This is a genomic window from Sphingomonas sp. NFX23, assembly GCF_049887795.1.
GTDB lineage: Bacteria > Pseudomonadota > Alphaproteobacteria > Sphingomonadales > Sphingomonadaceae > Sphingomonas.
The window spans coordinates 570,638-628,308 of record NZ_JAGEKH010000004.1 but is presented as its reverse complement, the minus strand read 5'-3'; the positions used below and the strand labels follow the sequence as shown (position 1 = coordinate 628,308).

Sequence of the window (57,671 nt, the reverse complement as noted above, 5' to 3'; positions counted from 1 at the left end):
CAAGGCTCCGAGTATCCGTCTATAGATCGACTCGTCGCCGATCCCGATCGACGACACGCATCTCGTTGCGCCTGACCGAGTGCTGCTGCAGGGCCGGCGGAGCCGAGCAACGTCGCCGACCGCCCCGTGCAGCGAAACGAGCCGCATCACGCCCCCGCCGCGCACGCTAACCGTATGTAAACGAACACGCGCTACAATCTCGCTGATCCTCAGGGACGAATGTCCCTGGAAGAGAAAACGAGGGAGGCGATGGCCACCAGAGCAACTGTCCACGCCGCGGCAATCGCGCTCGCGCTCACCGCGACACCCGCCGCCGCTCAGGTCCGCGTCGAGATCGGGGGACAGATCCAGGATGTCCCCGCAAACACCGTGCGCACCGTTACCACGGTCAACGGACGTACGCGCGTTGTCGATGCGGCATGGCAGGGGGGCGTGGGGACGCCTGGCATGGCGACGATCACCACCACCGAGACCACGGACGAGGACGGCGACGGTCACGTGCTGTCGCGTACCGTCGTCACCTGCATCGAGCCACAGCGCACGACGGTCGCCGTCGTGGCGTATGCACCGCCACCCGTACCGCACATCGAGATCGATCCGGCCGACCTCGACGATCCGGTCACCCTTGGGACGCCACGCGTCCTGCGGATCAATCGCGATCCCTGGGGCGGGCACTTCGTCGCGTCTATGATTATTAACGGCGTGCCCATCCGTGCCATCATCGACACCGGTGCCGCCTACAGCGTCCTTTCGGCCGAAGACGCGCGCGAGACCGGTGCCGACCGTGCGGTGCAGCGCGAGGAGGTGGCGGTCGGCATTGGCGGTTACACCCGGGTCGGCGTCGCGCGCGTCGCGTCGGTCGAGATCGGCGGGCAGAGCCTCGGCCGTATGACGATGCGTATCGGCCAACCCGGCATCCCCTATACGCTGCTTGGACAGCCCGAGATCGCGCGGTTGGGACGCGTCACGATCGAGGACGGCGTGATGACGATCACCCCTCGCGGGATGCCGACGCAGGTCGCCATGCGCTAGTCCGGGCGAGGAGAAGGCAAGTTTGCAATGCACTGACCACCTATCGCCTGTTTCGAGACGTGTCGGTCAAGACCGGGATGATAGACCAGGTCTCGCTGATCAGCGCGGTAGAAGCAATGGCGATAAAGTCGCCTGTTCAGCGCTCACCATTAGGGTGCTAAACCGGTAGCCGTACGAGAGCCGCTGCCAGCGCATCCATGTCTGCCATCGTGTTGAACAGGGCAGGTGTGACTCGCACGCAGGATCCTGTTGCAGGACCATCACGGTGAACGGTGAAGATACCGAACCGATCTAGCAAGGTCTTCGCGATCGCCACGTTATCCGCCGAACTCGTCTTTCCAACGACGCGGAAGGCGGTGATGCCGCCATGGAGCATGGGGTCTTCGGGGGTCAGTACCTCGATTCCAGGGATCACGCGGGCCTGCGCGACCCATCGATTGCGAAGCGCAGCGAGGCGGTCGGCGCGGCGCTTGCTGCCGATCTTCTCCTGAAACGCAAGCGCGACGGGCACCGTCAGCGGCGCGGCGAAATCTACCGTGCCGGTATGGATACGCGCGTTTATGGTGTCACGGTCGGTCGCAGGATTGGCGGGATCGCGGTCGATCGCCGACAGCGCAGACCGTCGGATATGGATCGCGCCGACACCAAGGGGCGCTCCCAGCCATTTGTGGCAATTGATCCCGACATAGTCGCAGTCGAGATCGCCTAGTGTCATGTCGAGCTGGCACCAGCTATGGGCCGCGTCGACGATCGTGGCGATTCCGCGCGCACGGGCCATCGCCGCGATCTCGCGCGCCGGCAGGACCAGCCCGGTACGGTGGCTCAGATGGGTCAGCAGGATCAGCTTCAGCCGCGGATTGGCCTCCATCGCGGCGGCATAGGCGTCGATCAGCGACTGGCGCGTAGCCGGTTGGGGAAGCGCGATCTTCACGATCGACACGCCACGTCGTGACTTCAGGCTGTCCATGCACGCCTGCATGCTGTCGTAATCGAGATCCGCGTAGAGCACGGCGTCGCCAGGCGTCAGCGCGGTGTATCCCAGGATCAGCGCCTTCAGCGCCTCGGTCGCGTTGCGCGTGAAAGCGACCTCGTCCGCCGGGACTCGTAGCGTGGCGGCCAGCGCATCGCGTGCCGCCATCCAGTCCTTCACCATGCCGCGCCGGGTGTAATAGCTCGTGTCGCGGTTGACCCGTTCGAGATTGCTTTCATAGGCTTGAAGGACGGGGCGCGCCATCATGCCCCAATTGCCGTTTTCGAGATGGATCACCGCGCGCGTCGGGTCGTATTGCGCCGCCACCTCTTTCCAGAATGCCGTGTCGTCGGTCGCCGACGGGGATATAGCCGCCCCCGCCGGAGCCGCCGTCATGGCGGCGGCTCCGGTCAAGAACAGCCGGCGATCGATCGGCGTCGTCATCAGAAGCTCATTCCCACCCGTACGTAATATTGGCCGCCATCGGTATCGTATGGCGCATTGCGCGAATAGATCAGGCCGCGGACAGCTTGGTTGGTGGCTTCGGCGGGATAGGTGTTGGCGACGTTCTCAGCACCGACCCGCAGCGTGAAATGATCGTCGAACTTGTAGGCGGCCGATACGTCGAACAACGCGATCGAGCCGAAGCGCTGGAACAGTTCGCCCGTCGCGTTACCGGTGACGTCGGTCCAGGCGCCGTAATACCGTGCCCGTGCGAGCAGCGCGACCGGGCCGATATCGTAGCCTAGCGTTGCGGTTCCATTATGCTTGGGCAGCCGCTCCTCGAAGATCCGTCGCTGGGTTTCGTTGGGGATTGCGGCACTCGTGCCGCTGCGCACTTTCGTCTGGTTGTAATTGTAGGCCAGGCTCAAATTTGCACGGCCCGGACCGACGCGGTGGCCATAGCCGATTACCGCATCGATGCCGCGCGTACGGGTATCGAAGTCGTTCGTGAAGTAGCTGACCGCGGTAAAACGCTGCGGATTGGCGAAGCTGGCTGGGACCGCGAAAGTACGGGACTGGCTGAACCGGTTGTTGACGTCGATCTGGTAGATATCGACGCTCGCGGTCAGGCCGAAGCGGCTCTGGAAGGTCAGCCCGGCGGTCGCGGTCTTCGATGTTTCCGGCGTCAGGGGGGCCGCCCCCAGTGCCACGGCAAGCGGATCGGTTGGTGAAAGCCGGCCTTGGTTGAACACTTGTAGCGTGGTGGTGTCGAGCCCCTGGGTGGTCTGCGACGTGTTCAGCTGGGCAGGCGTGGGCGCGCGGAACCCAGTCGAATACGTGCCGCGTGCGGCAATGCCCTTGATCGGCTCGAAACGAGCTGAAAGCTTGTAGTTAAAGGTGTCGCCGAATTCCGAAAAGTCTTCGTACCGGCCTGCCGCACCGAGCGTCACCATATCGATCGGCTGCCATTCGAGATCGAGATAGCCGGCGTAGCTGGTCTGGTCGAACGTGCCGGCGAGGCTAGGACTGAAACCGGGAAAGCCGTTGGAATTGGGCGCGAGGCCGGTCGCAGCGCCGGCCCCGATGGCGTAGGATGCCGGATCGCCCGCCGACACCTGATAAGTTTCGCGACGGCGTTCGGCGCCGAACGCGACGTTGACCGGCGCCGCGGTGCCGACTGGCAGGCGATAGACGAAATCGGCGTTCAGGTTGAATTCGCGCTGTTCGAGGCGGCCGAGATAGAAGCTGGTCGGGCTAGCAGGTCCGAGCGATGCGTTGAGACTTTCGTTGAGCGTATAATCGATCCGGCTGCGCCCGAAGGCGGCACTCAGATCATAGCTGAACCGGTCGCTCAGATCGCCGCGCAGACCGGTATCGCCCTGATAGTCGCTATAGGTCGTGCCGAAACGCGGCGAGAAACCGACCGGATATATGCTCTTGAACGAGAAGCCGGGAAAAGCCGAACTCGCGCCATAGACGCTGCTGGTGCCCGCGGGGTTGCGCCAGTTGAAGTCGGTCACGCCTTCGCCACTTTGCGCGGTGCCGAAGACGTAGAATTTGGCGGCATCGCTAAAGGCATAGTTCGCGTCGAGCGCGCCGCGAATACGCTCCTCGTCGGGCTGGCCCCAGCGTTGCACTGGATTGGGCACGACCAAGGTTGGATTCGCCGCCTGGAACGCAATCGCGTCGGGTCGCTGGCGTGTGCGTGAGGTCGCTTCGCTGTGGTCGTATTCGCCGGTGACGACGATCGTGCCGCGGTCGCCGAGAGCGATGCCGCCCCGAGCGCCGGTCTGATACTCCTTGCCGTCGCCCTTATAATATTGGGAGAACTGGCCGAACGCATCCATCCCGGCGGTGTCGTCGAGGATGATGTTGACCACCCCGGCGATCGCGTCTGAGCCATATTGCGCGGACGCGCCGTCGCGCAGCACCTCGATCCGCTTGATCGCGAGCGATGGGATGCCCGCCAGATCGGGCGCTTGCGCGCCCCGCGTGCCGAGCAGGGCTGAACGGTGATATCGCTTGCCGTTGATCAGCACGAGCGTCTGATCCGCGGACAGACCGCGTAGGGTGGCGGGGCGTACGAAGGCTTGGCCGTCTGCTGCGGGCAGACGCTGGACATTGAACGAGGGCAGGAGCTGCGCCAGCGTATCGGAGAGATCGCCCGAAACGCTCGAGCGTACCGCCTCGCTGGACAGGACGTCGACGGGGGCGAGCGTATCGAACTGCGTGCGCGATCGGTCGCGCGTGCCGGTGACGACGATCTGGTTTTCGTCGTTCGGCTGGGCCGCGTTCGCGGGAAGGTCCTGTGCGGTCTGAGCGAGTGCAGGCGTGCCGGCAAGCAGCGCGACGAGCGCACTGCTGGTGATGAATTTCATGATGCCCCTAGAGGTTGCCGGTTTGGTTCCACCGGTTCGAGGGGCAGCTAGCCCGTGCGTTTTTCGTGGTGATGACGGAACAGCGGCACTTCGATGACACTGCGCCGGAGCGAGGCACGGATGATTTGAGATAAATGGAGGGCTGAAGGTGGGGGGCGGGGAGGGTGCACGAACGTCCGGTTCCGGGTCTGCTGACTTCGCGCTGCCGGGCGACGCCCCTCAATGACAGGGCCCCCGCCCCGGGGCAGCGAGCGTCGCAAATTGGTCGCATTTCGTGTGCTAGCGGGTCGTGCATGAACTATCTCATGCTCGCAATCGCGATCGTCTCCGAGGTTTGTGCTACGACTGCAATGAAGCAGTCGCATGGTTTCACCCGCATGCCTTGGACCGTCGTTACAGTCGTCGGCTACGGTATCGCCTTCTACTTCCTCTCACTGACCCTCCGTACGATCCCGACGGGCGTTGCATACGCTATTTGGTCGGGCGTCGGCATTGTTCTTATCTCGACGGCTGCATGGGCATTCCAGGGTCAAAAGCTCGATACCGCTGCTATCATTGGCATGGGCCTGATCGTCGCCGGTGTCGTTGTCATGAACGTGTTTTCGAACGCGTCGGGCCACTGAAACGGGCTGCAGCTTTCCGCTCGTTTTCAGCCCTGCCGCCAGTTGACCCGGCCGCCGCAAGCTGCGGTCCGACCGAGGCCGTCTACAGCGACAGATGCGTTTCCGGAACGGCTGCGAATAGCTTTGCCAGCCAATAGCGTCGAGTGCGCAAAGACCGAGCGTGCAACTACTGGGGAACCAGCGAACCTATCACAGGTTGCCCTGGGTACGAGACGTCGCGATTTTGCGGGAAGGTATCGGGTGGCACAGGAAGTTGAACTGAAGTTGGTATTGGACGCCGCGGCGGCCGATGCCTTTGCAGGGGGCGACCTGTTCGATGTCCCGGCGAGTACGCGGCAAATGCGCGCGATCTATTTCGACACGCCCGACCTAGCGCTTTCGCAAGGTGGCGTCTCGTTGCGCATCCGCCAGTCCGGCGACACGCTGACACAGACGATCAAGGTCGCGGACGCCAAGGCGGCGGGTCTCTTCGCGCGATCCGAATGGGAAATCGAGGTGGCCGATATGAATCCGGTCGTTGACGACCGGACGCCCATTCCCACGCTGCTCGGCGACGAGGCAGGCACCGTCACTCCGATCTTCACGGTCGCGGTCGAGCGCCTGACGTGGATGGTCGATTGTGGCGAGGCGTCGATCGAACTGGTGTTGGATCGTGGGTACGTCGCCGCGGGTGACCGCCAGTCGCCGGTCTGCGAGATCGAGCTGGAGTTTAAGCGGGGAGAGCCCGCCGCCTTGTTTGCGCTGGCCAAGACGATAGCGGCGGAGTTTCCGGTCCGCCTGGGCGTCGTGACCAAGTCCGAGCGCGGCTACGACCTGCTTCGTCCAGCATCCAAGGCGTTCAAGGCGGAGAAGGTGGCGTTGAGCCGGACTGCATCCGCAGCGGACGCTTTCGAGGCAGTCGTAGGCTCGTGCATACGTCAGTACCGCCTGAACGAAACTGTTCTGCTCGACCAAGCCGACGCCGAGGCACTGCATCAGGCGCGCGTGTCGTTGCGTCGGCTGCGGTCTGCATTGTCGATCTTCAAGTCGTTGCTCGACGGCGACGAAGTGCCGCATTTCCAGAGCGAATTGCGCTGGCTGAGCTCGTTGCTGGGTGAAGCGCGCGACTTAGACGTGTTGCTGGCGAAGGCGCAGCCCGGGGTCTCGCTGTTTCAGGAACTCGACCGGGCTCGCAATGCTGCCTATGCTGCGGTTCGCACCGCGTTGGGCTCGGACCGGGTTCGGGCGTTGATGCTCGATCTGACGGAGTGGCTGGTATGCGGGGCATGGCGCACCGCGCCGTCAATGCGCGATGCTCGGGACGCGCCAGCAAGGCAGTTCGCAGCGGAGACCCTTCACGCGCTGAGGCGGCGCGTCCGCAAACGTGGTAAGTCCCTTGCCTCCCAAACGGACGAGGAGCGGCATGAAGTCCGCAAGGCCGGCAAACGGCTACGCTACGGCGCGGAGTTTCTCGGGTCCCTATTCCCGAGCCAGAAGCGTGCACGTCGCTACGGGAAGTTCTTTAAATCACTGGAGAAGCTGCAGGATCAGCTCGGCGGGCTGAACGATATGGCGACTGCGCCATCGGTTCTGGGCCGGCTGGGCTTGCGGGACGATCCCGATGCCAAAAGACTATTGGCGCATCGAAAAAAATCGAAGATCATCGATGCCGCGGCTGGAGCGTACGCCGATCTCCTCGATCGCAAGACTTTCTGGGGTTAGGGCGGGAGGATACGCGCCCGGTCGACCGATCGAGCGTGGGCCGGATCGGTTGATCGCCCCTGGTAAGTCCAATGATAGGCAGCACCGGTCAGGCCGTTCGACATAGCTGCCAGCGTAGGGGCTAGATTGTCGTGCATCCGCGAAGATGACGTTGCCTTCCACTACCCACTGCTTCGGGGGTGTCCTAGAGTCCCTTGGACGAGGGGGGCGGAAATGCTGCGACGATTTGGCAAAGAAATATGGACGGCGGACGGGCCAAGTGTTTCCGTCGCTGGCTTCGCCTTTCCGACGCGGACGATCGTTATACGGCTGTTCGATGGCTCTTTATTCGTTTGGTCGCCCATAGCACTATCCAGTGACCTCAAGATCGCGATTGATTCCCTTGGGCCGGTGCGTCACATCGTCGCTCCGAACACGTTGCATCATATGTTCGTTGGCGAGTGGCAAAGCGCATACCCGGCAGCAAAGTCATATGCCGTGCCGGCGTTGCGCGCCAAACGGCCGGCCTTGAAGTGGGATCATGACCTTAAGGACGCACCTGCCAAGGAATGGTCGGGTGAGGTCGATCAGATCATGGTGGACGGAAACAGTATCACGACGGAAGTCGTCTTCTTCCACCGCCAAAGCCGCACGGCGATCTTCACTGACCTGATCCAGCACTTTGAGCCCGGTTGGTTCAGAGGATGGCGATCCGTCGTTGCAAAGCTCGATTTGCTTACCGCGACCAGGCCAACCGTTCCCCGGAAATTCCGAATGTCGTTTCGCAATCGGGAGATAGCGCGAACTTCGGTGCAACGCATTATAGCATGGCCGACTTTGGGAGTACTGACGGCCCATGGTGCACCGATTACGCACGACGGTCGCGACGCGATTACCCATGCTTTTGAATGGTTGCTCCGAAAATAACGCGCGTTCACGGTCCCGGTCCCTGCAAACACGCTTGGCCCTGACACCTGTCATAGCAAATACGGCGAAGTAATCGTCCTGATTGCAGGACTTGGCACCCAGATGATCCGCTGGACCACCCCGTTCTGCGCCGAACGTAGCTCTCGGCTACCGGGTGGTGCGCTTCCACAATCGGGACGCCGGTTATTCAACGCATCTCGACTCCCACCCGGCCGTGGATTTCGGCGCGCTGGCGGCCGGTCTCGGGATCAGCGCGCTACCCCAATCGACGCTCGCCATGCTGGGGCAGGTTACGCTTGTCTCCCGTCCGCTGACGGCTCCTATGATTAGCCGGACGATCGGCATGGCGTGGCTCGCCGATCGCACTTTGCCACCAGCCGCGTCGGCATTCCTCCAGCATGTTCTGGCCCGTTGGCCGCGTCTCGCGGTGAATTTGGCTAGCTCTAACGATCCGAAGGGCTGATCCGGTAAATAGTGGATGCCAGTAGAATACTCTGTGAGTCCGTAGTGTATTCAGCCTCGTCGCGTGTCTTCGGCTGATTGTAGTTTGGAGGCCGCCTTACTTGACAACAGTTTCGCTGGCGATCCGCCGAACGAGCGTCTGAAGTTAAGCGGCCAGGCAGGCGCGGGAAATATTGGCTTCTGGGTCCAAACCCCCGAGGCGAAGAACCCGACCGATCGGCGGTCTCGTCGTCGGACATCATCGCAGCATTGGCCTCGGACGCAAAGTATCCAGGCTTTTTCGTCAACCGTTATCCCGCTCAGTCCCAGTTTGGCAGCAAGCGAGCGGGTCAGCGCTTCGAGCCAGCCCTTGGAGGCGGCACAGGAACCGTCGCCGCTCGCACGAGATCGAATAGCGCGACATGGTTCACTTCAAGCGGCGGTCGGGAGGCGGGCGGTCGAGTTCCGCGAGCGGTCGGCGATCGCGCCAGATTTGGCAGACGACCTAAACGCGCACGCCAGAAATGGCGCGACGCCGACCTTCGGGGATACTGTCACCGCACCCGATTACTTCGGCTTCATGAACTTCAGTGTCATTCGGTCGCTCTCGCCAATGGCAGCGTAACGCGCGCGATCGTGATCACCGTCCGCGAAGCCCGGCGGCAGTGTCCACACCCCCTTGGGGTAGTCGTGCGTATCCTTGGGATTGGAATTGATCGCGCTCTCGCGGGCGAGCCTGAAGCCGGCTTTGGTCGCATAGGCGAGGATGGACGAACGCTTCATGTAACCGCTGCGCGCCTCCTCGATCGTACCGGACGCCTCGGGCAAGTGATGCTCGACGACGCCCAGCGTGCCGCCCGGTTTCAGCATGGCGAACATCTGATCGAAGGCCGCTTGCGTCCGGTCGGTCGCACCGAAGCGCCAATTATGGACGTTGCGGAAGGTCAGGACGACGTCCGCGCTGCCGGCTGGCACCGAGGTCGCGCCCGGTCCGGCCGGGAATGTCGCGAATCTCACGGAGCCGTACGCAGACGGCGCCGCGGACTGTTTGGCCTTGACCGCAGCAAGCCCTTTGTCGTCCGGCCCGGCCGCGTATAGCGTCCCATGCGCTGCCAGATACGGACCGAGGATTTCCGTGTACCATCCTCCGCTCGGCCAAATTTCGACCACGGTGTCCGTGGGTTTCACCCCGAAGAAGCGCAGCGTCTCGACGGGGTGGCGATAGCGATCGCGCGCGACGTTGGCAGGTGAGCGCGTTGACGCCTTTACCGCTGCCATCAGGGCAGGCGACGGTGCTGGTCGAGCGGCAGCAACGGAGCCGGCGGTAAGCACCAAGGCGAGGAGGGCAGGGCCAGAACGCATAACGTACCTTTCGCGAGGGAGGTGCAGTGTTACCCGATCGCGGCGCGCAACAGAAGTCCGCTATCTGGTACCCTCAAGATGATACGCAGAGATTTCTCGCGTAGAGCGCGAGGGCGACAAGTGTGTTTAATCACAGCAATAGGCCATTACCAGGCTTCAAATAGTATTGCTTGAGCGGCCAAACGGGGCGGCCCGAAATGCACTTTGAATGACAGGTTATGGGTCTTTGCTGTTGACAGGCCTGACACAATACGTTATTTGTGCTAAGTGGTGTTCGTGCCGATACAATGAATAGTTATATGTGTCTCGCGGTAAATAAAACTGCTTATTATGCTAGGTAGCGCAAGCCACGTACATTTTTGCGGAATGAATGGGTAAGCTGATCATGAACCCAAGATTCTCGCCGTCCATTGTCACCAATTCCCCCGAACTGGCCTCCAACAGTGATCGAGCAATCGCGAGTCCAAGACCGGTCCCACCCTTGTCCCGCTTCGTCGTAAAGAACGGCTCGAACAATCGTGCCCGGTCTGCAAGAGACGCGCCGCGACCGTCATCGACGACTAGGAGTTTCAGGGAGGTATCCTCGACAAGCATACGGATCGTCACCAATTGGGCGTTTGCCTGTCGGCTGTTTTCCAACAATGTTACGAGAACGGCCTCCAACGTCGCCGCTGGCACACGCACCATGGGTAGGGCGGAGTCACAGACAAATTCGATCGCGAAATTCGCCGTTCGCCAGGAACCGGCGACCCTCGCGACAACTTCCCCGGCGTTGATGCTAGCGTCTTCCGGTTCCGCCATGTCGGCACGAGCCAAGTCCAGCAGTCGCGTTACCAAAAGGGTCAGCCGGCGCGCGTCGGCTTCAGCATTCGCCAGGAAGCGGTAGCGATCTACCGCCGCCATGTCCGGGTGATCCTGAAGCAATTCCACCGCGCCGCGGATGCCGGCGAGCGGGGTCTTGAACTCGTGGCTGACCGCGTGGGCGAAATCGCGCAGATAGCGCGAACGCCGGTCGATCGCCGCTGCCATCACCGCGAAATCGGCGTAGAGGCCCTGGATCTCGATCGCCGCGGTCGGTGGCGGATCGGGGACGCGACCGCCGCCGCTTGCAACTGCGCGCGTTGCCGCGCCGAGCTGTTCGATCGGGCGCGTGACGCCGCGGGAAATGACGCCGCTCAGCACCACGAGCAGCCCAAAGATCGCGGCAATGCCAAGCGCGATCTTGCCGCGGTCTTCATACAGTCCCCGGAACAGCGCACGGGCGGAACGCGACAGCAGGAGCACGCCAACCACGCGGTCGCCAACGATGATCGGGCGTGCGTAATGGACGCGGATCGCTGCGGCTCGGGACAGCCATTCGAAGCGGTAGGTCGCGCGGTATGCGCCGTTGCGGCGGAGGGTGGTTGAGGCGCTTCCGGCAAGTGCAGCGGCAACTTCGGGGAGTGCGGCGTAGCTACCGACGGCCGAACTCCCGGCGACGATGCTGCCGTTGCGATCGAGAAGGATGATTGAGGCCAGCGTGGTGGACCGCGTCGCGTCCATGATCGGCGAAAGGAGCGTGGCGGCGACCACCGCATCGGGCGATGGTCTAGGACCAGCCGCGACCGGTGGCCGCTCCGCGCGGATGGGCGTCGTGCTGAGGTCGATGCCGGATGCGGGCGCCTGCACATAGGGGTTGTCGTCGCCTGCAACCTCGTGGTGCGCAATCCGACCGGGCGGGGCGGCAGGCCAGAGCGCCGCCGCCGTCGCGGACAGCGCCGCACCCTGCGCGACCAGCTCCGCCTCGGTCTGGCGAACGAGCGTGTTCTCATAGACGCGCAGGAACACCGCGCCGAATCCGGGTAACGCGGCGACCAGGAACAGCGTCGCGAACAGGATCGTCCGCAACCGCAACCGGGGCCAGTGGCGTTTCGCCCAGTCCTTGATCCCGCCGATCACGCGCCCGTGCACGATCCGAGACGATAGCCGATCCCCGCCCGCGTCTCGATCAGGTCGTCGGCGCCGGCCTTCGCGAACTTGCCGCGCAGGTTGCGGATATGGCTGTCGATCGTCCGGTCGGTGACCGCGAAACCGGGGCCGTGCAGCCGATCGATGATCGCGTCGCGGCTGAATACCCGACCCGGCATCGACGCGAGCAGCCGGAGGATCTGGAACTCGGTAACGGTCAGGGCGATCTCGACCTCGTTCCACAGCGCGCGCCATCCCTCCAGGTCGAGCCGCAACCGGCCATGCGAGAGATCGCGCCCGTCCTCGACGTTCGGCGCCCGCGCGGAGGTGCGTCGCAGGATCGCCATCACGCGCGCCACCACCTCACGCGGCGAAAACGGCTTCACCACATAATCGTCGGCGCCGAGTTCGATGCCGAGCACCCGGTCGATCTCGTCGTCGCGGCTCGACAGGAAGAGGATCGGTATGTCCGCCCTGCCCTCTCCGCCACGAAGGCGTCGACACACCTCCAGCCCGTCCATCCGCGGCATGTTGATGTCGAGTACGACCAGGTCGGGCGCATGAGTCTCGACGAGCGCCAGCGCGGCCTCGCCGTCCGCCGCCTCGATCGCGCCGAGCCCGGCCTTGTCGAACGCGAACACGAGCAGCTGGCGGATATGAGGATCGTCGTCGACGACCAGGATGGTGCGAGGCATCGGGCACAGGATCATTGTTGCGCACCCGGCGTCAACGGCTTTGGTGCCGGAATGCCAGGCGCAGGCATCTGCGGCGCTGGAGCGGACGGCGGCGCTGACGGACCCTCCACCAAGAGCGGCGGCAGGATCACCCCGTCGCAACGCCGTCCGTCCGGCGCCGACCGCAGACGCGGCGCCTTGGTACCGAACATCGCCCGGACCGTCGCGAGGCGTCTCGCGTTGCGCGGCGTCCAGCGGCGCCAATCGGCTTGCGCGTCCGCAGTTTCGGTCTGGTTTTCCCACCGCAGATAGGCCAGCCGGTCGCGCAGACCGGCCCGTTTCGCATGCCGCTCCAGCATCGCCAGCGAGACCAGCGATGGTGACCCGAGCCGCGCCATATAGCAGAGGTCGAGCGGCGGTCCCGCCTTGCCTCTGGCGAGCGTCGTGCGGACATTCCACGCCGCGGCGGTCGCGCCAAGATCGACGACGCTCGCCGCCACCAAAACCGTGACAGCCGCCAGCGCATTGGCGTTGATCAGCCACGAAGCCGACTTGCGTGCCAGCAGTCGCCAGCCGATCAGCGCCAGTCCCGTGGCCACGAGGCCCATCCACGCAAGCGCGGACAGCCGCAGAACCGTCATTCCGTAGGCGTCGACATAATCGAGCGTTCGCAACGCACTCGACGCGACCAGCAGCAGGTTCTGGAGGAGCCAGACCGTTACTAGACGTCGCACCAGCGGGCTCGCCGCGGCTGCACTGCCCGGACGTAAAGCCAGCAGCACGAACACCGCAGCGAGCAGCGCAGTCACGATCAACGAATACGCGCCGCGGTGCGCATAGTCCGCCATCGTCACGCCCGCAGGCAGTCCCGCACCGCTCCACAGGAACACGATGTCGAGCGTGTTTTCGACCGCGAAAATCACGTTGAACGTCACGAGCGAAAGAACCAGCGTCGCCACCCCCGGCTCGAACGCCATGCCGATCGAGCGTTCGTCCATACGCGATGCCCGCGTCGTGCGCCGGCTTGGCCGCAAGCTTGCCCAGATCGTAACCAGCACACAGAGCCCGAACACCGTCCGCCATGTCACCGCCCACGGATCCGGCAGCACGATCCGCGAGAATGCCTGACCGATCAGCAGATTGGCGTTCGCGAACAGCCCAACGAAAACCACGCCGCCCAACAGGGGCAACGCGACGACAGCCCCGATTGCGCGGATGCCGCCGGAGGGCGGCCCTCGACGCTGGTGGACCATCGACAGCCGCGCAGCATCCTTCAACGGCGCAATGACGGCGGACATCGCGTGCCAGCCAAGCCTGCGAGCCCAAGCCAGCGCATCGTCGAACCTGTGTCGCGGCAGGAGCGCAGCAAGCGAGATCGCCGTCCAGAACAGAACCCAGCCAAGGACGCTCGGATCTTCGACGAGCACCACCGCCAACCCGGCGCCGGCAATCAATGCCAGTAGCGCCGCCCCGTCGTTCCAGATCGCCCTACGCGTCAGGACTAGGGCGATGATCCAGGCGAATGCAAACCCACCCACGACCGCGCCATTGCCATCGGCGATCAGTATCTCCGCCAGGACGATCAGCGCCAGGGCAGAGCCGATCTTGGCCACCAGACTTCCATGACGATCCATCTTCGCACTCCCCGATTGTCGAGGATCGGCTTTGCCGTGGCTCTGTGATCGACCGATCGCGAGATCCGTGTGCAGTCCGCTCGCTTGTCGTGCAGATCCTGTGCAGAGGATGGATCGAAACCCGGCCGATCTCCCGCAACCCGCGTTGCGAACGCATCGGCGTAGAGCTAGCCTCGCTCTGGGGAGTATCGACGCATGGAGTGGAAAGACCGGATCGGCCGGCGTTTCGTAACGAAGCGTTGTCGTCTGTCCGCTACCCGTTCGCCCATGCAGAACCAGGGTCCTCACCAGCGCTACGGCCGATGTTCACGATCTTCCTGACGCCCGCCTACGTGCCCTTCGCGATCGCGTTCGTCATCATGATCGGGATTGGGCTGATCGAGGCGATCGGTCTGGGGCTCGGCCATCTCGATCTCCACGCGGACGTCCATGCCGAGGCCGATGGCGGCGTGCTCGACTGGCTTGGGCTGGGCCATGAACTGCCGATCCTAATCTGGCTGACTTCGCTGCTTGGTTGCTTCACGCTGGCCGGGATCGCCATCCAGCAGGGCGCGACCGCGCTGGCCGGCGGCCCGCTTCACTGGGGCCTCGCCTCGGGTGGCGCGCTGATCGCGGGCAGCCTGCTCAACACGCTTGCCGCCAACGGCCTCGCCCGGATCATGCCCGGCTTCGAGACCAGCGTGATCTCGACCGACGACTTCCTCCGCCGCCGCGGCACCATCCTCGAGGGCACCGCCCGCCGCGGATCGCCCGCCCGCGCAAAGATCGTCGACCAGCACGGCCAGGCGCATTTCATCATGGTCGAGCCGCATGACGAGGCCGACGCGATCGCCGCCGGCGAGACCGCGCTGATCGTCCGCCGCGACGGCAAACTCTTCTACGCACTGCCGGAAGCCAACGCGCTTCTGCGGCCGATCTAACCAACGCATAACCGGGGAGGGTTTCATGCCCGCACAGCTTCTGAACGTCCTGATCTACGCCGGTATCGTCCTGTTCGCACTCGTGGTGATCGGCATCATCCTGACCCGGCTCTACCGCCGCGCGACCAAGGACGTGGCGCTGATCCGCACTGGCTTCGGCGGCGAGAAGGTCGTGCTCAACGGCGGCATCATGGTCATCCCCGTGCTCCACGAACTGATGCAGGTCCGCCTGACGACCGTGAAGCTGGAGGTCTCGCGCCTGAACAAGGATGCGCTGATCACGCTCGACAAGCTGCGGGTCGACGTCGTCGGGCTGTTCCATATCAAGGTAAAGCCCGACGCGGAATCGATCGCCGCCGCCGCACAGACGCTTGGCGATTCGGTCAACAGCCCCGACGCGGTAAAGTCGCTGCTCGACGGCAAGCTCGTGTCCGCGCTGCGCTCGGTCGCCGCGACGATGACGATGGAGCACCTCCACGCCAACCGCGCCGACTTCATCCAGAAGGTGCAGGAGGCGCTGATGACCGATCTGGACATGAACGGCTTCCAGCTCGAGTCCGTCAGCATCACGCATTTCGACCAGACCGCGTTCGAGCATTTCAACGAGAACAACGCGTTCGATGCCGAGGGGCTGACCGTGCTCACGCGGACGATCGAGGAGCGCAAGAAGATCCGCAACGACATCGTCGCCACCAACCGCGTCGAGATCGAGCAGCGCAACCTCGATGCGAACAATCAGTCGCTCGAGATCGCTCAGGCCGCCGAGCAGGCACGGCTGACGCAGGAGCAGACGCTGTCCGCCCGCCGCGCCGAACAGGCGACCGCGATCGCCACCGCCGAAGCCGAGCAGACCCGTCTCGCCGAGATCGCCCGCATCACCGCCAGCCAAGCGCAGACGGTCGCGCAGACCGAAGCCGACAAGGTGATCCAGACCGCAACCATCGCGCGTGACGGTGCGATCCAGACCGCGACGATCGAACGCGACCGCACGATCGAGATCGCGCGCATAACGACCGCCGTACAGACCGCGCAGAAGTCCGAGGAGGAATCGACCGCTACCGCCGCAGCGAACGAGGCCCGCGCGCTCGCCGTCCGCGCCGAGGAAAGCGTCGCCACCGCCAAGGCAACCGAGATCGCCAACCGCAACAAGAACGTGGCTGTGATTGCAGCCACCCAGCGCGCGCAGGAAGAGGCGGTCGGCATCACCGTCGCCGCGACCGCCGAGAAGGAAGCCGCTGAGGCCCGCGCGGGTGCGGTGCGCACCGAAGCAACTGCCGAGGCCGACGCCGAAAAGGCCCGCGCGGAAGGTCGCGAGGCAGCCTTCAAGGTCGATGCCGCAGGTCAGGCATCGCTCAACGAAGCAACCAATCTGCTCAGCGACGCGCAGACCGCGCTGCTGATCCGGCGCGCGATGCTCGAAGCCCTGCCCGCGATCATCTCTGCGGCCAGCAAGCCGATGGAAAATATCGACAAGATCAGCATCCTCGATGCGCGCGGGCTTCACGGTGACGGCGGCAGCGACAGCGCGTCCGGCGGCGGCCAAGGCAACCTCGCCGATGCCGCGGTCGCGGCGGCGATGCGCTACCGCGTCGGCGGCCCGCTCATCGATGGCCTGATGGCGGAACTCGGCATGACCGGCAGTTCGTTGAACGGCATGCTCGCCGGGAGCAGCGCGGATGCGGCGCCAGCCCGAGCCTCAGCCACCGATACCCACAAACATCCCGCTGCACTCAACGGCGGATCGGGCAACCCGCCGGCCTGATCGGGTAGATGCAGTCGCAAGATTCCCCGAAATCGATCGATGCACCGTTAGGTTCGGCAATGGATTTTGAGCACGAGAATCAGGGCGAGGCGGCATATCCAATTGGAACGCGCCGCCCTCGCTAGACGCGTGCTTAAGCTATCGTTCGCTGGCAACTACGGCCCACCGAGCGTCGATCAATCGGCCTATCGGCCTTCCCGACTAGGGGGCTACCGGGTGATCTTCCCAATCCGGCTCGCAACACGGCATAGTCTGGCGGGCTATCGAGCATACCATACGCGCCGTCACGCGATCCCAAGCGATTGCCTAGCCGCCGGTGGGCAATGAGATCGTCGTGACGTGCTTAAAGGAGGCTGCCGGCTGCTGGCGCTATCGATGTGTGGGACGTCGAAAACTCTGATGCCCACCTCCTCGAGACGCCGGCAGTGCAAAGCGAACTGCAAATCGCAATTACCGCAGGGAGATGGTTTTCAGCGCTTGTCCAATCGCCACTTGCCGTCCCTCCAAGTGTACCGTGCCGGCAATATTCATTTGTGGAATGACCAAGGTCGACGTTCCGGCTGCTGCGTCTTGAGCGACACTGGTCTGCTTACCCTTTACGCCGGCATTGCCGGCGCCGTCCCAACCGTGGACGGTGATCGCAATGCTCTTCCACCACGGCTTGAAGCCACCCTCGGGCTTGGCGAAGTCGATCGACAGGCCGGTCGGCGTGATCGTGCAGCGCACCGTCTGGCGGAAATTGCCGCGGCGGGTGTACGCCAAGGTGCGGCCGTCGTCCTCGTAGAGCGTGCCGATGCAATCCGCGCCGGGATAGACGTCGAGCCGCAGCGGACCGTTCGGGGTTTCGCTCGTGCTCTGGACCAAGGGCTGGCGGGGCAGGATCGTGCCGGCGCGGACGAACACGGGCAGGCGATCGAGGCGCGGTGTTTCTGTCACGCGATCGCCTAGCGTCCGCGCGGTCGGCACGGCTTGCGTCGCAGACTGGATCGGGCCGGCGGCGGCGGGCTCGGGCGTGCCGACGCGCTGGCCGGTCCAATAGTCGTACCAGCCGCCAGCGGGCAGGCACACGTCGTAGGTCTGCGGCGATTCCGGCTTGGGCGGCGGCGCGATCAGCAGCGACTTGCCGAGCGTGAACGCCATCGACTGGTCGCACGACGCGGTCGCGGCGGCCGGGTAATCGTAGAACACCGGGCGCATGATCGGATCGCCGAACCGCGCATTCTGGTCCGCCAGCGCGTAGAAATACGGCATCAGGCGATAGCGCTCCTCGATGAAGCGGCGGCGGATTGCTAGGTGGTCGGGGCCATCGACCCAGGGTTCCACGCGAGGGGTGCCGGTCGCCGAATGGTTGCGGAACACTGGCGTGAACGCGCCGATCTCGGTCCAGCGCGTGAGCAGGTCGGGGCTCGGGCCACCCGCGAACCCGCTGACGTCGGCGGCGCTGTAGCCGAAGCCCGACAGGCCGAGGTTGATGATCTGCTGCACCGACAGCTTCAGATGATCCCAGGTCGCGCTGTTGTCGCCGGTCCAGGTGACCGCGTAACGCTGCCCGCCGGCATAGCTCGCGCGCGTCATCACGAACGGGCGCTCGTCGGGGCGCAGTTTCAGCAGGCCGTCGAACGTGGCGCGTGTGTTGAGCATGCCGTAGACGTTGTGCGCCTCGCGGTGATCGGTGATGCGGGCTGCGAAATCGTCGCTGTCGATGCGGTGGCGCGTGTCGAGCGGCATCGTCTTGGTCGGCGTCTCGAAGATCGCCGGCTCGTTCATGTCGTTCCAGAACCCAGCGATCCCGGCGTCCAGGAAGCCCTTATATTGCGTGCCCCACCAGGTCCGGGCGGCGGTCTTCGTGAAGTCCGGGAACACCGACGGGCCGGGCCAGACCGGCGCGACATAGGGGCTGCCATCGGCGTTCTTGATGAACGCGTCGGCCTTCATCCCGCTCTGGTAGGGCGCGTAACCCTGCTCGACCGCAGCGATGTGGAGGTCCGTGATCGCGACCAGCTTGATCCCGTCAGCCTTCATCTCGCTGGCGAGCTTGGGCAGGTCGGGAAAGGTCTTGGCGTCGGTGGTGAAGGGGCGGTTGCGATCCTGATAGCCGATGTCGAGCCAGATCACGTCGGTCGGCACGCGGTCGCTGCGCAGGCGGGCGGCGATCTGGCGGACCTCGTCGGCGCTGCCGTAGCTGTAGCGCGACTGCTGGTAGCCGAGCGCCCATTTCGGTGCGAGCGGGGCGTGGCCGGTCAGGTCGGCATAGCGGCGCGTGACCTCGGCCATCGAGGGGCCGGCGATGAAATAATAGTCGATCGGGCCGTCGGGGCCGCCGAACGAGAGAGTCTCGGCATCGCGGTGGCCGAAGTCAAACCAGGTGCGATAGGTGTTGTCGAGGAGGATGCCGTAGCTGCCGCCCGCACCGCCGGTGCCGATGAAGAAGGGTATCGATTTGTAGATCGGGTCGTCCGCGCTGCTGAACCCGAACGCGTCGGTGTTCCAGTCGACGAAGCCGTGGCCGCGCCGGTCGAGCCCCTGCGTCTTATCGCCCAAGCCGTAGAAATGCTCGGCGATCGGCAGCGTCTTCGCGATCGCGAACGCCTTGCCGTCGGTCGCAACCGGCGCGGCATCGGCGGAGATGATCTTGCCATCAAGCGTCTCGAAGGTGATCGCGCCGCCTTCACCGACGCGGACGCGGACGCTGGCGGTGGTGAAGCCATCGGGGGCCGCGGTGACGGCGATCTTCTGGCGGCGGATCTCCGCGGGAACGGCCCAGCTGGCGTCCTCCGGGAACAGGCCGTTCTTGGCGACGCGGACGCGGATCAGACCGTCGGTGATCGCTGTGATCCGCGTCGCCTTGGTCCCGACCTGGACTTCGACGCCGTCGCGGCTCGGGACCAGCTTTGGTGCCGCGGCGACGTTCGTCTGGGCATGGACGGGTGCGCTGCCGATGGCGGCGGTAGCGGCGAGCAGGAGGGCGATGCGTTTCATACGTGATCCTTGTGGTCCGCCAGATGGCAGAGGCGAGAGGCGTGCGACCCGAAATTCGATGCGCAACGGGTCAGGAAATCGTCGATCCTCGGCAGGTCGATGGGATCGATGTCGGCGCCGGGCTGAATGAGCCGTGCGGCGTCGGGAAAGGTGCCGTAGCCGGCGAACAGGCAGTGCCAGCTGATCGCCGAATAATAGCGGCCGAGCCCGGCGCGATCGATCGCCGCGACCATGTCCGCGCCGGTGAACCAGGTGGACATCAGCATCTTGAGGTCGTCGGACAGGGCGTCCACGCCGCGCGCTTCCGCCCAATAGCCGGTCGGATCGTCGCGGCGCTGGTTCAGGCGGTAATGCGCGACGATGTAGTCGCGGACGCCGTCGTAGCGCGCGGCGATGCGCGTGTTGAACGCGGTGCGGACCGTATCTGTCGTGCCGCCTTCGTCTATTACGGCGAGGAATGCCTCGACGGTGGCGATGACGAGATGCAGCGCAGTCGCCTCGAGTGGCTCGAGGAAGCCCTGCGCGAGCCCGACTGCGAGCGCGTTGTGCGACCAGCTCTCGCGGCCGCGGCCGACGCGCATCTTGAGGTGGCGCGCTTCGCCGGCCTCGGCGCCGATATGCGCGCGCAGTTCCGCTTCCGCCTGTGCTTCGGTCAGGTGGCGGCTCGAGTAGACATAGCCGTTGCCGTTTCGGCTGGTCAGCGGGATGTGCCACTCCCAGCCGGCCGACAACGCGGTCGCGCGCGTCTGGCTGGGGATCGGCGTGCCGGTTGCGTGCGCGGTTGGCATCACTACTGCGCGGTCGTTGAGCAGTGCATCGGCATAGCTCACGAATGGCACTTCCAGCGGACCGAAGATTGTGCTGCGGAATCCGCTGGCATCGACGAAGAATTCGCCGGCGATACGCTCGCCGTCGGTATCGATCAGCGCGGCGACTTCGCCGGACTGCGTGCGCTCGACGCTGGCGATACGGCGCTGGAGATGGACGACGCCCAGCGTCTTGGTTGCGTGCGCTGAGAGGAACGCGCCGACCTTGTACGCGTCGAAGTGATAGCCGTAGCTGACCTCGAACGGGAAGTTTGCGGCAGGCTGCGGCGCGCAGTTCGCAGAGGCTAGTCGGGCAGGGAGCAGGAACCGGTCAGGATGTGCCTCGACGTCGCGACCGGTCCGTCGGGCCCGCGTGTTGTAGAAGAATTGCGGCGCGGTGTGACCGTCGAGCTCGGTAGGGAAGGGGTGGAAATACCGGTCATACCCCTCACGGTCGGACCAGCCTTCGAAGCCGATCCCGAGCTTGTAGGTCGCATCGCACGCCGGCATCCACTCGGCTTCGGCGATGCCGAGCGTGTCGAAGAAGTGTTTCAACTGCGGTGTCGATCCTTCGCCGACGCCGACGATGCCGATCTCCTGGCTTTCGACCAGCGTCACGCGCATGCCGCGATCCCGCCAGCGATGCGCGATCAGGCACGCGGTCATCCACCCGGCGGTGCCGCCGCCGAGGATCACGATGTGCTGGCCAAGCCCGTCGATCACCGTCGCAGGACCAGCCCGGACAGCGGCGGCAGCGTCGTCGTGTCGGCGCCATCGGTCGCGAACATCATGTCGCCATCGGTGGCGATGCCGGTTGGCCAATCGCGCGCGTCTTCGCCGAGATTGAACACACAGAGCAGCGTCTCGTCATCGGATTCTCGCTCGAAAGCGATCACCGCATCATCGCTGTGCACGATCCGCAGGCTCCCCAGCCGTAACGCTGGATGCGCCTTACGCGCAGCAATCAGCGCCCGCGTCCAATGCAGCAGCGACGTCGCGTCCGCCTCCTGCGCGTCGACCGCGATCGCGCGGTGATCCTCCCCGAACGGCAGCCAAGGCTCGGTGCTGCCGAACCCGAGATCGGGCGCGCCGCCGATCCACGGCATTGGCGTACGCGCGCCGTCTCGGGACAAGGTCAACGGCCAGTTCGCGATCGCCTCTGGATCGAGCAGGTCGTCGAACGCGATGTCGACCTGCGTCAGGCCCAGCTCCTCGCCCTGGTACAGGAAGATGTTACCGCGCAGCGCGACGAGCAGCAGGATCTTCATCCGCGCAAACGCCTCGCGCTGGTCGGGCGTGGTCCAGCGCGACACCGCGCGCGGTGCGTCGTGGTTCTCGAACGCCCAGCTCGGCCAGCCGAGGCCCGGCGTATCGGGCCAGTTGCCGACCGCATCGACGATCAGCTCGGGCGTCAGCCGGTCCGCGTACAGGAAATCGAAGCCGTACGCGCTATTGAGCCGGCCATTGCCGCCAGTGAACAGCTTCATCTCGCGGTCGCTGTCATCGCCGCCGACTTCCGCCACCGTGAACCCGGCGCCATATTCGTCGAGCAGCGCGCGGATCCGCTCGATGAACCCGACGATGTCCGGATGGCTCTGGTTGTGCAGCTTCTGCTGGAAGTCGAACGACCGCGTGCGTGCGCGATTGGTCGCGGGCGCGGGCGGATTGTCGGTCAGCGCCGGGTCGTGCATCGCGAAGTTGATCGCATCGAGGCGAAAACCGTCGACGCCGCGATCCAGCCAGAACCGCGCCGTCGCGATCAGCTCGTCCTGCACCGCGGGGTTATGGCCGTTGAGCTGCGGCTGATCCTTCAGGAAATTGTGCATGTAATATTGCCCGCGCCGCGCGTCCCAGGTCCAGGCGGGGCCACCGAACACCGACTGCCAGTTCGATGGCGGCGTGCCGTCGGGCTTGGCGTCGGCCCAGACATACCAGTCCGCCTTCTCGCCACTGCGCGACGCGCGGCTCCGGCGGAACCAGTCATGCTCCTCCGAGGTGTGCGAATAGACCTGATCGATGATGATCTTGAGCCCCAGCGCATGCGCGCGCGCGATCAGCGCGTCGAAATCGGCGAGCGTGCCGAAGATCGGATCGACGTCGCGGTAGTCCGACACGTCGTAGCCGAAATCCTTCATCGGCGAGGTGAAGAACGGCGACAGCCACACCGCGTCGACGCCGAGGCTGGCGACATAGTCGAGGTGCGCGGTGATACCCGGCAGGTCGCCGATCCCGTCGTCGTTCGAGTCCGCGAAACTACGGGGATAGATCTGGTAGATCGTCGCGCCCTTCCACCACGGAAGGTCGGCGGCGGCTTCAGGCAATCGTGCAGGCATCAACGGGTCTCCGCGGCGCAGATGGCATAGCCGAACGCGGGCAGGGTTAGTGTGACACTGCCGGGGGCGGCAGCGCGTGGCGCGCATGTGCCGGCGAGCGTAATGAAGCGGTTGGAAACGGTCTCGACCTGTACCGCCTGTGTGATCGGCTTGGCCGACGTGTTGAACGCGAGCAGGGTTTCCGCACCCGTCGTCGGATCGAAGCGCGAGACGGCGAGCAGTCCCGGCGTTTCGCTACGGCTACGGATGACCGTCCGGCCACGGGTCAACGCTGGATGCGCGACGCGAACCCTCGACAGCTCGGCAATCTCGCGGAACAGCGGATTGGTCTCGCCAAAGCTTTCGGTCGCGGTCGTCTTGGTCGTGCCGAGCAGGCGGTTGTCGTTATAGATCGCGACCTTCGACGCGAACATGTCCTCGCGCGCGTCCTGGTCGTTGCCGTCGCCGACGAAGCCCTGTTCGTCGCCCGAATAGATCGTCGGCACGCCGCGCAACGTCAGCAGCATCGCGTTCGACAGCAGCACGCGCTTCAGCACTTCCTCGTCCGAGGCCTGCGGAAACGCCTTCCGCACGAAGGTGGCGAAACGGCCGTCGTCGTGGTTGCCGGTGAAGGTCGGCAGGATCGCCGCGGTGTCGACGCCCTTCGCATACAGCACGTCGCCGTCGAACAGCGCCTCGAACGCGTCGGTGCCGCGCGTGCCCGCGACCGTCTCGACCACCGCCTGCCGGAACGCGAAGTCGAGCACGGCGGGCAGCTTGTCGACGATCGTATGCTGCGCGAGCACCGCCGGGCGGACCTCGTGATCGGAGACTTCGCCGAAGATGTGAAAGTTCGGTATGCCGTTCGCCTGCGCCCGCGTCAGCATCGCCGGCACGAACTGCGCCCAGAATTCCGGGTTCACGTGGCGCGCGGTGTCGATGCGGAAGCCGTCGACCTTGAACCGGTCGATCCACGATCCGAAGATGTCGATCATGCCCGACACGACGCGCGGGTTTTCGGTCATCACGTCGTCGAGACCCGAGAAATCGCCCATCGTCGAGCTCTCGTTCATGAACGTGGTGTCGCCGCGATTATGGTAATAGATCGAGTCGTTGAGCCACGCCGGCACCTTCACATTGCGCTCGGCGGCGGGCACGTACGGCGTGTAGGCATAGGTCGTATCGGTCAGCCTGGCGAAGTTCGCCGCGGTCTGGACGCCGTCGCCGACGAACCCCGGATTGATCGCCTTGCCGCCGACACCGCCCTTACGCTGGTACGGATAGGTCGCGCGATCGCGGTACGGGCAGGGCCTGCCGACCGAGCATTCGCGGTACTGGATCACGTCGGCGGTATGGTTGATGATGATGTCCATATACACCTTCATCCCGCGCTTGTGGGCGGCGTCGACGAAGGCGGTCATGTCGGCGTTGGTGCCGAGATGCGGGTCGACCTGCGTGAAGTCGGTGATCCAATAGCCGTGATAGCCCGCGGACTCGTGGCCCGGCGAACCCTGCACCGCCTTGTTCTTGAAGATCGGCCCGAGCCAGATCGCGGTCGCGCCGAGATGCTGGATGTAATCGAGCCGCTTGGTCAGGCCCTTCAGGTCGCCGCCATGATAGAAGCCCTTCGCGGTCGGATCATAGCCGGTCTTGAGCCGGTCGCCGGCGATCCCGCCGTGATCGTTGCTCGGGTCGGCGTTCTCGAACCGGTCGGGCAGGACGAAATAGATGACCTCGTCCTGCGGCGCACGCGCGCGGTAGTCGGCGGGCGGTACGGCGGCCGCACCGGACAGCGCGAGCAGGACGGCGGCGGTGATGCTCATGCGCCGAGCCCTGCCGGTGACGCGCAATGCTGCGCGACGAACGCGGCGTGGTCCTGCATCTGGCCCGCCTCGCGCGCGTTCAGCTTGTCGATCGTGTCCATGAATTCCCCCAGGTCGCTCGTCGATATCGCGTCGGCCAGCGGGTGGTGGCCCGCCGGCATGATGCCTTGTCCCGCCAACACCTGAAGCCAGCCGACTTCGGTGAACAGCTCCTCATGCTCACGGACGATGTGACCGTTGCCGCGCCACAGGTCGATCTTCGCGGCGAGCGTGTCGGGAATGGCCATGTCGCGGCACTGGCGCCAGAACGGCGTGTCGACGCGCGCCGTCGCCTTGTAGTGGAGGATGATGAAGTCGCGGATGCGCTCGTATTCGAAGTCGCTCTGGCGGTTGAACTCGGTGCGATCGGCGTCGGCAATCACACGGCCCGGCAACAGCTTGAGCAATCGCGAGATCGCCGACTGGATCAGATGGATGCTGGTGGATTCGAGCGGTTCCATGAACCCGGCGGCGAGCCCGAGCGCGACGACGTTGCGGTTCCACATCCGCTTGCGACGACCAGTGCGGAACGCGATCGTCCGAGGCTCCGCCATCGCCGGCGTGTCGAGCCCGGCCAGCAACGTCGCGGTCGCCTCGTCCTCGCTCATATGCGCGCTGGAGAAGACGACGCCGTTACCCGTGCGGTGCTGCAACGGAATCCGCCACTGCCACCCGGCGGCATGCGCAGTCGAGCGCGTGTACGGCGTGAACGCTTCGCTGCGCGCAGACGGCACCGCGATCGCGCGGTCGCACGGCAGCCAGTGCGTCCAGTCCTCGTACCCGATCCCGAGCGCCTCCTCGATCAGCAGCCCGCGAAAGCCGGTGCAGTCGATATACAGGTCGGCGGCAACGGTGGTGCCGTTCTCCAGCAAAAGGCCGGAGACGTCGCCGCTCTCGCCGTCGCGGGTGACACGGACGATCTTGCCTTCGATCCGGTTGACGCCGCGCGTCTCGGAATAGCGCCGCAGGTAACGCGCATAGAGCCCCGCGTCGAAATGATAGGCGTACGGCATCGACGGCAGCGTCCGCGCGGTGCGCGCAGGGCCACGCTGCATCCGCTCGGCGAGCGCCGCGTGCGTGTTGAGCGAATAGGCGCCAAGATCGCCGGCCAGCCCGAGCGACCGCGCGCGCAGCCAATATTGGTGGAACGGCAACAGGCCGACATCGCGACCGACATCGCCGAACGCGTGCAAGTAGCGATGGCCCGGCTTGAACCAGTCGACGAACTCGATGCCGAGCTTGAACGTGCCCCCGGTCGCGCGGAGGAACGCATCCTCGTCGAGCCCGAGTGCATCGTTGAACAGATGGATCTGCGGGATCGTCGCCTCACCGACGCCGACGGTGCCGATCTCGTCGGACTCGATCAGGTCGATCTCGTACCCCGTCTCCAGGAACCGCGCGAACGTCGCCGCTGCCATCCAGCCGGCGGTGCCGCCACCAGCGATCACGATACGCAAAGGGTGATTGGCCATCGTCTACGTCCCCGCTTCGAAACCGTCAGGCGCCGCGATTGCGGGGCAAATGCGGGGCGGCGTGAACCGCCCCGCTATCGACATCAGAACTTGTAGGTGATGCCGACATAGTAGTCGCGACCATAGCGCTGATAGTCGATCACCTGGCGCGGATCGTCGTTCTGGTAGGTCACGAACGGACGGTCGGTCAGGTTCTTCGCCTGCGCCAGGATCGCGAAGTTCGCGAGCGGACCGCTCTGGAACTCGTACCCGATCTGCGCATCCAGGATGCCTTCCGATCGCGCGGTGCGATAGGTCGGGTTGGCGGATAGGCCGGCGACCTCGGCCAGGAAGCTGGAGCGGTAGCGATAGTTCGCGCGCGCCTGGAAGCCCCATTTCTCGAAGTAGATCGTGCCGCTGCCGGTCCACTTGGACAGGCCGGGCAGGGTGATCGCCTCGGTCGGGTTGCTGCCGTACTTGATCGTCGACTGCGTGTAGTTGCCGCTCGCGAAGATGCCGAAGCCGTCGAGCGCCGACGTGATCGCCTTGAACGGCAGCGACACCGTACCCTCGACGCCGAGCACTTCGCCGCGACCGGTATTGGCGGGCGACGAGACGTTGCCGATCGTCTGGCCCGCCGCAATTACCTGCGCCTGCTGCGCCGCGGTCAAAGCCGGCAGCAACGCCGAGAAGTCGTAGGGCAGCGAGTTGTTCGGATCGACGAAGTCGGTGAGGTGCTTGAAATAGCCCGACAGCGCGACATAGCCGCCGCCGTTGAAATACTTCTCGAACGACAGATCGATGTTGGTCGACTGATACGGCTTCAGATTGACGTTGCCACCGGTCGACGTGAACACCGGGAACAGGCCGGCTGGCGTCTGGCCGATGTTGGTCAGGTTGATCGCGACGTCCTGCGTGACGCGCTCCTGATCGAGACGCGGACGGACCATCGTCTGCGAGGCGCCGACCTTGACGAAGCCCAGCGGGATCAGTTCGACCGACATCGTCGCCGATGGCAGGAAGTTGGTGTATTTCAGCGACTGCGTCACCGGTGCGATCGTCACCGCGCCGCCGACGACGCTGGCGATCTGGCCGGTCGAGCTCTGGTCCGAATGCACCACCTGCGCACCGATCGAGCCCTTGAGCGGCTTGTCGCCGACCAGGCCGTCGATCGTGACCTTGGCATAGCCAGTCCAGACCTTCTCGAGCACGACATTGTCGCGCACCAGCGCCGACGGACGGCCATCGAACGCCGCGTTGAGCGAGTTGTTGTAGAGATACAGCGGATCGAGCGTCAGCATCTGTGGGATGCCGAGATAATCGAGCGCCACGTTCTTGCCGAGCAATGCTTCGCTGGGAACGTTGCCGCTCAGCGGCGAGCCGCTCGCCACGGTGCAGTTGGTGCCGCCGCCGGTCGGGCAGAGGAAGTACGACGTGTAGGCGCTGGTCTTCTTGCGCTGGCTGTAGTTGCCGCCGGCTTCCCAGCCCTTGACGACGCTGTCCGAGAACTCGCCGTTGAGGCTCGCGCGGAGCGACTTCAAATCGTCCTTGAAGCTCGGCCGGTTGAGGAAGCCCGACTGGACGACCTGCTGCGTGCCGTTGTTGCCCCAACCCTGCGGATCGGTCAGCTTGAAGATGTTGGTGTTGGTGTAATCCAACGTCGGCGAGAAGGTGTAGGTGCCATTGCCGTTCTGCTTGACGGTGACGGTGTCGGCGACGCCGCTCTTGGCGAACCCGGTGCCGGTGTTGGTCTCGAGCAGGAAGTCGGTGCGCTTGGCACGGCTCCAGCTTGCGTCGACGTTCAGGTGGATCGTCTCGGTCAGCTTGAGGTCGTTGTTCCAGCCGAGCGAGAAATTGTCCGCCTTGCGCTGGTTATAGTCGTTACGCTGCACCGCGAAGACGTTGCCGAACGTCGCGCTGGTCGCGAAGCCGTCGGCAATTGTCACGCCGGTAGCGGTCGTTCCGCCAGGCGAGGTCGGTGTCGTCAACTGACCAGCCAGCGGGAACTCGATGCCGCGCAGGATCTGCGTTTCCTCGAAGTGCGAATACAGCGCATCGAACGTCGAATGGAAGCTGTCGGACGGCTGCCACTCGATCGTGGCGACGCCGCCATAGCGCTTCAGCTCGTTCGACTGGACGTACGGCTTGGCGCCGTTGAGCAGGAACGGGCTGGTCGCGGTGCCGGCGCCGCTATAGCCCCACGCGTTGTAGCGCTCGTCCTGCGACGGCGTCTGCGTCGCCGACACGCCGATCGCGATGCCGAGCGTGTCGTTGGCGAACTTGTCGACATAGGTCGCCGACGCGCGATAGCCGTAGCGATCGCCATCCGGGTTGAGCTTGTCGATGCCGTTCATCTGCGCCCGCGCGCTGACCGCGATGATGCGGTGCGCCTGGTCGAGCGGACGCAGCATGCGCAGGTCGACCGTACCGGCGACGCCGGCGGCGATCAGCGAGGCATCGGCCGACTTGTAGACGTTGACGGTCTTGAAGAACTCGGACGGATACTGGTCGAACTCGACGCCGCGATTGTCGCCGGTCGTCACCTGTTCGCGGCCGTTGAGCAGCGTGGTCGAGAAATCGGGGCCGAGGCCGCGGATCGACAGGCGCTGGTCGCGGCCTTCAAGGCGCTGCGCGGTGACGCCGGGCAGGCGGGCGAGCGAGTCCGCGATCGACACGTCGGGCAGCTTGCCGACGTCTTCGGCCGAGATCGAGTCGACGATCAGGACCGACTGGCGCTTGATCTTCGCGGAGGATTCCAGGCCGGCGCGGATACCGGTGACGACGATCTCATCACCGCCGGCGGCATCGTCCTGGGTTGTGGGCGGCACGGCATCGGCGGGCTGCGGCGTCGGCGCGGCGACGGTCGGGACCGCGTCGACCTGTGCTGGTGCGGTCGGATTGGCATTCGCGGTGCCGGGCGTCGCTTGCGCGAACGCAGCCTGGCCTGGCAGCATCAGAGCAGCGGCGAGCGCGGTCGCGCTGACTTGCAGTGCGAGGCGGCCATGCGCGGAAATGCCGGACGCGACGCGCAGGCGGCACGGAATAGACTGGCTCATGAAATCCCCTTCAGGCGAGAATAATCCCGCGCATCCTCAATTGCTTGTTTTGGTATCCCCGACGTCGTGCTGACGCGTCGGGTGTCGCAACACGGCTATATTTCGGGTGGAGGCGTTGCAAAAGGGACGGGCATACGTATTCACTGTTTCATGCAAACCGTGTCTCCTCAGGACCACGCCCGCCCCCAGTGGCGCCGGCAAGGGCGCTGACGATGGGTCGCCGCCCGACATCGTTCGACATCGCGCAACTCGCCGGCGTGTCGCAGCCGACCGTGTCGCGGGCGTTGCGCGGATCAAAGTCGGTCAACGCGCAGACTCGCCAGCGGATCGAGGCGATCGCGCGCAGCCTGCACTACGCGGTCGACAAGCACGCCTCGTCGCTGCGCAGCCAGTCGGCGAACACGCTGGCGTTGCTGTTCTTCGAGGAGCCAGCGGAAGACGAGTCGACGATCAACCCGTTCTTCCTGTCGATGCTGGGCTCGATCACGCACGCTTGTGCCCGCGCCGGCTACGACCTGCTGATCTCGTTCCAGCAATTGTCGGGCGACTGGCACGTCGATTACCAGGACAGCCGCAAGGCGGACGGTATCATCCTGCTCGGCTACGGCGATTACGAGGCCTATCGCGCGCGCCTCGATCACCTCACCGAGCAGGGGACCAAGGTGGTGCGCTGGGGCGCGGTCGGTACGGGGCCTGCCGGGATCACGGTCGGCTCGGACAATCGCGGCGGCGGCGAGGCGGCGACCGCGCACCTGATCGCGCGGGGCCGACGGCGCATCGCGTTCCTGGGCGCAGCGGACGGGCGGTACCCCGAACTGGAGGACCGCTATCGGGGATATCTCGACGCGTTGGCGGCTGCGGGGCTGACGGCGGACGACGCATTGCAGGTCGATGCGATCACCACCGAAGATGCCGGACAGGACGCGATCGCCGAACTCGCGCGACGCAGCGCCGACTATGACGCGATCTTCGCGGCGAGCGACAGCATCGCGATCGGCGCAATGCGCGCGCTGGCGGCGGCGGGGCGATCGATCCCCGACGACGTCGCGATCGTCGGCTTCGACGACATCGCCTCCGCGCAACTCACCAACCCGCCGCTGACGACCGTGACGCAGGACGCGCGCCGGGCAGGGGAGGCGCTGGTACGGACGTTGCTGGCGAAACTGCGCGGCGAAGTGTCCGACGACTCGCCCTTGCCGACCCGCCTGGTGATCCGCGCGAGCAGCGGGGCCTAGCGACGACAACCCTCTGCCGCGACGTGGTGGTAGCGCCACAGGCGACGGGCGGGAGGCGCGAAACAGCCGTGATGCCAACCATTACCACCTCCCCGGCGAAGGCCGGGGTCCAGTTGGCAAACCGAACTGATGAAGACGGCGATCCCTTACTCAGTGCTCCTCAACTGGGCCCCGGCCTTCGCCGGGGAGGTACGGGTGTTGGAATTATGCGGGCTCACTACCCCATCACGCATGCGCATTCAGTCGTCAAACAAGAACAAATTGAGCGTCAGCCGCCCGTCCAGCGGATCGGGGCTAAGCGTCACGTCCGGCGGCAGATAGGCGCAGTGCAACGTGTTGCCGGCATAGACGAGCGCGCGATTGAAACAGGCGGGCTGGACCGCGATGCGTTCGTACAAGGCCGTATCGCCGGCGATGTAGGACGCTTCGGGCATGCCGTGCGATTGCACGCCTGCTTCCAGTTCCGTCCTGAACCGGTCGAGCCGCGAGGCGTCGATGCTCTCGAACCCGGTTGCGCGCTGCCTGTAGAAGGCGGTGCCACCCTGTTCGCCGTGACCCAGGAACAGCAACACTGCGATCCGCCCCGGCTCGACGCCGTCGAAATGCGGCAATCGCTGGATCGGCGCGAGATCGCCAGGTGCCGTGGTGACGAGCGAATAATAGGCTTCCGACACCGCCGGCGCCGGATCGAGCCTTAAATGCTCCGCCAACAGCGGCGCGATCCGGCGTCGCATCATCTCGGCGAGGCGCAGCGGCACCTCGGCGCGGACACCGGGATAATGCGGGCCGATCGGTGCCATCCTCAGGCTCGCCGCATCCTCGCGCAGCGCATCCGGATCCGGCCAGAAATCGTCGATCGCGATCAGCGGGTGCTGCTCCTGGCCCTGGAGGTGAAGCGTGGTTTTCGGCGGTTGGGTCATGCAGGCCTTCATGCGGTGTGGCGGCGCGGCGGGGCAAGGTATTCGTATGCATAGTTGTTTTGCCGGTCGCTTGGGGTCAAGCCGGTCCGTCAGATCGCTACGCAAACAAGTGGCGACCGATCAGGAGAGCCGCGTTTTGACCGAGAAACCAGTCCAGGGCTTTGCCGGCCTGTGGAACATTAGCTTCGGCTTTTTCGGCATCCAGATCGGCTTCGCGTTGCAGAACGCGAATATGAGTCGGATCTTCCAGACGCTCGGCGGATCGCTCGACGACCTTTCCTATCTGTGGGTCGCGGCGCCGCTGACCGGGCTGCTCGTCCAGCCGATCATCGGCCATTACAGCGATCGCACCTGGACTCGCTTCGGCCGTCGCCGCCCGTATTTCTTCGCCGGTGCCGTCCTCGCCGCACTCGCGCTGTTCGTGATGCCCGAGGCGAAGATGCTGTGGCTCGCCGCGCTGACGCTGTGGGTGCTGGACGCCTCGGTCAACGTGTCGATGGAGCCATTCCGCGCGTTCGTCGGCGACATGCTGCGCAAAGACCAGCACACCGCGGGCTATGCGCTCCAGACCGCGTTCATCGGCGCCGGCGCCGTAGTCGGCTCAATCTTCCCGTTCGTGCTGGCGCATCTCGGCGTGTCGGGCGATGCGCTGGCGGGCGTTCCCGACACCGTGCGCTACAGCTTCTGGTTCGGCGGCGCGGCACTGCTGCTCGCGGTCCTCTGGACGGTCGGCAACACGCGCGAATATAGCCCCGAACAGATGGCATCGTTCGCCGAGTCCAACCGCGATGAAGCACACAGCGCTCCGGTCCGCGCGCTTGCCAGCCGCAGCTTTGCGACCAGCATCGCCTGGATCGTCGCCGGGATCGCGGTCGTCGTCGCCGTACCCGAACTGGCGTTGCAGAAGGAAGTGTACCTGCTCGGCGGCCTGCTCGTCGCCTATGGCGGCGCCAGCCTCGCGGCTATCGTCCTCGCGCGCGGCGGCAATGGAGACAACGCGCTGAGCCAGATCGTCGGCGACTTCGCCGCGATGCCCAGCGTCATGAAGCGCCTCGCGCTCGTCCAGTTCTTCAGCTGGTCCGCGCTGTTCATCATGTGGATCTTCACCACGCCCGTCGTCGCCCAGTACATGTACGGGTCGAGCGACGCGACGAGCGTCGCCTACAATGCGGGCAGCGATTGGGTCGGTGTGCTGTTCGCAGTCTATAACGCCGTCGCCGCGCTGGTCGCGTTACTGATACTGCCGCGGTTGGCCAGCCGGATCGGTCGCGTGAAAACGCACATCGCCTGCCTGCTGTGCGGCGCCGCGGGATTTGCGAGCTTCCTCATGGTGCGCGATCCGACGCTGCTGATCGTCAGCGAAGTCGGCGTCGGCATCGCCTGGGCGTCGATCCTCGCTATGCCCTACGCGATCCTCGCCTCCAGCCTGCCCCAGGCCAAGCTCGGCATCTACATGGGATTGTTCAACATCTTCATCGTCCTGCCGCAGTTGCTGGTCGCGACGCTGATGGGGTCGGTGCTGAAGGCGTTCTTCCCGACCGAACCGATCTGGACGATGGCATTCGCCGCCGTCGTGATGATCCTCGCAGCCCTCGCGATGCTGCGCGTCCCCGAGATCCCCGATAAGTTCTCCTGATGCGAGAAGCAGCAAACCGGCGCTGGACGGCTAGAGATAGGGCCGCGCGATGTGGGCGACGTATGCGACGTCTTCGGTGCGCGCGACATCGGCGATCTGTCTGGTGCGCTTGCCATCGCTGGGGATGAAACCTTGATCGGACTTGCGTAAGCGGCGATTTTTCAAGACCCGATGCGGCATGTGACAGCCTGGATCTTCAGGGCACCCCGCTGATTACTCGGGGCTCGGATGGCACGCAATAGTCGCTTAGCCGCCTTCTGCAGGTGACAATATATAACCGCGTAGTCCGAGCTTTATCATTCGAGCAAGGCTGCGGACGTTTGCCCCGTTTAATGAGGGTGGAAAGTTGCGAACCCGAAGATCCCCAGAACTGCGCTTTGTGGATCTTCTGGTTTAGCCTCCGTGTTCAAACCCTCTATCAGTCCCATTCGCCTTGATTGTTCAGCTGGACGAAACGGAGGGAACATTGCCCTCGAACCGCGTGTTGCCGGGGAGAGAATGAGCGAGGCTTAGATCGCCACTGTGCCCCCGGAAGATTTGCCGGGCGAGCGCCAGACCTACGCCCGTACCTTCGGTCTTGGTGGTGAAGAAAGGGCGGAAAATGTCGATCTGGTTTGCGGCGGGAATACCGGGGCCAGTGTCCGTCATCGTGAACTGCGTTTGGCCGACAAAGGCAGAGATGGTGAGCGTGACCTGCGCATCGAACGAGCCGTGCAACGCCTCGGCTGCGTTCTGCAGCACCGCCCAGAGCGCCGCGGTCAGTTGATCCGGGTCGGCCAGCAGATGGGCCGGTGCGTCCAGGAGGTCGGTCGTAAACGCGATTCCCGGCCATCTCGTCGTAAACAATGCCGCCAGATCGCTGACGAACCCGGCCAGAGGTATACGCTCCACCGAGGGGGCGGGCAGCTTCGCCAACGCACGGTAGCTTTCGCCGAACCGGTGCAGACTGGCGGCGCGGCGCGCGACGGTCTCGACCGCGTCGCGTACCTTGGGCAGCATCGGGTCCGGATCGTCGAGCATCGCCACCGCGGTCTCGGCTAGCGAGGCGATCGGGGTGAGGGCGTTGACGATCTCGTGGCTCAAAACCTGGACGAGCTCGCGCAACGCCGCGGCCTCGGCGGCCTTCAGTTCGGCGTCGATGTCGATCAGCGCGCCGATCCGTGTCATCCGCCCTGCCAGCGCAAGGTCGCCGGTGGCCAGCGCGAAGCTCCGGATGCCGGTGTCATGCCCGATCTCGATCGTGGCGGTGCGACCGGGGCGGGTGTCGGCGAGCGCGGAAACGAGCCCCTCAGGCGGATCGACGACCAGATCGCCTGCGCCGAGCAATCGCCGCGCGGCGCGGTTGACGGCGCGCAACCGGCCGTCTTCGAGTGCGACCAAGGGCGCAGGCGACAGATCGAGATAGGCGGTCAGACGGCGCCGTTCCTCTTCTCCAGCAGACGGGGTCGAGACTGGTGGCGCCGGCATCGGCAAGCGCTGACCAGCATCGACCAGGTCGAGTGCGGCGATCCAGATCGCGATCATCGCAGCGAGGAGCGCGGTGGCGTACAGACCGCGTGTGCCTGCAACCGCACCACCGGCGCCAGCCGCAGCTAGCACCAGCGCGCGTACCACCGCTCGCATCCGGTCAGAGGCCATAGCGCGCCATCCGGCGATAGAGCGCCGCGCGGGTCAGTCCGAGCTGTGCGGCGGCGCGGCTGACGTTGAAGGCGTGGCGCTCGAGTGCTGCGGTGATCAGCGTTTCCTCGTTGCGCGCGAGCGACAGATCGGGGGCGAGCGATAGCGGCTCGGCGGTGCCGGGCGAAAGCGGTAGGTCCCCGACCGCGTAAGTCTCGCCATCGCCGAGCAGCACAGCACGTTCCATCGTCTGGCGCAGGCCGCGGACGTTGTCGGGCCAGCGATCCGCCGCGATCGCCTGCACAGCGCCCGCATCGAGTGGTCTGAGGGGCTTGCCGTGGCGGTAGGCGAACAGCGCGAGGAAATGGCGTGCGAGCAGCGCCGCATCGCCCGCGCGATCGACGAGCGGCGGGAGGGCGATTTCGATCGTTCCGACCCGGTCGAGCAGATCTTCGCCGATCGCCCCCCGAACGCCGGTGCGATCCAGTCGCGTAGTCGCGATGACCCGGATGCCGTCGAGCGCTGACAGGAGAACGCCGTTCAGCGCCCGAGGTAGTCGGTCGATATGGTCGATGACCAGCAACCCGCCAGCGGCCGCCGCCGTTTGCTGGGCGATGACGGCGGCGTCCGCGGCCTCGGCGTCCACCGTGATGAGCGGCAGGCTGGCGTTTGGTGAGGCCTGATGAACCAGTCGGGCGACCAGCGTCTTGCCGGTGCCCGCAGCGCCGTGGATCAGGATCGGGGCCGCGGTCGGCGCGACGCGAGCGACCAAGTCGCGCGCGCGCGTGATCCCGGCGCTTTCGCCGAGCAGGATGCCGTCATGGACGGGCGGTGTCGCCGCTGTCTCCAGCTTCGCGCGGCGCAGCGCCAGCCCGCGCTCCACCGTGGTCAGCAGGCGTTCATTGTTCCAGGGCTTGATCACGAAATCGGTCGCGCCGCTGCGCATCGCCCGGACGGCGACCGCAATGCCGCTATGCCCCGTGACGACGATGACGACGGCGCGCGCGTCCGCCGCGATCAGCCGGTCGAGCATCGCGAACCCCTCCTCGCCGGTGGTCCGTCCGCGCGCGAAGTTGAGGTCGAGCAGGATGACGTCGATTGGTTCGCCGGCGAGCAGCACCCAGGCCGCCTCCGGGTTCGCTGCGGTCGAGACGCGCATGCCGTGCCGTTCGAGCAGCAGTCGCGCGGCCTTGGCGATGTCGGGATCGTCGTCGATGACCAAGATGTGCGATTCGGTTGACATGGCCGTCATAGTGTCCGGAAACGGACAGTTGGTACAGTCGGGTGCGTGATTCAGCTACGGGGCGCGGAATTATGCAGCATTGGCAGTAGCTTAGGATCTGTTCGATCCGTCCCGTACACTGTCCGCATGACAGAGACGACCCTGCCTGGAACGGGCGCCGCGATGGACCGGCGTATCGAGCGTCCGCACGCCAAGCGGCGCAAGCGTATCGTGCGCGGTGCGCTTGCAATCGCGGTGGTGGCTGCGGCGGTGCTACTGTGGCTGCTGATGCCCGGCGCCAATGCGCTGACCGTCGATGCCGGCGCGATCCGTACCGGCGATGTCGTGCGCGCGCCGTTCCGCGATTTCGTGCCGCTCCGCGCCGAGGTGGCGCCGTTGCGGACCGTGTTCGTGACCGCGATCTCCGGCGGGCAGGTCGCCGACCTCGCCACCAGCGACGGCGCGATGGTCGCCGCCGGCACGCCGCTCGCACGTTTGTCCAATCCGTCGCTCGAACTCGACGTGGCCAGCCGCTCGGCGGAGATCGTCGGGCAGTTGAGTGCAATCAGCGGCCAGCGGCTGTCGGTCCAGAACACGCGGCAGGATGGCGCGCGCGATCTGGCCGAGGCACGCAATGCGCTGTCCAAGGCGCGGACGTTGCTCGCACAGAAGCAGGTTCTGTTCGACAAGGGCATCATCACGCGCGCTGCGATCGATCCGGTGCGCGAGGATGTCGGCTATCAGCAGGCGCGTGTTTCCGCGCTCGACCGCGGGACCGCGGAAGCGGGCGCGACGCTGGCGGATCAGTCCTCGGGCATCGCGGCCACCGCGCGGCAGTTGCGCGAGAGCCTGGCGATGGTCCGCGCGAGCTTGTCCGCATTGGTGCTGCGTGCGCCGGTCGCGGGACGGCTCACCGCCTTCACGCTCCAGCCCGGGCAGACGCTCAAGGCCGGCGATCCGGTCGGGCAGATCGACTCCGAGGGACGGTGGAAGCTGACTGCCGATGTCGACCAATTCTATCTCGGGCGCGTTCGGGTCGGGCTCGGCGCGGCGGCCGATATCGACGACCGGAGCTATGCGATGTCGGTCATCAAAATCCTGCCGCAGGTGACCGAAGGCCGGTTTCGCGTCGAACTCGGCTTTCGCGGTGCGGGACCCACGGGGCTGAACCGCGGCCAGACACTCGACGTGCGGCTCGTGCTCGGCGCAGACCGGCCTGCGGTGGTCGCACCGTCGGGCGGCTGGCTCGACGCGGGTGGTACCACGGCATTCGTGCTCGACGGGAACGCGAAGGCCGTCAGGCGGGCGATCGTCACCGGCCGACGCAATCCCGATCAGGTCGAGATCGTCTCCGGCCTCGCCCCCGGCGAGCGGATCGTGACCACGGCGCTCGGCACCTACACGCCCTTCCAGACCCTCCTCATCCGATAGGATTCGATATGATCCAGTTACAGGACCTCAGCCGCACCTATGCCTCGGACGAGGTCGAGACGACTGCGCTCGGCGGCATCGACCTAGCGGTCGAGGCGGGTGAATTCGTCGCGATCATGGGGCCGTCGGGCTGCGGCAAATCGACGCTGCTCAATATCATCGGCACGATCGACCGGCCCACGGACGGACGGTATCTGTTCGAAGGGGCCGATATCGCGCGCGCGCCCGAAGCCGAACTCGCCAAGCTGCGCCGTGATCGACTGGGCTTCGTGTTCCAGAGCTTCAACCTGATCGACGAGCTGACGATCGCCGAGAATGTCGCGCTGGGTCTCGCCTATCGGACGATGCCCGCGCGCGAGAAGAAGGACCGCGTGGCGGCGGCGATGGATAGGGTGGGCATCGCCCACCGCCAGCGCCACCACCCGCACCAATTGTCGGGCGGCCAGCAACAGCGCGCGGCGATCGCCCGCGCGATCGTCGGCGAGCCGCGGCTGATCCTCGCCGACGAGCCGACCGGCAACCTCGATACCGAGAACGGCGCGCAGGTGATGGACATCCTCGGCCAGCTGAACGCCGAGGGCGCGACGATCGTGATGGTCACGCACAGCCCGTCGCACGCCGATATCGCCAAGCGGACGGTGCACATGCTCGATGGCCGCATCCTGTCGTCGGCACGGCGCGCCGCCTGATGCGCCGCTCGCTCCAGATGCTCGTGCTGATGCTGCTCGTGGTGGTCCTCGTCCGCCATCTCGCCGCGACCAAGTCCGGCCCCAAGCCCGGCCCCGATGCCGCAAGCGACGCCTGAAGGAACCGCCATGTCCGCACTCACCAGCCTCTATCGGTCGCTCGCGCATCACCGCCTGTTCGCGCTCCTCAACATCGGCGGTCTCGCACTGGGGATCGCGACGTTCCTCGTGCTGTTCCTCTTCGTCCGGTTCGAGACCGGGTACGACCGCGTATTGCCGCAGCAAGACCGGTTGTGGGTGATGGAAGAACGCTATGTGATGCCGGGCTATCCGGCGGACACCAATCCGAACACGATGGGCAGCGAACTCAAGATCCTGCAGGCGGATTACCCGCAGCTGGTCGGCACGCGCTATATGAACATGGCGGCGACGGTGCAGCAGGGCGGGCAGGCGACGGCCGAGGATTTGGGCACGGTCGACCCGAACTTCTTCGACCTCATGCGCTTTCCCGCGGTCGAGGGGAATCCAGCGGCAACGCTCGCCGATCCGAACGGCCTGGTGGTCACGCAGAAGACCGCGCGGAAATATTTCGGCAGCCAGTCGGCGATCGGCCGGACGCTGCAACTGTCGATCGATGGGACGACCTATCCCTACAAGGTTGGGGCGGTGCTGCGCGACATGCCCGACGACGTCACCTTCAAGAGCGAGATGTTCGCGCAAATCTCGCGGACTCGCTTCGGCAACGAATGGTGGGAGCATTGGGGTAGCGCGTCGCTGACCACGTTCCTGCGCTTTCCCGACGCGGTGGCGGCGCGGGCGTTCGAGGCACAATTGCCTGCTTTTCTCGACCGCCATGCCTATGCCGGCGGCAATCTCAAGAAAGGCGAGTATTTCCAGTCGCTGCGGCCGCTCACCGCGATGCATCTGTATAGTCCGGGTGATCGCGCGATCGTCACGACCTTGGGAGCGGTCGGGTTGCTGACGCTGCTCATCGCCATCGTGAACTACGTCAATCTGGCGACCGCGCGCGCCGGGCTGCGTGCGCGCGAAGTGGCGATGCGCAAGGTGCTGGGCGGCACGCGGCGGTCGCTTATCCGCCAGTTCCTGGGCGAGGCGCTGGCGACGGTCGCCGTGGCGGCGCTGATCGGGCTCGCGCTGGCCGAGATCGCGCTGCCTTTCATCAACGCGCTTGGCGGAACGACGCTGGCGATCCGCTACGTCGGATGGGACGGCGTCGTCCTGCCGCTGGTCCTGCTGGTCCTGGGCATCGCTTTGGTCGCGGGGCTGTATCCCGCGTTCGTGCTGTCGGGGTTTCGCCCTGCCGCGGTGCTAGCCTCTACTCGCGCGCCCGGCGGTGGGCGTAGCGGCACGAGGCTGCGAAGCGCGCTCGTCGTCGTGCAGTTCGCGATCGCGATCGCGTTCGCCATCGCGACCGGAGTCATGCTGAAACAAACCGAGCATATTCGTGACGCCGATCTCGGGTTTCGCCGCGACGGGTTGATGATCGTGCGGTCGCTGATGACCGGTGGGATCGACTCCCCACAGCGCGCGGCGATCCTGCGCAGCCTCGCGGCGGCACCGGGCGTCACCGGCGTGACGGTCGCCAACAACGCGCCGGGCGACCAGAGCACGACCAATTTCTCGGGATATAGTCGCGCAGGAGCGTCCGGCAGCAAGATATCGTTGATGGATGTCGGCACTGGCCGAGATTATTTCCGCGTGTACGGCGCACGCCTCGTCGCGGGGCGCTTGTTCGACGCCGCGCATGCCGACGACCGCGGCCTGTTGACGCTTGCCGAACGCAAGCGGGCAGGGCCAAATGTGGTGATCAACCGGACCGCGGTGACCGCGCTGGGCTTTGCGTCGCCGGCCGCAGCACTGGGGCAGGCGATCAACGACGGCGAACGGGACTCGATCATTATCGGCATAGTCGACGATCTGCGCTTCAGGAGCCCGCGCGATGCCGTCACGCCGGTCGCCTACACCTACAACACCGTCGACATCCTCTCGCCGTTCGCGGCGGTGCGCTATGCCGGCCGCGATGCGAAGACGATGATGGCGGCACTCGAGGCGGCGTGGAAGCGCGTCGTTCCCGGCGTTCCATTCGAAGCGCGCTCGGTCGAGGACAATCTGTACCAGCGCTATTACAAGGCGGATGCGCAACGCTCGCGGCTGTTCACGATCGGTGCGGTGCTGGCGATCCTGATCGGCTGCATCGGGCTCTACGGGCTGGCGGCGTTCGACACCGCGCGGCGGGTGAAGGAGATCGGCATCCGCAAGACGCTCGGCGCCTCGACCGCCGAGGTGTTGCGGCTTCTGATCGGGCAGTTCCTGCGCCCCGTGATCCTCGCCAACCTCGTCGCGTGGCCACTCGCCTATGTCGCGATGCAGCGTTGGCTCGGTGGGTTCGACGACCGGATCGCGCTGTCGCCGTTGTTCTTCGTCGGCGCCTCGCTCGCCGCGGCGCTGATCGCGAGCGCAACCGTCTTCGGGCAGGCCTGGCGCGTCGCTCGCTCCGAGCCCGCGCGCGCGTTACGCCACGAATAGGGGCCGGTCGATGTCCTCAGCCTTCCCGACGTTGTACCGTTCGCTCGCCCGGCATCGGCTACACGCCGTCCTCAACATGGGCGGGCGGGCGCTCGGCATCGCGTGTTGCCCCACGACCAGCCTCAGACGGCGCGCGCACGCTCCTCTACGATCCGCTCCAGCATCGACAATGGCATCGCACCGGCTTCCAGCACGTCGTGGAAATGCTTCAGATCGAAGCGATCGCCAGCGATCGCCTTGGCCTTCTCGCGCGCGCGCAGCCACGCCGCATGACCGATCTTGTAGCTGCATGCCTGCCCGGGCGAGACGCAATAGCGCTCGACCTCGCGCTGCGAGCGTCCGGGAGCGAAGCCGACCGTATCGACTAGGTATTTCGTCGCCTGGTCATGCGTCCACCGCTTGGTATGAATGCCGGTATCCACGACCAAGCGTGCTGCGCGGAACAGGAATGATTGCAGATAGCCGGCGCGTTCCACCGGCGAGGCATAGCCGCCGAGTTCGTCGGCGAGTTGTTCTGCATAGAGCGCCCAGCCTTCCAGATAGGCGTTGAAGAAGGCGATCTTGCGCAGCGGATGCGTGGGCGCGCGCTGGGCGGTCGATATCTGGAGATGATGCCCCGGAACGCCTTCGTGATAGGTGAGGCTCGGCAGCGTGTATTTCGGCCAGTCGTGCACGTTCTTGAGGTTGATCCAGTAGATCGCGGCACGCGAGCCATCTAGCGGCGCGCGGAAGTAATAGCCGTTGGGGGCCCCGTCCTGAATTTCGGGCGCGACGCGGCGGATCTCGAGTGCCGCGTTGGGCGGGTTCGTGAATGCCTTAGGAAGCCGTGCCTGCATCGCCTGGACGCCTGCGTTGAGACTGGCGAGCAGCTCGGCACGACCGGCGTCCGTGTTCGCGAACAATTGCGCGGGCAGGCGGTTGAGCTGGTCGAGGCGGGCACCGACGCTGCCCTGCGTGAGGCCCTGCCCACGCAGGATCGGATCGAGCTGCGCGGTGAGGTCTGCGACCTGTTGCAGGCCCATCCGATGGACTTCGTCGGGCGACAAGCTGGTGGTGGTCGCCTGTGCCAGCGCGGCGGCGTAGATCGCATCGCCGTTGAGGATCGCCCAAATGCCGGCGGCACTGCGCGCCGAGGGCCGCAGCGAGCGCAGCAAAGCGATCTGGCGATCGAGCGCCGGATAGACCTGGGTCGCGACGATCCGGGTAGCGCGTGCCTGCCAATCCCCGGCTATCTTCGCGGGGCCGGTGCGGCTGGTCAGCGCCTGGACGAGCTGGTTGTCGGCCGGGCTGGGTGACCTCAGGTTCGCCATTTGGCCTAGCGCGAGATCGAGGGAGAAGTCGGGCGCCAGCCGGCCCTTGGCGGCTTCGCGACGCTGAACCTCGGTTTCGTTATCCAGCTGCCGGCCCATCATCGCCAATCGATCAAGATAGGCTTCGGCATCATCCGCGGTCTTCACCGGGTGGGTCGAGGCCAGGAAGTCGGGCATGGAGAAATAGACGCCGTCCTGCTGCGTGATCGGATAGGGCCCCTGCGGCGTGGAGAGGCCGAACTTCTCCGGGCCGACCATGTTCGACTGGATGCTGTAGAGGACCACTTCGCGATCGATGCGCGCCTGCGGCGACAGCGAGGCGGGATCGACGGCGGTGACGAGCGCCTGTGCCTTGCGGTTGCGCGCCAGATCCTTCGCGATGGCGGCGTAGCTGTTGTCGCCCAGCATGTGGCGTAGATCGGCATCCTTGCCGGTATCGAGCCCAAGTGAGGTGGCGAATTCGGGCGATTGGCGGACGGTTTCGTGCAGTACCTGATCGAAGGCCGCGTTCAACCGGGCGTCGCCCGGCGATGGTGTCGCTGCTGTTCTCACTGACGTCTGCGCAAACGCGGATCGTGCGGGTAGCGTGCTCAACGCGGCGGCAGCGGCACTGGACATGATAAAAGCGCGACGATCCATGCCGATTTCCCTGACTGTGAAGCTGATGGCGCCACGCTAGGCGACACTAGGGCAGCCGCGCAACCCTACTGCATTGGACCGCCCGAGCAGTACAGCCTCACGCATCGTGCAGTCAGGCCAATGCGCAGCCAACCCCGCTCTGTGACGCCCGTAAATCTTCCTGGACTTCGCCCGCTAAAGGGGAAGCATTTGCGGCTTTCGAGATTGATACGAGGCATGGATGGGGTCTGATATAGCGCAGTAGCCGATCAAACTTCCTCTCCGAGTGTTCCAACTTCTTGACGATTAATGTGCCCCGCGTGACAAGGGCAATAGTGTCCTTAAACGGTCAATCAGCCGGCCTACGACGTGCGTATAATGATGAGAGGATCGACCTGTGACGCCACGGCTATTAGCGTTGGCATGCGCTGCGACTGCACTGATGGGGGCCAGGCCCCCTGAGGTTCGACCCGCAATCACGGGGATCTCGCATCTGGCTGTCTACTCGCGCGACATGGCGAAATCGGAGCATTTCTACACGCACGTACTCGGTGCACGGAAAGGTATGGACCCTGAGAACGCAGCCGGCGTCCGCTTCTATTTCAGTTCTCGTCAGTTCGTCGAGGTGCTGCCCGCGCCTACCGGACACGGCGCCAGCATGCTCGCCCATGCGGCTTATCTCACGACGGACGCAGCGCGCCTGCGCTCATGGCTCGTAGCGCAGGGCATGACGGAGCTTGGTCCGGTCCGGGGCATGGCTGGCGGCGATCGTTGGTTCGTTACGCACGATCCGGAAGGTAACGAGGTCCAGTTCGTTCAATCCGCCAGTCCGGATGCCACCGCGGTACCTGGAGCGATAAGTAGTCGCGTCATTCATGTCGGCTATGCGGTCCATGATCGCGCCAAACAGGACAGCTTCTACCGCCGCCTGCTCGGCTTTCGACCCTATTGGTTTGGTGCGTTCGAGCCGACAAAGGTCGACTGGGTATCCCAGCAGGCGCCGGATGGGCGTGATTGGATGGAATACATGATGGTCGGGCCGGGATCAGACGTGCCGATCGCCAAGGTGAATGCCAACCAGCTTGGCGTCCTCAACCATCTTTCGCTTGGCGTGCCGAACATGCAGGCAGCGGTCACGACATTGTATCGGGAAAGCCGCTTGAGCCCGCGTCACGATGGACCCCAGATGGGGCTGGACGGCAAGTGGCAGGCCAACTTCTACGATCCGGACGGGACCCGGGTCGAGTTGATGGAGTTTCAGCCAGTCACCAAGCCGTGCTGCTCCCCCTTCACCGCCGAAAGCCCCACGGACTGAAGCCAATGTGATCCTCCGGCGCGTATCGCGTCACCGCGCCGCCGAAACCCGCCAAACGACGTTGCCGGTATCATCGGCAACCAGAACCGCGCCTGTTCGGTCGACGGTAACGCCGACGGGACGACCGCGAACCTTGCCATCGGGCGACACGAAACCGGACAGAAAGTCCTCGGCCTTGCCGCTTGGGCGCGCGTTGCTGAACGGTACGAACGCAACCTTGTAGCCATTCAGTTCGTCGCGATCCCAACTGCCATGCTCGCCGATCAGGGCACCGCCACGGTAGCGGGGCGGAAGCGACGACCCGGAATAGAATGTGAGTCCAAGCGCCGCGACATGGCTGCTCAGCGCGTAGTCCGGCACGATTGCGCGCGCGACCAGATCGGGTCGCTGTGGCATAACGCGTGGATCCACATGACGGCCGTAATAGCTATAGGGCCAACCATAGAAGCCGCCATCGCGTACCGAGGTGAGATAGTCCGGGACAAGGTTCGGCCCCAGTTCATCGCGTTCGTTCGCGACGACCCAAAGCGTGTTGGTCCCTGGGTAAAAGTTGGGGCTGTTCGGATTGCGCAGTCCCGTGGCGAACACGCGGGAGCGGCCCGATGACCGATCGATTTCCCACACTGCAGCACGATTCCTCTCGGCCTCCATGCCGTTCTCGGTAATGTTGCTGTTCGATCCAACCGTCGCATAGAGCAGTTTGCCATCCGGGCTCAGCGTCAGGCTTTTCGTCCAGTGATGGTCGATTGGCCCCCCGGGCAATTCGGTCAACCGCACGGGGGCGGCCGTGATCCGAGTCTGACCCAGCGTATAGGGATATCGCAGGACCGCGTCGGTGGCTGCGACGTACAGATAATTGTCTGCAAAGACGACGCCGAAAGGCGAGAAGAGATGGTCGACCAGAACTGTACGTAGTTCGGGTACGCCGTCACCATTGGTGTCCCGTACCAACGTGATCTGATTGGTCCCGCCCTTCGGTTTCGCACCGTTCTGGCCGGTCGCGCGCTTCTGGACCCATGACACGATAGGATTCTTCGGGCGCGTGATCGGATCGAGGTTCGGGCCCTGGGACTCGACGATGAGTACGTCGCCGTTCGGCAATGCCAGGACGTTTCGCGGATGGTTCAGATCGCGTGCCAGCGCCTGTACGCGAAGGCCAGCCGCAGCGGTGGGTGCTTGGCCGGCACTCCATCCCACAACCTCTGCGACGTGGATGGGCGGAACCAGATATTGCTTTGGCGCAGGCAAGACGGGATTGGACCCGATCTGCGAATTGCGATCGAACTCTGCGCCGCCATCGTTGCAGCCGGCAAGCGCGATCACCGATGCCACCGCGACACCCGCGAGAAGGTTCCGGGCGCGCGCCGTTGCGACGATCACGACCGCACCCCGACGCGATGCTTGTAGACGAGCGACCCGCCCAGCCACGCACTGACCCCGAGCAACACCACCGAGATCGCCGATAAGGTGAGGCCTGTCGGTACCACGCTCGTCCAACCATCGCGGCTGTGAACGAATGCGTTGAAAAGCTCGATCACGAACACCCCGAGGTTGATGATCATATGCGGCGTCGCCGGACGTGCCGCGCGCACTCGGCGGTCACCCGCATAGTCGATCATCCCGGTCACGGCAGCTAGTCCACCCATCACCAACCCGGCGGTGATCAGCCAGATAGAAAAGTCGCTCCACATGATGTTTGCCGACCCTAAATAAGCAAGATCGGTTAGCAGTGCGCCTATGAAGCAAACGATCGGGAACGGTACCAGCATGGGATGGAGGGGGTGGCCAAAAAGCTTGGCCGTGGACCTTGGGTTTCCCCCGTCGGTGCGATGCTCTTCAGATCGAATGCTCATACTGTCTAAGCGTGAAAGCGGGCAGTCAGTTCCCGGCTATAAAGCATCCGAGCAAGTATCGTTCGTATTTAAATGTAGATCAGTACGTTTCTCCCCAAATCAACCGCCGTTCTTCGGACATACCAACGACGATAGTACACGAGGCTAAGTAACATGAAATTTCTGACATGTTTTCGTGGCGCGCGCTTCGCGTGGTCGGCAATTGCCGTGCTGGCGTCCATCGATGCGTCAGCGCAGTCGGTGCCGACGATCGATACCGAGGATGCGACGTTAGGGTCGGTCAAAATATCCGGGGGCGGCGACCTTCATCCTCAACTAGTGTTCGACGTCCGCAATGGCGACTTCGCGCGAGGCAATTACGATGACGATCGTGCGGACCTAGACCGGCTGCCTGTCCATGCGCAACTCGGGGTCGCGATCGATCTGTCGCACGTCTCGGATGGCGCGGCGACCAGCTGGCTGGTGTTGCGCTCCTCCAATGGTTTTCATGCGCCGTCGACGGGAGAAATGTCGACGCCGCGGATATGGTACGAGAGCAACAACCTCGCGGCTCTGGTGTTCACGTCGGTGAAGGGGCTGAGAGCCGCGGGGGTCTATACGATCAAGACGAGTCCCAACGGCGTGTCGGCCACGACGCACGAGGCGAGTCTGTCGCTTGCCTATGACGGCGATGACGTAGTTGGCAAATTGTCACCGACCTTGGCCGTCACGATGCGACCGAAGGGAGACAACGGAGTCTTCACGCTGGCGGCGATCGAACCGGGTTTCGACCTTTCCGAGCGCGAAGACGGGCCGAAATTGAGCATACCGGTCGCGATCGGGCGAGGACGGGGCGGCTTTTATGGTTCGGGAAGTGGTAGCCGTAGCTACCTCAGCGCCGGCGCAGCCCTTGAGCAGCCATTTCTGCTGGGCGCCATGCAGTGGAGTACGCGCCTTGAGGCGCTGGCAGTCGTACGTGACGATCGCCTTGCCGCGCTGAGCGGTCCGCGCGGGGAAACCGGTACAGTCGTGCCGCTGATCACGTGGTCAGTTTCGACGGCATATTAGTCCACTATAGCTATCGGGAACCAATACGCCGCCGATAAACGATGCCGCCGGCCGCGGCTGCTGAAACCGACGCCCGAACGACATTCTAAGGCAAAGGCGACAGCAGCGACTGCACGGGATAGTGCCTAAATCAGCCATTCGAAGGCACGCTTCAATCGTGCCGCACCATCGATGTCGAATGGGCGCCCGTGAGCGAAGATCACCCGGTCAGGCTCGAGCGCCACGATCGCCTGCACAGCTTTTTTGGCGTCCGCTCCACCTAGTCGTACCGGTAGGCGCAGGTACCGTGCGGTCGTGCCGTGCGTCGCAGCGGAGGCCTGCATCACCATTCGCGTGATGGGCGGAAGCTTTTCAGGATCTAGGTTTTCGATGAGGTCGACGAGAACGAGCGTCTTGGTTGGCCGGTGGAAGAACCAGACCTCGTTGAAACCTGCACCGCCCGGTACGATGCCCTGATCGAGCGCGCCCGACCATTCGGCGGGGGCTGTCTCACCCAGTTCGGCATCGAACCGGACGGACGATGCACGGACCGGCGCCCGGTCCCGTAGCCCCGGCGCGGCCCAATTGGTCGCTTCGGGGTAGGCGCGTTGCCAGTCGGCAAGGAAAGTCCAGTGGGCCACGTTGGGTGCGACGAGATGCCGCACCCGACCCAGCGCCTCGACGGCCTTGGCCAGCTCGGTCGAAAAGGGGGTGGGCGAGTGTAACAGCAGATCACCGTTCTCGAGCCTAAGGATCGTCATCCGTACAGGTAACGCGAAACCCATCGCATCGATCGGTCCGCTGTCGACGATCCACACACCGTCGGCAACTGCTTTGGGGACATCCAGTGGCGGGTAGGTCGCGCGGCGCCGGCCCTCTGTATCTTCCGAGCGTCGGCTACCGACTGCCAGTGCCCAAAGGCCTATGGCGGCGACGCCAGCGAGGCCAGCCGCGCCGATCAGCCGATGGCGTCTGCCCCTCTGTGAGGATGCTTGGTCCGCGAAGAAGCGTCGCATATCGGCCAACAGGAGTTCGGGCTGCTCGAGTGCAGCGAAATGGCCGCCGGCCTTCATCTCGCTCCAGTGGACGATGTTGTAGGTCTTGCGGGCGTGTGATCGTGGCGGCGGCGGGAAGACGGGGTCTGGGAAGGCTGCGACGCCGGTCGGCACCTTGATGCGGCTGCCGGCCGGAAATTGGCCCGACCCCTCCAATACGCGACCGCGATACATCCAGGTCGATGTGATGAAGGACCCCTCGACAAGGTAAAGCATGATGTTGGTGAGGAGCGTGTCCTCGTCGAAGGCTTGCCAAAGATCGGGCCGGCCCTGTTCGTCGCGCGGCACGTCCGCCCATGCACCGAACTTTTCCAGGATCCAGGCGGCAACGCCGACGGGGCTGTCCGCCATGGCGACCCCGAGCGTCTGCGGACGCGTGCCCTGCTCTTGCGAGTAGCCGGTCTCCTCCTTGGCCAGCGTCGCGCGTCGTGCTGCCCAGGCGAGTTCGTCGGGCGTCTTCGGCGATACGTCTGCAGCCTGGATGAGAACCATGTTGAGGTGCAGCGCGTCGATCGCTTCAGGATGATCGTGCGCCATCCAGCTTCCGATTGCTGCGCCCCAGTCACCGCCTTGCACCAGATAGCGAGCATCACCGAACAGTTCGGTCATCAGGCCATGCATGATCTCGCCCGTTCGACGCGGTCCGATCGGCGCGGCAGGACGCCCGGAGAAGGCGTAGCCCGGGAGCGAGGGCACGACGACGTCATGGCCGTCGGCCACTAACGGGGCGATCAGCGCTTCGAATTCAATGAACGACCCCGGCCAGCCGTGCAGCAGGAGCAGCGGTGCGCGTGAACCATCGCCCCGCGCGTGAACGAAATGAAGCTTCTGGCCGAGTACTTCGCTGGTGAAGTGGGGTAAAGCATTCAACCGACGTTCCTGCGTACGCCAGTCGAACCGAGTACGCCAATAATCCACGAGCCGCTTGAGATCTGCGAGGCCGACGCCCGACTGCCAGCTTCCGGCGTCCGGCAGCGCCCCCCAGTCGAACGATGCGACTTTGGCGTTGATGCCGGCGAGCCGCTCGTCCGGTACTGCAATCGTGAAGGGCTTTGCCATGTCGTGTCCTCGCGCTCCGAGGCGACGTGCCCCTTCTCGATCGACAACGCGCTCGCGTACCTCGCGTTCAATCATTCGGTAGCCAAGGGTAAAGTCGAGAGACGGCGGAGGTTGCGTCAACGTCTGCACGGCAAATCGCCAACGGAACTCGATCGCTTCGCATCAAGCCATAACAAGCTCGATGTTCGGATGATCGCTGAAGATCTCCACGACGATCTCGAAATAGGTTTGCCCGGTGCCACGGTCGAGCGCGTCCAGCTGGCGACCAATCGCAGCCACGTCGAAGCCGGCCGGTCGCCGCAACTTTCTGGCGAGGAACGCCCGGGTCGTCTCGACACCGAGCGCCGTCCTGCTGGCCGCAACGTCCTGCCAGACGATACGAACCCTCTCCCGCCCCTCGATCGCGCCGTAGCCGCCATAGAGCAGGTCGTTCAGCGCATCGAGGCTTTCGCCCAATTGCCAATCTTCCTTGGCCATAAACACCCGGTTTATCTCGGCGTAGAAGGTTGGGATATCGCCGATATTCCGGCCAATGATGGTCAACGTCTTCATAAAATCACTCCCGGACCATGCCGTCGATGGGTAGCAACGAGCTTCGCCAGTTCTGCGCCTCCCGCTTCAGTTGCCGTCGAAGGCCCAGCGCAACGTTTTCGCCATCTGTCGCGTACCGGACCGAACGACGGGTCTCATGAATACCGGCGACGCATGCAGGCCATGCAACCGACGTGCCCAGCTCGGGAGAAGGTCCACCGCCGCCTGGGCGATGGTTCTTTGAAGCGGTATTGCCAGCGGATTGCCCGGCGTCTGATCCAGCACCAACCGCGCGACCTCGCGCGTGCGACCGTCTGCAATCAACGCCGGCTGCATATCACGAAGCGCCTGATTCGTGCTCGCACGGTTCCGCGGTAGGGCGTCGGCACCCAGTGCCGATCCTATGCTCGCGAACTCGGCGTAGTAGAGATCCTCCTGCGCGAGCGTCAGTCGACGATCTCCGTAGTGTTGCCAGGCAGCCAGGAAGGACCACGCCTCGGATACATGGACCCACGCCAATAAACTGGGGTCGTCGGCACGGTAGGGCGTACCGTCGGGAAGCGTGCCACCGATGTGCGAATGGACTGCGCGGACTCGCGCTATTGCCGTCTCTGCCTCCGCGCGCTCGCCATAGGTGGTGGCAGCAATGAATCGGGCAGTGCGCCGCAGCCTGCCGAGCATATCGGTTCGGAAGTTCGAATGGTCCCAAACCCCGGCTAGAACGGCTGGATGCAGCATCTGCAGCAGCAACGCGGACACGCCGCCAACCATCATGCTGACAACGTCGCCATGCACACGCCAGATCATGGAATCGGGCGGAAACAGTGCAGTATCGCTCCGCTTCACCGGCTCCTCGCCACGAGCCTGGTCATTGAACAGAGTCCGCACCTGCCGAACGATGCCGGTCTTGGTCTGGTCGCGGATCGATAGCGGGCTGTCGTTCATGCCGTCACGAACGCCCGAGCCCGTATTTAGCAACGGCGGATCGGTCGGCGACATGCTGGGACCTGTCATAGATGCCGTCCTATATTGACGGCCCCTGCCATCTGAGACCATCGCGTTGCCCATGACAAAGAGCAAGGGACGCACCGGCGCGCATGCACGCGCCAATATCCAGCCTGCACCGACAGCGACCGAGCTCGATGCAGCCAAGCGAGAGGTCGCGCAGATCGAGGGGCGGCTGGTCCGCCTCGCTGCCGGGCATCCGTCGGTCAAGATCTGGAAGGCCCGTCTTCGTGTCGCTCAAGCCGTGATCGCCCGCGCCCCGCGCGACGGTTAGGCGCTGCGACTACGGTGTCTGACGGAGTCCGCTTAGGTGGACGGACGCTGTAGCGACGCGGGCGCTATCAACCCCTTGAACTCGCTCACGGAGCCAGCGAAGATCGGTCATCAGCACCGGGAGCGTCCTCTATGCGTCGTCGAACTTTCATTGCCGCCTTGCCGGGGGCCGCATTGCTGCCGGGCATCGGTATGGCACAAGGCGGTCAGGCCGGACCCGGCGTTCCCGGCAAGCAGGGGGCACCGGGACCGGGGCAGGGCGGTGCGCCTCGGCCGAAGACCGCGACGCTCCCCCCGCGCTGGGTTGCCGGGGAGGACCGCTTCCTTCGTCCCGACGTAGCCGCGGGCGATCGCCCGGTCGGGGCGAGTTTCGCCTCGCGTACCGCCGCCTACGGCCTAAACGGCGCTGCGGGGACTGCGCATCCGCTGGCGTCGCAGGCGGGGATCGACATCCTGCGACGAGGCGGATCGGCGGTCGATGCCGCGATCGCGATCAACGCGTGTCTCGGTTTCCTGGAGCCGACGTCGAGTGGCATCGGTGGCGACGCCTATGCGATGATCTGGGATCCGAAGCAGCGCAAGGTCGTCGGGCTCGCCGGGTCGGGCGCGTCGCCAAGGGGCCTGAGCCTGGAAACAGTGCGGTCGCGGGCCCGCGGCGGGGCGCTGCCGCCGCTGGGTGCGGTGTCCGTATCCGTGCCGGGTGCAGTGGATGCCTGGTGGACGATGCACCAACGCTATGGCCGGCTGCCCTGGGCGCGGCTGTTCGAGCCGGCGATCACGCATGCCGAGGCAGGCGCGCCGGTGCCGGACATCATCGCCTATTACATCCGCCGCAGCATGGCGGCATTCCGCCGGCCGGGTAACGGCATCGAGGAAACGGCGAACGCCCTCAGGACCTATGGCCTCGCCGACGGCAAGGGCCCGGCGGTCGGGCAGGTGTTTCGCAATCCCGATCTCGCCCGCACCTATCGTGCGATCGCGGCGGGCGGACGCGACGCATTCTATACCGGCGAGATTGCGCGTGTCATCGATCGCTACTTCAAGCGGATCGGCGGCTGGCTGCGCCTTGAGGATCTGGCCGCGCACCGCTCGGAATGGATCGAGCCACACCGGACGGGCTATCGCGGCGTGGACGTGCACGCGCTGGGTGCTAACACGCAGGGCATCGCGACGCTGCAGATCCTGAACATCCTAGAGACCTTCGATCTCGGCGACGCGGGCTTCCAGTCACCGCTGTCGATCCATCTGCAGGCGGAAGCCAAGCGGCTCGCCTATGAAGACCGCGCGCGCTTCTACGCCGATCCGCATTTCAGCAAGGTGCCGGTCGAGTGGCTGGTATCCAAGGAATACGCCCGCCAGCGCGCGAAGCTGATCCGCCGTGACCGGATCCTCGATCCCGTCCATCCCGGGCAGGCGCCCAGCCACGGCGACACCACCTATTTCAGCTGCGCCGACAAGGATGGCATGATGGTGTCGATGATCCAGTCGAATTTCCGCGGCATGGGGTCGGGACTGGTCGCCGATGGTCTCGGCTTCATGTTCCAGGATCGCGGGCAGCTGTTCAGCCTGAGGGACGGCCATCCCAATATCTACGCGCCCGGCAAGCGGCCGTTCCAGACGATCATCCCCGGTTTCGCGACGCGCGGCGGCGATCCCTGGATGAGCTTCGGCGTGATGGGCGGCGACATGCAACCGCAGGGGCAGACGCAGATCATCGTCAACCGCGTCGACTATGGCCTCGAGATCCAGTCGGCGGGCGATGCGCCGCGCTGGCACCATGAAGGCTCGTCGCAATCGATGGGGGAGGACAGCGCCGGGCTCGACCCACGCGGATTGCTGCGGCTGGAATCGGGCGTGCCCGTCGCCACGAAGCAGCGCTTGGCCGACATCGGCTGGACGATCGGTGAGCCCGATGGCGGCTTCGGTCGCTACGAATGCGTCGAGCACCGCATGGACGGCGCGACGCGGGTCTATGCCGCGGCCAGCGAGATGCGCGCCGATGGCTGCGCGCTGGCTTATTGAGGGAATGACGATGCGCTACCTGATCCTTGCCGCTCTGGCTGCCGCGACGACGCCCGCGGATGCCGAGACCTACGAACTGAAGGCGACGCCGCAGACGGTCGCCTGGGGGCATTACGATGCGACCGACAAGCCGGTGCTGACGATCCGGTCGGGCGACACGGTGGTGATCCATACGTTGCTGACCAACAGTCCGGCGGGCCTGGAAAAGGCCGGCGTCGCGCCCGCGCAGATCGAACCAGCCCTGCGTGCGATCTATAACGGCGTCCCGGCCAGCGCCCGCGGCCCCGGCGGCCATATCCTGACAGGACCGATCGCGATCACAGGCGCGGAACCCGGCGATATGCTGGAAGTGCGCATCCGTAAAGTCGATCTGGCGATACCCTATGCCTATAATGCATTCCGGTACGGGGCGGGGTTCCTGACCGACGATTTTCCCTATGCGCGGATGAAGATCGTGCCCTTGGATGCCAAGCGCATGGTCGGCCTGTTTGCGCCCGGCGTCGAAGTGCCGCTGGCGCCGTTCTTCGGCAGCATGGGAGTCGCGCCGCCCCCGGCGTTCGGCCGCTACGACAGCGCGCCGCCGACGATCAACGGCGGCAACATGGACGACAAGGCGCTCGTCGCGGGAACGACCTTGTTCCTCCCCGTCTATGCCCCCGGCGCACTGTTCCAGGTCGGCGACGGCCATGCCGCGCAGGGTAATGGCGAGGTCGATATCACGGCGCTGGAAACTTCGTTGACCGGGACGTTCGAGTTCGTGCTCCACAAGAAGGCGGCGATTACCTATCCGCGTGCCGAGACGCCCAAGGCCTATATCGCGATGGGCTTCGACGACGATCTCAGCCATGCGACCCGCAAGGCGCTGCGCAACATGATCGATTTCCTCGTCGCGGAAAAAGGCATGACGCGCGACGATGCCTATATGCTGATCAGCGTGGCGGGCGATGTCGAGATCACCGAGCTCGTCGACCGCAACAAGGGTGTCCACGTCGTCCTGCCCAAGGCGGTGTTCACGAAGCCCTAGCGGCCACGGCGGACTCCGCCTGAGAAGTTTACGGTAACGCCGCGGCGACGTCGGCGGCAAAGTGCGCGATGTCGAATCGCGCGGTGCCAGGATCCTCGCCGCGCCTGACAATCACGAGCTGTCGGGACGGGATGACCATGACATACTGTCCCCGGTTGCCTTGCGCGGCGTAGCTGCCCTCGGGCAAGCCCTGCTTGGGGCCGAACAGCCACATCGTCGCGCCATAGCCCGGTCCGCTCAACGGCTGCGGTCCGCTCGGCGTCGTCATGGTGCGCATCCAGCCTGCCGGCAGCATACGCTTGCCCTGCCAGACGCCGTCCTGCGACCAGAACAATCCCAGTCTCGCAAGGTCGCGCGCGGTCGACCAGACCTGGCTGGAGAGGATGTAATTACCGTGCCAGTCGGTCTCGGCGACGGTATGCGCCATGCCGAGCGGGCCGAACAGGCTGCCCGGCAACGCCCGGTACCGCGCCTCTCCGATCGCGTTTCGGGTGGCATAGACAGCGAGCAGGATGTCGGTGTTGGCGTAGCGGAAGCGCGTGCCAGGCAGGGCCTCCAAAGGCCATGACACCGCCTGTTCGTCCACCGTGGTCCCGCCGAAATAGATCGCATCGGTGCGATTGCCGGCGGTATCGCTGTGCAGGCCGGATCCCATGCGCAGGAGATTGTCGAGCGTGATGGCATGACGCGGATCGCCGGTCTTCCATTGTGGTACGGCGGCGGGGGCTTTCAACGCGCCTGCAGTGTTCAGGCCGATGAGCGTGCCGGCGATCGACTTGCCGACCGACCAGGTCCGGTTGGACACGAACGGCCCGAAACCGCGGTCATATTGCTCAGCAAGAACTTTGCCGTCCTTCACGACGATTACGCCGACGGTCTTGGTGTCAACGCCGTAGGTAGCCCCGAATGCCTTGCCGACCGCGCCAGCCAGCGTGGGCGATGGGCGCGGTGCGATGCCAGCGTCACCTTGCGGCCAGCGACGAGGATCAGCTGCCGCAATCGAAAGTGCCGCCGTCGCCTTGCGGCCAGTCGGTGCCGTGCCGCCGATCGGCAGGGTCACGCAGCCATGCCCGCTAGTCCACTCCGCGCGTCTGGGAGGTAGCTTTGAATCGAACCCTACGGAGACGGATTGGCGGGTGCGGTCGACGTTCGCCGTGAGCGTCGGCACGATCTTCTCATAGTCCGGGTAGATGCCGGCCAACTCATCGGCATCGATCTGCTCCGGCGTACGGCCTGCATTGAAGATGCCTGAGCAATAGAGTGCCGCCTTGTAACCGGCCGCGATGGCGCGCTGGTATGTTCCTGCCGAGGGTTGTGCCACGATCTGCGCACTAGTTGGAACTGACGCGAGGAGGGCGAGACCGGCCACTTTGAGTATCTGCATGACCGCATTCTTCCATCACGCAATCAGATCGGCAATCCGTTTCTCTGCCATGCGTGTACGGGGAGCGGCACGGTCGGGCGCATCCAGCGGAGACCGACACGGCAGCGATGACTTGCCGTGCAGGCCCCCCAGCAAGCGCCTAGTCTCGCATGAATTCCGCAAAAACATCGCGCCAATCCGCATGCCAGCGGGACAGGGCGGGGCGGTTTTCGATCACGTCCCCCGCCGCCCACGCTATGCGCTTCGCATCCTGTTCGGACGTTGTCTCGTTGTCCGGGCACAGGATGTAGAAGTCGCCCGCTGCCACGCGGTCCATCATCAGCGCCACGACCTGTTCAGGTGTCCACGCGCCGGGCGGTTTCTCGGCCAGTCGACCAGCCGTCATCCCGGTCCAGGTGAAGCCCGGCACAAGCAGATGGGCACTGACCCGACTTCCGGTCCGTTCGCGCAAACTGTGAGCAAGGCCTTCAGTTAGCGCTTTCACCCCGGCCTTGCTGACGTTGTAGGCGGTGTTGCCGGGCGGCTGCGTGATGCCCTGTTTGGAGCCGGTGTTGATGACGAGGGCAGGGGCCTCGCCTTCGACCATGCCCGGGACGAAGGCCTGGACGCCGTGGATCACGCCCATCAGGTTGACGCCGAGCACCTCGTCCCACTTTGATGGGTCGGCAAACACGTCACCGCCCCCGCCGATGCCGGCGTTGTTCATCAGCACCGAGACGGGACCGTGACGGTCGACCACCTCCTTTGCCAGCGCAGCCATCGCGGCACGATCCGCGACGTCGGCGGACAGCGCAATTGCGCCGTCCATCGACGCCGCGGCCTGCTCCAGCGCCTCGCCGGAACGGTCGACCAGAACCACCCGCATGCCCGCGTCCGCAAAGGCACGAACAGCGGCCCGTCCAATGCCGCCGGCCGCTCCCGTGACGACCGCAAGCTTGCCCGGTGCGATCGCCGCGAAAGACGGAACGCTCACGCGTCGATGCTCGCCATCGAGGCGTCTGGGTAGCGGGTCCCCTGCGCTGCGCCGGGTGGGAGAATGTCATCGATACGGGCGAGATCGGCATCGCTCAACTCCACGTCGAGCGCGCCTAGATTGTCCTCGAGATACTTGCGCCGCTTGGTACCCGGGATCGGCACGATATCCTCACCCTGGTGCAATACCCATGCAAGCGCCAGTTGGGCCGGCGTGGAGCCCTTGTCCGCCGCCATAGTGCTGATCGCTGCGACGAGGTCGAGGTTCTTCTGGAACGCCGCGCCCTGAAAGCGCGGGTGGTTGCGGCGCGTGTCGCCTGCGTCGAGATCGTCGGGTGTCTTGAACTGGCCTGTAAGAAAGCCGCGGCCAAGCGGGCTGTACGGCACGAAGCCGATCCCCAGTTCGCGCACCGTCGGCAAAATCTGGTCCTCGACGTCACGGCTCCACAGCGAGTATTCGGTCTGCAACGCGGTAATCGGGTGCACGGCATGCGCTCGGCGGATCGTCGCGGGGGCAGCCTCGGACAGGCCGAGATACTTGACCTTACCCGCGCGAACGAGGTCGGCCATTGCACCGACGGTCTCCTCGATCGGCACGTCGGGGTCGACGCGATGCTGATAGTAGAGATCGATGACATCGAGTCCGGTCCGCTTCAGGCTTGCGTCGCAAGCCGACCGCACATAGTCGGGGCGGCCGTTGATCCCCTTGAAGCTGCCATCCGACCCGCGGACGTTGCCGAACTTGCTCGCGACCACGATCCACTCGCGGCGCTCGCGTACCACGCGACCGACCAGTTCTTCGTTGGCGCCAACGCCGTACATGTCGGCGGTGTCCAGGAACGTCACGCCGAGATCCAGTGCGCGATTGATCGTCGCGATGGACTCCGTCTCGTCGCGGCTCCCGTAGAAGTCGGACATGCCCATGCAGCCGAGACCCAGCGCGGAGACTTCGAGGCCTTGCTGGCCCAGTTTGCGGGTTTCCATCAGATCAGTCCTTGTTGGCGGGCAATATGATTGTCGGGCGAAGGGTTACGGTCTGCGGAATTGCGAAGGTTCGTCCCAAACGTCGGCGGCCGTGAGCAGGACTGGGGGCTCCCCGCCCAGCCGGCTGACGAACTCGCGTCGCGCGATACGGTGTATATCGGACTCGAATTCCCCATACGTCTCAATCGCGGTATCGCTGTCGATGCCGTCGAGGTCCGGGTCGATGAACTCCGCCAACGCCTCGCTCGTGATCAGGAACTCGACCATGCCAAGGTCCGTGTGGCCGAGGAACAGGACGCCGTGCCGTTCGGCGAGCCATTCATACTCGCCCGGCTCGAAGCGAACGCTCGCAGACGCCATGGCTCAGCCCTCGTCGTTTGCGCTAGGCAGCCGCTCGGCCAGCGCGGCGATACCGTCGCCAGCGAGGGTTGCATGGGCCGCACCGTCGATTTGCAAAGGGTGCTCCGGCGTAAGCACGGCAGCGTCGCGATGCTCGGGATCGAGCGTCATCCACGTACGCACAGCGCCCTCCAGGCTTGTTACCTCGGCGAGGTTCTCGTTCCCACGCGGCACATTCTCCAACGCAGCACTCATCCGCCAGTCGATATCCGGCGTCTTCGCATCGTCGCCCCAAGTCGCTTCCGTCATGCTCAAATTCCAAATTGACCGGGAGTGCCGGCTTCCTG

General features: G+C 65.0%; 44 protein-coding genes. 17 read left to right on the top strand and 27 right to left on the bottom strand.

The features are described 5' to 3' along the window. Positions 1–249: 249 nt before the first annotated feature. A complete protein-coding gene (locus tag J4O76_RS13660; RefSeq protein WP_426282409.1) occupies positions 250–1,032 on the top strand; it encodes a retropepsin-like aspartic protease family protein in 783 nt (260 codons plus the stop codon). A 157-nt stretch (positions 1,033–1,189) separates the two neighbouring features. Here the strand turns inward: J4O76_RS13660 and J4O76_RS13655 are convergent, their stop codons facing one another. Beyond that, positions 1,190–2,446, bottom strand: coding sequence for an aminotransferase class V-fold PLP-dependent enzyme (locus J4O76_RS13655; protein ID WP_426282408.1), 1,257 nt, complete (start codon positions 2,444–2,446; stop codon positions 1,190–1,192). Further along, entirely contained in the window at positions 2,446–4,824 is a 2,379-nt protein-coding gene (locus J4O76_RS13650; RefSeq protein ID WP_426282407.1) for a TonB-dependent receptor plug domain-containing protein, read from the bottom strand. The genes J4O76_RS13655 and J4O76_RS13650 overlap by 1 nt, the downstream gene beginning before the upstream one ends. A 293-nt stretch (positions 4,825–5,117) precedes the next feature. On the opposite strand from J4O76_RS13650, the gene J4O76_RS13645 reads away from it, so the two are divergent. The 4 genes from J4O76_RS13645 to J4O76_RS13630 all read left to right on the top strand — a co-directional run bounded on the left by J4O76_RS13645 (position 5,118) and on the right by J4O76_RS13630 (position 8,517). After that, positions 5,118–5,447: a DMT family transporter gene (locus J4O76_RS13645; RefSeq protein WP_426282406.1), complete on the top strand. Its 330-nt coding sequence runs from the start codon at positions 5,118–5,120 to the stop codon at positions 5,445–5,447. 240 nt (positions 5,448–5,687) lie between these two features. Further along, entirely contained in the window at positions 5,688–7,148 is a 1,461-nt protein-coding gene (locus J4O76_RS13640; RefSeq protein WP_426282405.1) for a CHAD domain-containing protein, read from the top strand. A 213-nt stretch (positions 7,149–7,361) separates the two neighbouring features. Next, complete coding sequence (locus J4O76_RS13635; protein WP_426282404.1) at positions 7,362–8,054, top strand: DUF4336 domain-containing protein; 693 nt, start codon at positions 7,362–7,364, stop codon at positions 8,052–8,054. A 214-nt stretch (positions 8,055–8,268) separates the two neighbouring features. Then, positions 8,269–8,517 carry a LysR substrate-binding domain-containing protein gene (locus tag J4O76_RS13630; protein WP_426282403.1) on the top strand — a complete coding sequence of 83 codons (249 nt, stop codon included), beginning with the start codon at positions 8,269–8,271 and terminating at the stop codon, positions 8,515–8,517. A gap of 545 nt (positions 8,518–9,062) precedes the next feature. On the opposite strand, the gene J4O76_RS13625 is transcribed toward J4O76_RS13630, so the two are convergent. The 4 genes from J4O76_RS13625 to J4O76_RS13610 form a co-directional block, all read right to left on the bottom strand. After that, entirely contained in the window at positions 9,063–9,857 is a 795-nt protein-coding gene (locus J4O76_RS13625) for a class I SAM-dependent methyltransferase (protein ID WP_426282402.1), read from the bottom strand. A 333-nt stretch (positions 9,858–10,190) separates the two neighbouring features. Then, positions 10,191–11,807, bottom strand: a complete 1,617-nt coding sequence (locus J4O76_RS13620; RefSeq protein WP_426282401.1) for a sensor histidine kinase — start codon at positions 11,805–11,807, stop codon at positions 10,191–10,193. Next, positions 11,792–12,499, bottom strand: coding sequence for a response regulator transcription factor (locus J4O76_RS13615; protein ID WP_426282400.1), 708 nt, complete (start codon positions 12,497–12,499; stop codon positions 11,792–11,794). The genes J4O76_RS13620 and J4O76_RS13615 overlap by 16 nt, the downstream gene beginning before the upstream one ends. Before the next feature lie 11 nt (positions 12,500–12,510). After that, a complete protein-coding gene (locus J4O76_RS13610) occupies positions 12,511–14,112 on the bottom strand; it encodes a DUF4153 domain-containing protein (protein WP_426282399.1) in 1,602 nt (533 codons plus the stop codon). A gap of 302 nt (positions 14,113–14,414) precedes the next feature. Between J4O76_RS13610 and J4O76_RS13605 the strand changes: the two genes are divergently transcribed. Both J4O76_RS13605 and J4O76_RS13600 read left to right on the top strand, forming a co-directional pair. After that, complete coding sequence (locus tag J4O76_RS13605; protein ID WP_426282398.1) at positions 14,415–15,032, top strand: OB-fold-containig protein; 618 nt, start codon at positions 14,415–14,417, stop codon at positions 15,030–15,032. A 25-nt stretch (positions 15,033–15,057) separates the two neighbouring features. Beyond that, the gene (locus tag J4O76_RS13600) at positions 15,058–16,794 is read left to right on the top strand and encodes a flotillin family protein (RefSeq protein WP_426282397.1); all 1,737 of its coding nucleotides are present in this window, start codon (positions 15,058–15,060) and stop codon (positions 16,792–16,794) included. Between the two features lie 450 nt (positions 16,795–17,244). On the opposite strand, the gene J4O76_RS13595 is transcribed toward J4O76_RS13600, so the two are convergent. From J4O76_RS13595 to J4O76_RS13570, 6 genes are all read right to left on the bottom strand, one after another. Next, positions 17,245–19,773 (bottom strand): TIM-barrel domain-containing protein, encoded by a 2,529-nt coding sequence (locus J4O76_RS13595; RefSeq protein WP_426282396.1) that lies wholly within the window; start codon positions 19,771–19,773, stop codon positions 17,245–17,247. Beyond that, positions 19,770–21,302 (bottom strand): tryptophan halogenase family protein, encoded by a 1,533-nt coding sequence (locus tag J4O76_RS13590; protein ID WP_426282394.1) that lies wholly within the window; start codon positions 21,300–21,302, stop codon positions 19,770–19,772. Before J4O76_RS13590 ends, J4O76_RS13595 begins: the two co-directional genes overlap by 4 nt. Continuing rightward, the gene (locus tag J4O76_RS13585) at positions 21,299–22,912 is read right to left on the bottom strand and encodes an alpha-amylase family glycosyl hydrolase (protein ID WP_426282392.1); all 1,614 of its coding nucleotides are present in this window, start codon (positions 22,910–22,912) and stop codon (positions 21,299–21,301) included. Before J4O76_RS13585 ends, J4O76_RS13590 begins: the two co-directional genes overlap by 4 nt. After that, positions 22,912–24,714, bottom strand: a complete 1,803-nt coding sequence (locus J4O76_RS13580; RefSeq protein ID WP_426282390.1) for an alpha-amylase family glycosyl hydrolase — start codon at positions 24,712–24,714, stop codon at positions 22,912–22,914. The genes J4O76_RS13585 and J4O76_RS13580 overlap by 1 nt, the downstream gene beginning before the upstream one ends. Next, positions 24,711–26,225, bottom strand: coding sequence for a tryptophan halogenase family protein (locus J4O76_RS13575; RefSeq protein ID WP_426282388.1), 1,515 nt, complete (start codon positions 26,223–26,225; stop codon positions 24,711–24,713). Before J4O76_RS13575 ends, J4O76_RS13580 begins: the two co-directional genes overlap by 4 nt. A gap of 83 nt (positions 26,226–26,308) precedes the next feature. Continuing rightward, on the bottom strand, positions 26,309–29,260 hold the full coding sequence (locus J4O76_RS13570; protein WP_426282386.1) for a TonB-dependent receptor: 2,952 nt from the start codon (positions 29,258–29,260) through the stop codon (positions 26,309–26,311). A 212-nt stretch (positions 29,261–29,472) separates the two neighbouring features. Here J4O76_RS13570 and J4O76_RS13565 point away from each other — a divergent pair, with 212 nt between their 5' ends. After that, the gene (locus J4O76_RS13565; protein WP_426282457.1) at positions 29,473–30,495 is read left to right on the top strand and encodes a LacI family DNA-binding transcriptional regulator; all 1,023 of its coding nucleotides are present in this window, start codon (positions 29,473–29,475) and stop codon (positions 30,493–30,495) included. Between the two features lie 239 nt (positions 30,496–30,734). On the opposite strand, the gene J4O76_RS13560 is transcribed toward J4O76_RS13565, so the two are convergent. Beyond that, positions 30,735–31,415: a DUF6445 family protein gene (locus J4O76_RS13560; RefSeq protein WP_426282384.1), complete on the bottom strand. Its 681-nt coding sequence runs from the start codon at positions 31,413–31,415 to the stop codon at positions 30,735–30,737. Between the two features lie 136 nt (positions 31,416–31,551). On the opposite strand from J4O76_RS13560, the gene J4O76_RS13555 reads away from it, so the two are divergent. Further along, positions 31,552–33,051 (top strand): MFS transporter, encoded by a 1,500-nt coding sequence (locus J4O76_RS13555; protein WP_426282382.1) that lies wholly within the window; start codon positions 31,552–31,554, stop codon positions 33,049–33,051. Positions 33,052–33,081: 30 nt separating this feature from the next. On the opposite strand, the gene J4O76_RS13550 is transcribed toward J4O76_RS13555, so the two are convergent. The 3 genes from J4O76_RS13550 to J4O76_RS13540 form a co-directional block, all read right to left on the bottom strand. Then, positions 33,082–33,231: a hypothetical protein gene (locus tag J4O76_RS13550; RefSeq protein ID WP_426282380.1), complete on the bottom strand. Its 150-nt coding sequence runs from the start codon at positions 33,229–33,231 to the stop codon at positions 33,082–33,084. 261 nt (positions 33,232–33,492) lie between these two features. Further along, positions 33,493–34,689: a sensor histidine kinase gene (locus tag J4O76_RS13545; RefSeq protein WP_426282379.1), complete on the bottom strand. Its 1,197-nt coding sequence runs from the start codon at positions 34,687–34,689 to the stop codon at positions 33,493–33,495. Next, a complete protein-coding gene (locus J4O76_RS13540) occupies positions 34,679–35,911 on the bottom strand; it encodes a sigma-54-dependent transcriptional regulator (RefSeq protein ID WP_426282377.1) in 1,233 nt (410 codons plus the stop codon). Before J4O76_RS13540 ends, J4O76_RS13545 begins: the two co-directional genes overlap by 11 nt. A 126-nt stretch (positions 35,912–36,037) precedes the next feature. Here J4O76_RS13540 and J4O76_RS13535 point away from each other — a divergent pair, with 126 nt between their 5' ends. From J4O76_RS13535 to J4O76_RS13525, 3 genes are all read left to right on the top strand, one after another. Continuing rightward, positions 36,038–37,321 carry an efflux RND transporter periplasmic adaptor subunit gene (locus tag J4O76_RS13535; RefSeq protein ID WP_426282376.1) on the top strand — a complete coding sequence of 428 codons (1,284 nt, stop codon included), beginning with the start codon at positions 36,038–36,040 and terminating at the stop codon, positions 37,319–37,321. A gap of 8 nt (positions 37,322–37,329) precedes the next feature. Then, entirely contained in the window at positions 37,330–38,010 is a 681-nt protein-coding gene (locus tag J4O76_RS13530) for an ABC transporter ATP-binding protein (protein ID WP_056481307.1), read from the top strand. A gap of 126 nt (positions 38,011–38,136) precedes the next feature. Next, positions 38,137–40,554, top strand: a complete 2,418-nt coding sequence (locus J4O76_RS13525; protein WP_426282374.1) for an ABC transporter permease — start codon at positions 38,137–38,139, stop codon at positions 40,552–40,554. A gap of 122 nt (positions 40,555–40,676) precedes the next feature. Here the strand turns inward: J4O76_RS13525 and J4O76_RS13520 are convergent, their stop codons facing one another. Next, positions 40,677–42,503, bottom strand: a complete 1,827-nt coding sequence (locus J4O76_RS13520) for a DUF885 domain-containing protein (RefSeq protein ID WP_426282372.1) — start codon at positions 42,501–42,503, stop codon at positions 40,677–40,679. A 421-nt stretch (positions 42,504–42,924) separates the two neighbouring features. On the opposite strand from J4O76_RS13520, the gene J4O76_RS13515 reads away from it, so the two are divergent. Next, positions 42,925–43,797, top strand: a complete 873-nt coding sequence (locus tag J4O76_RS13515) for a VOC family protein (protein ID WP_426282371.1) — start codon at positions 42,925–42,927, stop codon at positions 43,795–43,797. A gap of 30 nt (positions 43,798–43,827) precedes the next feature. Here the strand turns inward: J4O76_RS13515 and J4O76_RS13510 are convergent, their stop codons facing one another. Beyond that, positions 43,828–45,177 (bottom strand): PQQ-dependent sugar dehydrogenase, encoded by a 1,350-nt coding sequence (locus tag J4O76_RS13510; RefSeq protein ID WP_426282370.1) that lies wholly within the window; start codon positions 45,175–45,177, stop codon positions 43,828–43,830. Continuing rightward, positions 45,174–45,650: a DUF2231 domain-containing protein gene (locus J4O76_RS13505; RefSeq protein WP_426282369.1), complete on the bottom strand. Its 477-nt coding sequence runs from the start codon at positions 45,648–45,650 to the stop codon at positions 45,174–45,176. Before J4O76_RS13505 ends, J4O76_RS13510 begins: the two co-directional genes overlap by 4 nt. 153 nt (positions 45,651–45,803) lie before the next feature. Here J4O76_RS13505 and J4O76_RS13500 point away from each other — a divergent pair, with 153 nt between their 5' ends. Next, the gene (locus J4O76_RS13500; RefSeq protein ID WP_426282368.1) at positions 45,804–46,697 is read left to right on the top strand and encodes a hypothetical protein; all 894 of its coding nucleotides are present in this window, start codon (positions 45,804–45,806) and stop codon (positions 46,695–46,697) included. 125 nt (positions 46,698–46,822) lie between these two features. Here J4O76_RS13500 and J4O76_RS13495 read toward each other — a convergent pair whose 3' ends face one another. From J4O76_RS13495 to J4O76_RS13485, 3 genes are all read right to left on the bottom strand, one after another. Beyond that, positions 46,823–48,790, bottom strand: coding sequence for an alpha/beta fold hydrolase (locus J4O76_RS13495; RefSeq protein WP_426282367.1), 1,968 nt, complete (start codon positions 48,788–48,790; stop codon positions 46,823–46,825). 162 nt (positions 48,791–48,952) lie between these two features. Then, complete coding sequence (locus J4O76_RS13490; protein WP_426282366.1) at positions 48,953–49,342, bottom strand: barstar family protein; 390 nt, start codon at positions 49,340–49,342, stop codon at positions 48,953–48,955. Positions 49,343–49,408: 66 nt separating this feature from the next. After that, entirely contained in the window at positions 49,409–50,266 is an 858-nt protein-coding gene (locus tag J4O76_RS13485) for an oxygenase MpaB family protein (RefSeq protein ID WP_426282456.1), read from the bottom strand. 121 nt (positions 50,267–50,387) lie between these two features. On the opposite strand from J4O76_RS13485, the gene J4O76_RS13480 reads away from it, so the two are divergent. From J4O76_RS13480 to J4O76_RS13470, 3 genes are all read left to right on the top strand, one after another. After that, on the top strand, positions 50,388–50,600 hold the full coding sequence (locus tag J4O76_RS13480; RefSeq protein WP_426282365.1) for a hypothetical protein: 213 nt from the start codon (positions 50,388–50,390) through the stop codon (positions 50,598–50,600). 131 nt (positions 50,601–50,731) lie between these two features. Further along, the gene (locus J4O76_RS13475) at positions 50,732–52,621 is read left to right on the top strand and encodes a gamma-glutamyltransferase family protein (RefSeq protein ID WP_426282364.1); all 1,890 of its coding nucleotides are present in this window, start codon (positions 50,732–50,734) and stop codon (positions 52,619–52,621) included. 10 nt (positions 52,622–52,631) lie between these two features. Beyond that, entirely contained in the window at positions 52,632–53,645 is a 1,014-nt protein-coding gene (locus J4O76_RS13470; protein WP_426282363.1) for an acetamidase/formamidase family protein, read from the top strand. Between the two features lie 28 nt (positions 53,646–53,673). Here J4O76_RS13470 and J4O76_RS13465 read toward each other — a convergent pair whose 3' ends face one another. The 5 genes from J4O76_RS13465 to J4O76_RS13445 form a co-directional block, all read right to left on the bottom strand. Then, positions 53,674–55,029 (bottom strand): serine hydrolase domain-containing protein, encoded by a 1,356-nt coding sequence (locus J4O76_RS13465; protein ID WP_426282362.1) that lies wholly within the window; start codon positions 55,027–55,029, stop codon positions 53,674–53,676. A gap of 139 nt (positions 55,030–55,168) precedes the next feature. Next, the gene (locus J4O76_RS13460) at positions 55,169–56,002 is read right to left on the bottom strand and encodes an SDR family NAD(P)-dependent oxidoreductase (RefSeq protein WP_426282361.1); all 834 of its coding nucleotides are present in this window, start codon (positions 56,000–56,002) and stop codon (positions 55,169–55,171) included. Next, positions 55,999–56,985 (bottom strand): aldo/keto reductase, encoded by a 987-nt coding sequence (locus J4O76_RS13455; protein WP_426282360.1) that lies wholly within the window; start codon positions 56,983–56,985, stop codon positions 55,999–56,001. Before J4O76_RS13455 ends, J4O76_RS13460 begins: the two co-directional genes overlap by 4 nt. Positions 56,986–57,030: 45 nt before the next feature. Beyond that, positions 57,031–57,345: a DUF1488 family protein gene (locus J4O76_RS13450; protein WP_426282359.1), complete on the bottom strand. Its 315-nt coding sequence runs from the start codon at positions 57,343–57,345 to the stop codon at positions 57,031–57,033. Between the two features lie 3 nt (positions 57,346–57,348). Then, positions 57,349–57,633 (bottom strand): hypothetical protein, encoded by a 285-nt coding sequence (locus tag J4O76_RS13445; protein WP_426282358.1) that lies wholly within the window; start codon positions 57,631–57,633, stop codon positions 57,349–57,351. Positions 57,634–57,671: the final 38 nt, after the last annotated feature.

Bases quoted from the DNA above. Each gene is read 5' to 3' on its own strand.
- J4O76_RS13465 (WP_426282362.1), bottom strand. From the start codon at position 55,029: ATGCAGATACTCAAAGTGGCCGGTCTCGCCCTCCTCGCGTCAGTTCCA.
- J4O76_RS13655 (WP_426282408.1), bottom strand. From the start codon at position 2,446: ATGACGACGCCGATCGATCGCCGGCTGTTCTTGACCGGAGCCGCCGCC.
- J4O76_RS13610 (WP_426282399.1), bottom strand. From the start codon at position 14,112: ATGGATCGTCATGGAAGTCTGGTGGCCAAGATCGGCTCTGCCCTGGCG.
- J4O76_RS13490 (WP_426282366.1), bottom strand. From the start codon at position 49,342: ATGAAGACGTTGACCATCATTGGCCGGAATATCGGCGATATCCCAACC.
- J4O76_RS13480 (WP_426282365.1), top strand. From the start codon at position 50,388: ATGACAAAGAGCAAGGGACGCACCGGCGCGCATGCACGCGCCAATATC.
- J4O76_RS13545 (WP_426282379.1), bottom strand. From the start codon at position 34,689: ATGGCCTCTGACCGGATGCGAGCGGTGGTACGCGCGCTGGTGCTAGCT.
- J4O76_RS13530 (WP_056481307.1), top strand. From the start codon at position 37,330: ATGATCCAGTTACAGGACCTCAGCCGCACCTATGCCTCGGACGAGGTC.
- J4O76_RS13565 (WP_426282457.1), top strand. From the start codon at position 29,473: ATGGGTCGCCGCCCGACATCGTTCGACATCGCGCAACTCGCCGGCGTG.
- J4O76_RS13525 (WP_426282374.1), top strand. From the start codon at position 38,137: ATGTCCGCACTCACCAGCCTCTATCGGTCGCTCGCGCATCACCGCCTG.
- J4O76_RS13585 (WP_426282392.1), bottom strand. From the start codon at position 22,912: ATGCCTGCACGATTGCCTGAAGCCGCCGCCGACCTTCCGTGGTGGAAG.
- J4O76_RS13505 (WP_426282369.1), bottom strand. From the start codon at position 45,650: ATGAGCATTCGATCTGAAGAGCATCGCACCGACGGGGGAAACCCAAGG.
- J4O76_RS13650 (WP_426282407.1), bottom strand. From the start codon at position 4,824: ATGAAATTCATCACCAGCAGTGCGCTCGTCGCGCTGCTTGCCGGCACG.
- J4O76_RS13535 (WP_426282376.1), top strand. From the start codon at position 36,038: ATGACAGAGACGACCCTGCCTGGAACGGGCGCCGCGATGGACCGGCGT.
- J4O76_RS13515 (WP_426282371.1), top strand. From the start codon at position 42,925: ATGGGGGCCAGGCCCCCTGAGGTTCGACCCGCAATCACGGGGATCTCG.
- J4O76_RS13625 (WP_426282402.1), bottom strand. From the start codon at position 9,857: ATGCGTTCTGGCCCTGCCCTCCTCGCCTTGGTGCTTACCGCCGGCTCC.
- J4O76_RS13605 (WP_426282398.1), top strand. From the start codon at position 14,415: ATGTTCACGATCTTCCTGACGCCCGCCTACGTGCCCTTCGCGATCGCG.
- J4O76_RS13645 (WP_426282406.1), top strand. From the start codon at position 5,118: ATGAACTATCTCATGCTCGCAATCGCGATCGTCTCCGAGGTTTGTGCT.
- J4O76_RS13635 (WP_426282404.1), top strand. From the start codon at position 7,362: ATGCTGCGACGATTTGGCAAAGAAATATGGACGGCGGACGGGCCAAGT.
- J4O76_RS13485 (WP_426282456.1), bottom strand. From the start codon at position 50,266: ATGAACGACAGCCCGCTATCGATCCGCGACCAGACCAAGACCGGCATC.
- J4O76_RS13475 (WP_426282364.1), top strand. From the start codon at position 50,732: ATGCGTCGTCGAACTTTCATTGCCGCCTTGCCGGGGGCCGCATTGCTG.
- J4O76_RS13615 (WP_426282400.1), bottom strand. From the start codon at position 12,499: ATGCCTCGCACCATCCTGGTCGTCGACGACGATCCTCATATCCGCCAG.
- J4O76_RS13600 (WP_426282397.1), top strand. From the start codon at position 15,058: ATGCCCGCACAGCTTCTGAACGTCCTGATCTACGCCGGTATCGTCCTG.
- J4O76_RS13580 (WP_426282390.1), bottom strand. From the start codon at position 24,714: ATGAGCATCACCGCCGCCGTCCTGCTCGCGCTGTCCGGTGCGGCCGCC.
- J4O76_RS13550 (WP_426282380.1), bottom strand. From the start codon at position 33,231: ATGCCGCATCGGGTCTTGAAAAATCGCCGCTTACGCAAGTCCGATCAA.
- J4O76_RS13500 (WP_426282368.1), top strand. From the start codon at position 45,804: ATGAAATTTCTGACATGTTTTCGTGGCGCGCGCTTCGCGTGGTCGGCA.
- J4O76_RS13570 (WP_426282386.1), bottom strand. From the start codon at position 29,260: ATGAGCCAGTCTATTCCGTGCCGCCTGCGCGTCGCGTCCGGCATTTCC.
- J4O76_RS13660 (WP_426282409.1), top strand. From the start codon at position 250: ATGGCCACCAGAGCAACTGTCCACGCCGCGGCAATCGCGCTCGCGCTC.
- J4O76_RS13495 (WP_426282367.1), bottom strand. From the start codon at position 48,790: ATGGCAAAGCCCTTCACGATTGCAGTACCGGACGAGCGGCTCGCCGGC.
- J4O76_RS13520 (WP_426282372.1), bottom strand. From the start codon at position 42,503: ATGGATCGTCGCGCTTTTATCATGTCCAGTGCCGCTGCCGCCGCGTTG.
- J4O76_RS13595 (WP_426282396.1), bottom strand. From the start codon at position 19,773: ATGAAACGCATCGCCCTCCTGCTCGCCGCTACCGCCGCCATCGGCAGC.
- J4O76_RS13450 (WP_426282359.1), bottom strand. From the start codon at position 57,345: ATGGCGTCTGCGAGCGTTCGCTTCGAGCCGGGCGAGTATGAATGGCTC.
- J4O76_RS13470 (WP_426282363.1), top strand. From the start codon at position 52,632: ATGCGCTACCTGATCCTTGCCGCTCTGGCTGCCGCGACGACGCCCGCG.
- J4O76_RS13445 (WP_426282358.1), bottom strand. From the start codon at position 57,633: ATGACGGAAGCGACTTGGGGCGACGATGCGAAGACGCCGGATATCGAC.
- J4O76_RS13455 (WP_426282360.1), bottom strand. From the start codon at position 56,985: ATGGAAACCCGCAAACTGGGCCAGCAAGGCCTCGAAGTCTCCGCGCTG.
- J4O76_RS13575 (WP_426282388.1), bottom strand. From the start codon at position 26,225: ATGGCCAATCACCCTTTGCGTATCGTGATCGCTGGTGGCGGCACCGCC.
- J4O76_RS13560 (WP_426282384.1), bottom strand. From the start codon at position 31,415: ATGACCCAACCGCCGAAAACCACGCTTCACCTCCAGGGCCAGGAGCAG.
- J4O76_RS13540 (WP_426282377.1), bottom strand. From the start codon at position 35,911: ATGTCAACCGAATCGCACATCTTGGTCATCGACGACGATCCCGACATC.